Annotated in this window: 56 protein-coding genes, 1 tRNA gene, 1 other RNA gene and 1 other annotated feature (1 of these 59 running past the window's edge); of the genes, 18 read left to right on the forward strand and 40 right to left on the reverse strand. The window is 40.5% G+C overall.

Features of this window, described 5'->3' with window-relative positions:
• Positions 1-473 precede the first annotated feature (473 nt).
• Positions 474-701 carry a hypothetical protein gene (locus FFR60_RS13600; protein WP_088932762.1) on the reverse strand — a complete coding sequence of 76 codons (228 nt, stop codon included), beginning with the start codon at positions 699-701 and terminating at the stop codon, positions 474-476.
• Positions 702-974: 273 nt separating this feature from the next.
• Here FFR60_RS13600 and FFR60_RS13605 point away from each other — a divergent pair, with 273 nt between their 5' ends.
• Positions 975-1,601 (forward strand): YitT family protein, encoded by a 627-nt coding sequence (locus FFR60_RS13605; RefSeq protein WP_371853451.1) that lies wholly within the window; start codon positions 975-977, stop codon positions 1,599-1,601.
• Between the two features lie 52 nt (positions 1,602-1,653).
• Here the strand turns inward: FFR60_RS13605 and FFR60_RS13610 are convergent.
• Positions 1,654-1,741: transfer RNA gene (locus FFR60_RS13610), tRNA-Ser, on the reverse strand.
• A 41-nt stretch (positions 1,742-1,782) separates the two neighbouring features.
• Complete coding sequence (locus FFR60_RS13615) at positions 1,783-2,355, reverse strand: TetR/AcrR family transcriptional regulator (protein WP_088932757.1); 573 nt, start codon at positions 2,353-2,355, stop codon at positions 1,783-1,785.
• Positions 2,356-2,748: 393 nt separating this feature from the next.
• On the opposite strand from FFR60_RS13615, the gene FFR60_RS13620 reads away from it, so the two are divergent.
• From FFR60_RS13620 to FFR60_RS13635, 4 genes are all read left to right on the forward strand, one after another.
• A complete protein-coding gene (locus tag FFR60_RS13620; protein ID WP_088932758.1) occupies positions 2,749-3,501 on the forward strand; it encodes a threonine/serine exporter family protein in 753 nt (250 codons plus the stop codon).
• 29 nt (positions 3,502-3,530) lie between these two features.
• Entirely contained in the window at positions 3,531-3,980 is a 450-nt protein-coding gene (locus FFR60_RS13625) for a threonine/serine exporter family protein (RefSeq protein ID WP_088932759.1), read from the forward strand.
• Positions 3,981-4,168: 188 nt separating this feature from the next.
• Positions 4,169-4,765 carry a TVP38/TMEM64 family protein gene (locus FFR60_RS13630; protein ID WP_088932763.1) on the forward strand — a complete coding sequence of 199 codons (597 nt, stop codon included), beginning with the start codon at positions 4,169-4,171 and terminating at the stop codon, positions 4,763-4,765.
• 381 nt (positions 4,766-5,146) lie between these two features.
• Positions 5,147-6,715, forward strand: a complete 1,569-nt coding sequence (locus FFR60_RS13635; protein WP_137664565.1) for a glycerophosphodiester phosphodiesterase family protein — start codon at positions 5,147-5,149, stop codon at positions 6,713-6,715.
• Positions 6,716-6,765: 50 nt separating this feature from the next.
• On the opposite strand, the gene FFR60_RS13640 is transcribed toward FFR60_RS13635, so the two are convergent.
• The 5 genes from FFR60_RS13640 to gdhA all read right to left on the reverse strand — a co-directional run bounded on the left by FFR60_RS13640 (position 6,766) and on the right by gdhA (position 12,489).
• Positions 6,766-7,566, reverse strand: coding sequence for an ABC transporter permease subunit (locus tag FFR60_RS13640; RefSeq protein ID WP_137664566.1), 801 nt, complete (start codon positions 7,564-7,566; stop codon positions 6,766-6,768).
• On the reverse strand, positions 7,559-8,470 hold the full coding sequence (locus FFR60_RS13645; RefSeq protein WP_137664567.1) for an ABC transporter ATP-binding protein: 912 nt from the start codon (positions 8,468-8,470) through the stop codon (positions 7,559-7,561). The genes FFR60_RS13640 and FFR60_RS13645 overlap by 8 nt, the downstream gene beginning before the upstream one ends.
• Positions 8,471-9,180: 710 nt before the next feature.
• Positions 9,181-9,405 (reverse strand): hypothetical protein, encoded by a 225-nt coding sequence (locus FFR60_RS13650; protein WP_137664568.1) that lies wholly within the window; start codon positions 9,403-9,405, stop codon positions 9,181-9,183.
• A gap of 308 nt (positions 9,406-9,713) precedes the next feature.
• A complete protein-coding gene (locus tag FFR60_RS13655) occupies positions 9,714-11,060 on the reverse strand; it encodes a glucose-6-phosphate isomerase (protein WP_137664569.1) in 1,347 nt (448 codons plus the stop codon).
• Positions 11,061-11,145: 85 nt separating this feature from the next.
• Positions 11,146-12,489 (reverse strand): NADP-specific glutamate dehydrogenase, encoded by a 1,344-nt coding sequence (gene gdhA, locus FFR60_RS13660; RefSeq protein ID WP_137664570.1) that lies wholly within the window; start codon positions 12,487-12,489, stop codon positions 11,146-11,148.
• A gap of 162 nt (positions 12,490-12,651) precedes the next feature.
• Between gdhA and FFR60_RS13665 the strand changes: the two genes are divergently transcribed.
• Entirely contained in the window at positions 12,652-13,908 is a 1,257-nt protein-coding gene (locus FFR60_RS13665; protein ID WP_137664571.1) for a BaiN/RdsA family NAD(P)/FAD-dependent oxidoreductase, read from the forward strand.
• Here the strand turns inward: FFR60_RS13665 and ybaK are convergent.
• Complete coding sequence (gene ybaK, locus FFR60_RS13670) at positions 13,905-14,390, reverse strand: Cys-tRNA(Pro) deacylase (protein WP_088932770.1); 486 nt, start codon at positions 14,388-14,390, stop codon at positions 13,905-13,907. The two genes, FFR60_RS13665 and ybaK, sit on opposite strands and share 4 nt — an antisense overlap.
• A 130-nt stretch (positions 14,391-14,520) precedes the next feature.
• On the opposite strand from ybaK, the gene FFR60_RS13675 reads away from it, so the two are divergent.
• Positions 14,521-15,558, forward strand: a complete 1,038-nt coding sequence (locus FFR60_RS13675) for a tagatose 1,6-diphosphate aldolase (protein ID WP_137664572.1) — start codon at positions 14,521-14,523, stop codon at positions 15,556-15,558.
• Between the two features lie 68 nt (positions 15,559-15,626).
• Here the strand turns inward: FFR60_RS13675 and aroD are convergent, their stop codons facing one another.
• Positions 15,627-16,376 carry a type I 3-dehydroquinate dehydratase gene (gene aroD, locus FFR60_RS13680; RefSeq protein WP_137664573.1) on the reverse strand — a complete coding sequence of 250 codons (750 nt, stop codon included), beginning with the start codon at positions 16,374-16,376 and terminating at the stop codon, positions 15,627-15,629.
• A 22-nt stretch (positions 16,377-16,398) separates the two neighbouring features.
• On the reverse strand, positions 16,399-17,568 hold the full coding sequence (locus FFR60_RS13685; protein ID WP_371853413.1) for a class I SAM-dependent rRNA methyltransferase: 1,170 nt from the start codon (positions 17,566-17,568) through the stop codon (positions 16,399-16,401).
• Between the two features lie 178 nt (positions 17,569-17,746).
• On the opposite strand from FFR60_RS13685, the gene FFR60_RS13690 reads away from it, so the two are divergent.
• From FFR60_RS13690 to FFR60_RS13700, 3 genes are all read left to right on the forward strand, one after another.
• Positions 17,747-19,858, forward strand: a complete 2,112-nt coding sequence (locus tag FFR60_RS13690; RefSeq protein WP_088932773.1) for an LTA synthase family protein — start codon at positions 17,747-17,749, stop codon at positions 19,856-19,858.
• 306 nt (positions 19,859-20,164) lie between these two features.
• Positions 20,165-20,821 carry a hypothetical protein gene (locus FFR60_RS13695; RefSeq protein WP_137664575.1) on the forward strand — a complete coding sequence of 219 codons (657 nt, stop codon included), beginning with the start codon at positions 20,165-20,167 and terminating at the stop codon, positions 20,819-20,821.
• A 134-nt stretch (positions 20,822-20,955) separates the two neighbouring features.
• On the forward strand, positions 20,956-22,395 hold the full coding sequence (locus tag FFR60_RS13700; protein ID WP_137664576.1) for an NCS2 family permease: 1,440 nt from the start codon (positions 20,956-20,958) through the stop codon (positions 22,393-22,395).
• A 38-nt stretch (positions 22,396-22,433) separates the two neighbouring features.
• On the opposite strand, the gene FFR60_RS13705 is transcribed toward FFR60_RS13700, so the two are convergent.
• Both FFR60_RS13705 and FFR60_RS13710 read right to left on the reverse strand, forming a co-directional pair.
• A complete protein-coding gene (locus tag FFR60_RS13705; RefSeq protein WP_137664577.1) occupies positions 22,434-23,909 on the reverse strand; it encodes an ATP-binding protein in 1,476 nt (491 codons plus the stop codon).
• Positions 23,906-24,628 carry a winged helix-turn-helix domain-containing protein gene (locus tag FFR60_RS13710; RefSeq protein ID WP_137664578.1) on the reverse strand — a complete coding sequence of 241 codons (723 nt, stop codon included), beginning with the start codon at positions 24,626-24,628 and terminating at the stop codon, positions 23,906-23,908. Before FFR60_RS13710 ends, FFR60_RS13705 begins: the two co-directional genes overlap by 4 nt.
• Before the next feature lie 210 nt (positions 24,629-24,838).
• Between FFR60_RS13710 and ssrA the strand changes: the two genes are divergently transcribed.
• Positions 24,839-25,205, forward strand: a transfer-messenger RNA (tmRNA) gene (gene ssrA, locus FFR60_RS13715).
• A gap of 171 nt (positions 25,206-25,376) precedes the next feature.
• Here ssrA and FFR60_RS13720 read toward each other — a convergent pair.
• From FFR60_RS13720 to allD, 3 genes are all read right to left on the reverse strand, one after another.
• Positions 25,377-26,336 carry an alpha/beta hydrolase gene (locus FFR60_RS13720; protein ID WP_137664579.1) on the reverse strand — a complete coding sequence of 320 codons (960 nt, stop codon included), beginning with the start codon at positions 26,334-26,336 and terminating at the stop codon, positions 25,377-25,379.
• A gap of 252 nt (positions 26,337-26,588) precedes the next feature.
• The gene (locus FFR60_RS13725; protein ID WP_137664580.1) at positions 26,589-26,795 is read right to left on the reverse strand and encodes a hypothetical protein; all 207 of its coding nucleotides are present in this window, start codon (positions 26,793-26,795) and stop codon (positions 26,589-26,591) included.
• A 133-nt stretch (positions 26,796-26,928) separates the two neighbouring features.
• Positions 26,929-27,978 carry an ureidoglycolate dehydrogenase gene (gene allD / locus FFR60_RS13730; protein ID WP_137664581.1) on the reverse strand — a complete coding sequence of 350 codons (1,050 nt, stop codon included), beginning with the start codon at positions 27,976-27,978 and terminating at the stop codon, positions 26,929-26,931.
• A 274-nt stretch (positions 27,979-28,252) separates the two neighbouring features.
• Here allD and FFR60_RS13735 point away from each other — a divergent pair, with 274 nt between their 5' ends.
• Positions 28,253-28,459: a DUF378 domain-containing protein gene (locus FFR60_RS13735; protein ID WP_088932781.1), complete on the forward strand. Its 207-nt coding sequence runs from the start codon at positions 28,253-28,255 to the stop codon at positions 28,457-28,459.
• A gap of 74 nt (positions 28,460-28,533) precedes the next feature.
• On the opposite strand, the gene FFR60_RS13740 is transcribed toward FFR60_RS13735, so the two are convergent.
• The 11 genes from FFR60_RS13740 to ulaG form a co-directional block, all read right to left on the reverse strand.
• The gene (locus tag FFR60_RS13740) at positions 28,534-29,367 is read right to left on the reverse strand and encodes an energy-coupling factor transporter transmembrane component T family protein (RefSeq protein ID WP_137664582.1); all 834 of its coding nucleotides are present in this window, start codon (positions 29,365-29,367) and stop codon (positions 28,534-28,536) included.
• Positions 29,368-29,450: 83 nt separating this feature from the next.
• Positions 29,451-31,145, reverse strand: a complete 1,695-nt coding sequence (locus FFR60_RS13745; RefSeq protein ID WP_137664583.1) for an ABC transporter ATP-binding protein — start codon at positions 31,143-31,145, stop codon at positions 29,451-29,453.
• A gap of 16 nt (positions 31,146-31,161) precedes the next feature.
• The gene (locus FFR60_RS13750; protein ID WP_137664584.1) at positions 31,162-31,713 is read right to left on the reverse strand and encodes an ECF-type riboflavin transporter substrate-binding protein; all 552 of its coding nucleotides are present in this window, start codon (positions 31,711-31,713) and stop codon (positions 31,162-31,164) included.
• A gap of 38 nt (positions 31,714-31,751) precedes the next feature.
• A complete protein-coding gene (locus FFR60_RS13755) occupies positions 31,752-32,591 on the reverse strand; it encodes an SAM hydrolase/SAM-dependent halogenase family protein (RefSeq protein WP_137664585.1) in 840 nt (279 codons plus the stop codon).
• A gap of 112 nt (positions 32,592-32,703) precedes the next feature.
• Positions 32,704-32,946 (reverse strand) — a binding site (T-box leader).
• A 130-nt stretch (positions 32,947-33,076) separates the two neighbouring features.
• Positions 33,077-33,790, reverse strand: a complete 714-nt coding sequence (araD, locus tag FFR60_RS13760) for an L-ribulose-5-phosphate 4-epimerase AraD (RefSeq protein ID WP_137664586.1) — start codon at positions 33,788-33,790, stop codon at positions 33,077-33,079.
• Positions 33,780-34,640: an L-ribulose-5-phosphate 3-epimerase gene (locus FFR60_RS13765; protein ID WP_137664587.1), complete on the reverse strand. Its 861-nt coding sequence runs from the start codon at positions 34,638-34,640 to the stop codon at positions 33,780-33,782. The genes araD and FFR60_RS13765 overlap by 11 nt, the downstream gene beginning before the upstream one ends.
• A gap of 1 nt (position 34,641) precedes the next feature.
• Positions 34,642-35,283, reverse strand: a complete 642-nt coding sequence (locus FFR60_RS13770; RefSeq protein WP_137664588.1) for a 3-keto-L-gulonate-6-phosphate decarboxylase UlaD — start codon at positions 35,281-35,283, stop codon at positions 34,642-34,644.
• A 14-nt stretch (positions 35,284-35,297) separates the two neighbouring features.
• Entirely contained in the window at positions 35,298-35,597 is a 300-nt protein-coding gene (locus tag FFR60_RS13775) for a PTS sugar transporter subunit IIB (RefSeq protein ID WP_088932789.1), read from the reverse strand.
• A gap of 36 nt (positions 35,598-35,633) precedes the next feature.
• The gene (gene ulaA, locus FFR60_RS13780) at positions 35,634-37,124 is read right to left on the reverse strand and encodes a PTS ascorbate transporter subunit IIC (RefSeq protein WP_088932790.1); all 1,491 of its coding nucleotides are present in this window, start codon (positions 37,122-37,124) and stop codon (positions 35,634-35,636) included.
• Positions 37,125-37,135: 11 nt separating this feature from the next.
• A complete protein-coding gene (locus FFR60_RS13785; RefSeq protein WP_137664589.1) occupies positions 37,136-37,594 on the reverse strand; it encodes a PTS sugar transporter subunit IIA in 459 nt (152 codons plus the stop codon).
• Between the two features lie 16 nt (positions 37,595-37,610).
• The gene (gene ulaG / locus FFR60_RS13790; protein ID WP_137664590.1) at positions 37,611-38,678 is read right to left on the reverse strand and encodes an L-ascorbate 6-phosphate lactonase; all 1,068 of its coding nucleotides are present in this window, start codon (positions 38,676-38,678) and stop codon (positions 37,611-37,613) included.
• A gap of 221 nt (positions 38,679-38,899) precedes the next feature.
• Here ulaG and FFR60_RS13795 point away from each other — a divergent pair, with 221 nt between their 5' ends.
• Positions 38,900-39,664, forward strand: coding sequence for a DeoR/GlpR family DNA-binding transcription regulator (locus tag FFR60_RS13795; protein ID WP_137664591.1), 765 nt, complete (start codon positions 38,900-38,902; stop codon positions 39,662-39,664).
• A gap of 73 nt (positions 39,665-39,737) precedes the next feature.
• Here the strand turns inward: FFR60_RS13795 and FFR60_RS13800 are convergent, their stop codons facing one another.
• The 8 genes from FFR60_RS13800 to FFR60_RS13835 form a co-directional block, all read right to left on the reverse strand.
• Entirely contained in the window at positions 39,738-40,376 is a 639-nt protein-coding gene (locus FFR60_RS13800; protein WP_137664592.1) for a bifunctional 2-keto-4-hydroxyglutarate aldolase/2-keto-3-deoxy-6-phosphogluconate aldolase, read from the reverse strand.
• Positions 40,377-40,385: 9 nt separating this feature from the next.
• Positions 40,386-40,928 (reverse strand): 6-phospho-3-hexuloisomerase, encoded by a 543-nt coding sequence (gene hxlB / locus FFR60_RS13805; RefSeq protein WP_137664593.1) that lies wholly within the window; start codon positions 40,926-40,928, stop codon positions 40,386-40,388.
• Entirely contained in the window at positions 40,925-41,551 is a 627-nt protein-coding gene (locus FFR60_RS13810) for an orotidine 5'-phosphate decarboxylase / HUMPS family protein (RefSeq protein ID WP_137664594.1), read from the reverse strand. Before FFR60_RS13810 ends, hxlB begins: the two co-directional genes overlap by 4 nt.
• Positions 41,548-42,510: a sugar kinase gene (locus tag FFR60_RS13815; RefSeq protein ID WP_137664595.1), complete on the reverse strand. Its 963-nt coding sequence runs from the start codon at positions 42,508-42,510 to the stop codon at positions 41,548-41,550. Before FFR60_RS13815 ends, FFR60_RS13810 begins: the two co-directional genes overlap by 4 nt.
• Positions 42,511-42,529: 19 nt before the next feature.
• Positions 42,530-43,801 (reverse strand): gluconate:proton symporter, encoded by a 1,272-nt coding sequence (locus tag FFR60_RS13820; RefSeq protein ID WP_088932798.1) that lies wholly within the window; start codon positions 43,799-43,801, stop codon positions 42,530-42,532.
• Between the two features lie 13 nt (positions 43,802-43,814).
• On the reverse strand, positions 43,815-44,060 hold the full coding sequence (locus tag FFR60_RS13825; protein WP_088932799.1) for a hypothetical protein: 246 nt from the start codon (positions 44,058-44,060) through the stop codon (positions 43,815-43,817).
• Complete coding sequence (locus FFR60_RS13830) at positions 44,060-44,797, reverse strand: sugar phosphate isomerase/epimerase family protein (RefSeq protein WP_137664596.1); 738 nt, start codon at positions 44,795-44,797, stop codon at positions 44,060-44,062. The genes FFR60_RS13825 and FFR60_RS13830 overlap by 1 nt, the downstream gene beginning before the upstream one ends.
• A 182-nt stretch (positions 44,798-44,979) precedes the next feature.
• Positions 44,980-45,963 carry a LacI family DNA-binding transcriptional regulator gene (locus FFR60_RS13835; protein WP_137664597.1) on the reverse strand — a complete coding sequence of 328 codons (984 nt, stop codon included), beginning with the start codon at positions 45,961-45,963 and terminating at the stop codon, positions 44,980-44,982.
• Positions 45,964-46,203: 240 nt separating this feature from the next.
• Here FFR60_RS13835 and FFR60_RS13840 point away from each other — a divergent pair, with 240 nt between their 5' ends.
• On the forward strand, positions 46,204-46,992 hold the full coding sequence (locus tag FFR60_RS13840; RefSeq protein ID WP_137664598.1) for a Cof-type HAD-IIB family hydrolase: 789 nt from the start codon (positions 46,204-46,206) through the stop codon (positions 46,990-46,992).
• A 36-nt stretch (positions 46,993-47,028) separates the two neighbouring features.
• Here FFR60_RS13840 and FFR60_RS13845 read toward each other — a convergent pair whose 3' ends face one another.
• Complete coding sequence (locus FFR60_RS13845; protein ID WP_371853453.1) at positions 47,029-48,354, reverse strand: citrate/2-methylcitrate synthase; 1,326 nt, start codon at positions 48,352-48,354, stop codon at positions 47,029-47,031.
• Positions 48,355-48,541: 187 nt separating this feature from the next.
• Here FFR60_RS13845 and acnA point away from each other — a divergent pair, with 187 nt between their 5' ends.
• Positions 48,542-51,193: an aconitate hydratase AcnA gene (gene acnA, locus FFR60_RS13850; protein WP_137664600.1), complete on the forward strand. Its 2,652-nt coding sequence runs from the start codon at positions 48,542-48,544 to the stop codon at positions 51,191-51,193.
• Positions 51,193-52,428 (forward strand): NADP-dependent isocitrate dehydrogenase, encoded by a 1,236-nt coding sequence (gene icd / locus FFR60_RS13855; protein ID WP_137664601.1) that lies wholly within the window; start codon positions 51,193-51,195, stop codon positions 52,426-52,428. Before acnA ends, icd begins: the two co-directional genes overlap by 1 nt.
• A 208-nt stretch (positions 52,429-52,636) precedes the next feature.
• Here icd and FFR60_RS13860 read toward each other — a convergent pair whose 3' ends face one another.
• Positions 52,637-52,864 carry a hypothetical protein gene (locus FFR60_RS13860; RefSeq protein WP_088932805.1) on the reverse strand — a complete coding sequence of 76 codons (228 nt, stop codon included), beginning with the start codon at positions 52,862-52,864 and terminating at the stop codon, positions 52,637-52,639.
• A 117-nt stretch (positions 52,865-52,981) separates the two neighbouring features.
• Positions 52,982-53,458, reverse strand: coding sequence for a free L-methionine (R)-S-oxide reductase MsrC (gene msrC, locus FFR60_RS13865; protein WP_137664602.1), 477 nt, complete (start codon positions 53,456-53,458; stop codon positions 52,982-52,984).
• Positions 53,459-53,785: 327 nt separating this feature from the next.
• Here msrC and FFR60_RS13870 point away from each other — a divergent pair, with 327 nt between their 5' ends.
• Both FFR60_RS13870 and FFR60_RS13875 read left to right on the forward strand, forming a co-directional pair.
• A complete protein-coding gene (locus tag FFR60_RS13870; protein ID WP_137664603.1) occupies positions 53,786-55,192 on the forward strand; it encodes a peptidoglycan DD-metalloendopeptidase family protein in 1,407 nt (468 codons plus the stop codon).
• Positions 55,193-55,274: 82 nt separating this feature from the next.
• Entirely contained in the window at positions 55,275-55,985 is a 711-nt protein-coding gene (locus FFR60_RS13875) for a DNA alkylation repair protein (protein ID WP_137664604.1), read from the forward strand.
• Positions 55,986-56,024: 39 nt separating this feature from the next.
• On the opposite strand, the gene budA is transcribed toward FFR60_RS13875, so the two are convergent.
• Positions 56,025-56,738 carry an acetolactate decarboxylase gene (budA, locus tag FFR60_RS13880; RefSeq protein ID WP_137664605.1) on the reverse strand — a complete coding sequence of 238 codons (714 nt, stop codon included), beginning with the start codon at positions 56,736-56,738 and terminating at the stop codon, positions 56,025-56,027.
• Positions 56,739-56,821: 83 nt separating this feature from the next.
• On the reverse strand, positions 56,822-57,671 hold the 3' portion of the coding sequence (alsS, locus tag FFR60_RS13885; protein ID WP_137664606.1) for an acetolactate synthase AlsS. Its footprint extends 803 nt past the window's final position; the window shows 850 of its 1,653 coding nt (coding positions 804-1,653); the start codon falls outside the window, past its right edge; it ends in the stop codon at positions 56,822-56,824.

Consider the following 57,671-nt stretch of genomic DNA (forward strand, 5'->3'; position numbering starts at 1 on the left):
TTGAAGCGCTACCAAAAGTCTGATCGCGCTGTCGCTGTCATTCGTTTCGTTATAGAAATTGCTAATGCGTTTTTCTAATGTTTTACGCTTTAACGAAAAAATCTGCTTACAGCTCAAGCCATACTCATCCATTAAAACTCCTCCTTTTCCATTTGATTCTATTTATTCAACATACCTGTTTACAGTCACACACAAAAAACATCACACTCACCAACTCAAGTAATACCCCATCCATTAATAAGCCAAACATAAACGATAATTCTTGAAAAATCTAATCCATATTTTTAAAAATAAGTTTAAAATAAGAGTTGTTCTTTACCGATAACGCTTAATTAAGGATAAAATAATTTTTATGTCCGTTTGAAAAATCGCCAAAAAATAAAAAAACGTAGTCTGATTTTCTATTTAATTGACGATTATTCCGATTTAACACGCTAAAAAATCCTCCGTTCAATAAACGAAGGATTCCATGATTATTCAATAATCTTTTTCACTGTAAAAGGTTCGTTCTTTTCTGATGGTTCCTCTTGATCTGCTAAGTCAAACAAGATCAGGTCATCTTTTCCTTCACCTTCAACGATCACTAATTTTCCTAGCCGATCACGGTTGTCTTTGACGATCTGCGCTTCTTTGATCAATTCCTTCGGATCACGCTTCGCGGCAATTGCATTGCCAAGGTTAAAGAATACTGTCTCTTCCATTTCCATCCACTCCTCAAGAACGTTTGTACTTTAGTATAGCAGAAAAGGCTAACAACAGCATTTAGGGGCGCTTCATCAATTAATTTTTCTGTAAGTATTGAAAATTTACAGAGAAATTTCGCATATTATTTCTCTAACTAATCCCATTTTTACGAAAATCAAAAAAGCTGCTGCAGTCAGCCCCTAAAAATTTCATACACCACTGAAAAAGATGACCCAAACTTATTTCTTTAGAATGGTACGATTATTTCAACATTTAAGAAGAAGGTGACGATCATAAAAGGAATCATGCATCTGATAAAAATTTCTATTGGCGTGATAATCATTGCTCTGGCTTTAAATTTCTTTTTATTACCGCATGACATTGCCTCGGCTGGAGTCGGAGCGATCGGCCATTTGCTCGAGATATATTTATCCGTCAACAGCATTTATACCGTATGGGTAATTAATCTTTTCATGCTTTTATTGACGTATCTGTTATTAGATAAACAGGTTTTTTCAAAGATTTTCCTTGGAAGTTTATTGTTTTCAGTCTATCTAAAACTTATTCCGACAAGCCCAGTGCTGTTCCCCCACATTGCTTCTCTCATCATAGGCAGTGCCTTGTTTAGTTTGGGGGTATTTTATCTTTATAAGTCCAATTCTTCTAACGGTGGAATCACCATCCCGCCTATTATTCTCGAACGTTACTTCAAGATACCGGTCTATCGAGGATTACTGCTGACCAATCTCGTAATCATTTTTCTGAATTTTTATATTTTGCGACCGCTGGACGGACTATTTGCCACAGTCTCGATTTTAATCATGAGCGTTGCTATGAAGTTGTATACCGCTATTGATAATAAATTGAGGGAACGAGAAGGGAAGTCAATTGGGGAGTCAAATCATAAATCAAGCTAAAAATAGGCACAAAAAAAACGTGGTCGAAACCACGTCAAACGGTTGATAAATAAGGAAGGTACGGGACTTGAACCCGTGCACCACATTACTGCGGCTCGCCGGATTTCGAGTCCGGTGCATTACCACTCTGCCAACCTTCCGCACCATTTATCTTACCTTTTTTCGTTTAAATGTCAAGATTTTATAATGTGTCTAACACAGAAGTGTCTTCTTCTTCTAAGATATTCGTAATCGTACGGTTGATTAAATGAACGATCTCATCTTGAGTCGGCGCGATGATACCTGATGACATCAAGGTCGCGATCCCAGTTACACAGATCCAAGTTCCTACATGCAAGGCATTGATCCGTTTTTCAGACAATTTGCTGTATTTCGGATGCTCCACAATTAATTGGTGGAAGTAATTGTAAGAAAAGTCGTGCATTTTTTTCCCGCCGCCATACTCTTGAACGTATAACGCATTGTAAAGATTGCTTTGCTCTTTGGCAAAGTAAACATAGCTCAAGCCCAAATCGATGATCGTATCACCTGTGCGAACTTCTGGGAAAATATCGTAGTATAGGTGATTGCAGATTTCATCTAGCAAAGTGTTTTTAAGATCACTCATATTTTTAAACTCTAAATAGATCGGTTGCGTACTGATTCCCATTTTTTTGGCAATGTTTCGTGCGGTAAATCCAGAAAATCCTTCATTTTCGACAACTTCATAGGCAGCCTTTAGAATCTGATCTTTTGTGTAAACTTTTCTTCTCATTGTAATTCCTCCCAGAATGTTATTATTTTTACTGTCATTTTATTTTAATCAAAAACTGATTAGTTTTGCAACCCTTATGCAACATGTTATCTAAATTTACAGAAGTTTTTTTGAAACTGACGGTTAATCCTGTAACTTTTTTCTTACAAAAGGGGTGGAACCGTTTTATTATTTTTGCAATTTTTAATCTATTTCATTAAAAATCAAAAGAGTCGTTATACATTTGACGGCTCTTGTGTTTCTTTAAAGCACAAATAGGATCGGCCAAATAAAATTTTGCTGTTACTTTATTATACTTTCTCAAAGCGTCAGTGACAATCCTTATTCTTTTTCTTGTTTAATTTATTTATTTTCTCTACTATAGTATAGGAATAGAAAAAGGAGGTTCACTTGATGGAGCAGCAAAATTACGCACAACTCGTTTTAAATACATGTTTAAAAGCCGGAAAGATCATGATGGAGTCCGGTTCTGAAGTCTATCGGGTGGAAGATACGATGAAGCGGATCGCGATCAATGCCGGCTTGGATGATATCCAGACTTATGTGACGGCTACTGGTGTGATCGTCGGCTTTCCTTCTGAGCAAAGCAGTCAGGTGATCCAGATCACTCCGCAGGCAATCAATCTGGAAAAGGTGACCGCGGTTAATCAAGGTTCGCGGCAATTCGCAGATGGTGAGCTTTCCTTGCCTGATTTTTATCTTTATTTGGAAGAAGTGGATGATGCCACGCCGGACTTTCCTTATTTATGGAAAATTATTTCTGCTGGGATCGTCAGCAGTACCTTGATGATTATCTTAAACGGCACTTGGTTTGACTTTATTCCGACATTTATTATTGGGATGATCGGTTTTAGCGTGCACACCTTTTTTGGCAAGAAGCTGAATATGAAATTCTTAAATGATTTTGTGGCGGCACTGGTGATCGGAAGTTTGTCGCTGCTGGCTGTTTCCCTGTCAGTTGCTCATGAGGTGAATAGTTTGATCATTGGATCGATCATGCCCCTCGTTCCCGGTCTTGCGATTACAAATGCGTTTCGCGATATTATGGCGGGACATTTGATCAGCGGGGTTGCTCGCGGCACCGAGGCGCTGTTTATCGCTGGTGCGATCGGCGGTGGGATCATCGTCGCTTTTAATTTCTTTTAAGATAGAAGAATCAAACTTGGAGGTTGCTCATGAATTTTATTGTCAATTTTTTATTTAGTATGTTTAGCACGATCGCCTTCAGTATCATCACCAATATTCCTCGGCGCGCATTTTTAGCCTGCGGATTTACCGGGGCTGCCGGTTGGATGACCTTTTGGATCTTACAAACATACTTTCATCAAAACATCGGTATCGCCAATTTCTTGGGAGCATTAATGATTGGACTTATTAGTATTCTTTTTTCAAAGACCATGCATATGCCGGTGATTGTTTTTAACGTACCGAGTCTGGTACCTTTAGTTCCTGGCGGCCCCGCTTATATGGCCGTGCGCCACATGATGAATCAGGAATTTACCGAATCAATGGAAAAAGTCGTCACAGTCCTAGTGACTGCCGGTGCCATCGCCATCGGCTTCATGTTCACGAACTTGATCGAACGAGCGCTTAAAAAAACCCGCTTAAATTTTCGACCAAAATAGGCTCGCTAAAAACAGGAGATTCCTTCCTGTTTTTATTTGTTTACAGTTCAAGGATGTAAGCGCAGTCACTAAATATCTAAAAAAATATAAAGTTTCACACGAAATTTACAAATTACAACCTCAGACCTATGCATTTTGTGAATTAATCCTATATACTTTGTTTTAGAAAGACAAAGGAGATGAATCAAATGAGTGTTGTTCAATCCAGAAGACTGCTAAATATAATTTCGTTAATGGGCATCGCCATAACTGTTAGTTTGACCTTCTACTTCTATCGCTTAGGAGTATTTAATGATATGAATTCGTTGAGACAACTCGTCGGGCATTCACCGATCGCCGGACCGCTCATTTTTGTTTTGATTCAAATCATCCAAGTCGTTATTCCAATCATTCCAGGTGGTATCAGCCTCGCAGCCGGGGTCTTGATTTTCGGGCCATACTGGGGATTTGTATATAATTATGTCGGGATCGTCATCGGTTCCTTAATCCTGTTCTTAATGGGCAGACACTATGGCAAGCCGATGATTATGCATCTTGTTAGTGATAAGGTATATCAAAAATACAGCCATTGGTTGGATGATCCGCGTTTTGATAAACTGTTCGCCTTGGCGATTTTCTTACCTGTCGCACCAGACGATGCCTTGTGTTTGATGGCTAGTCTGACGAACATGTCCTTTAAGAAATACAGCGCGATCATCTTTTTAGCCAAACCAGCTTCGATCTTCCTATACAGTCTGGCTTTACTGCAAGGTGGCCAAATACTATCCACTTTACTCGGACTCTAAATCAATTAAGTTTGTTATGATTCAATCATTTTAAGGAGATGCTTCGGCATTTCCTTTTTTTGTTTATTAAAAAGAAGAACAAGTCCCAGCTATGGCAGTTTACTATATACGAAAGCAAAAATTTGAGCTATTCTTATTATTCAAAGGTATTGCCTCTCAACCAACTTTTCGCATCTCAGCGATCGCATAACGATTGAATGGATTTAGACAATAGCGATTCGCTATAATTAACCAAGTATCCCATCAGCATGAATCTTCAAATTTTTCACGTAAATAATTCATACTTTATTTACATACTAGCCAGATAATGGTTGATGAAATAGGATAAAAAAATACACAGATCGTTAAAAACGATTTTCTTATAGAACCACAGGAGGAGCTATGAATTCCATACGTCAGCGTCTTGCTTATTTTTTCAGCACTTTTTCTCTCTATAATTTCCTGATTATCAGCTTTGGGCTGCCTTTTCTGACAGAAGGACTTTTTTTATTTTTCCGCCAAAGCTTTCTAAACAACCTTTACTCACCTTTTTATCTGCTTTTGTTCCTTGCGATGATCTTTCTTTACGGGAATCTCTTCAGCCAAGTGCAATCAAACGAAAAAGCCTTTCAAAATTTTTCTTTGAAGGCGGCATTTGTCAGCTTTGCGTATTGGCTGTTTTTATCACCGATTTTTTTCTTTCGCTTTTATCAGATGCTGCTGGTTTGGCAGCCTCTGCCGGCGAAGCTGCTTTCTTTCCTGTTTCTTTATCGTTGGAAAATCTTACCTGTACTGATAATACTTTACTTGATCGTGCTCTATTTTCTTTATCGCTCGATCTTAGTCCCGAAATACCTAAAACAAAGTAAACCCATGAAAGAAAGCATCGAACTCAGCTGGCAAAAGACGAAGAAAAGTCTTCCTAAACAATTCGTGATCTTTCTTTTGATTCCGCTCTTTTTCGTAAGTGTCAGTTTGCTGATCAAAATCGGCTTCATTTGGGCCACTCAACTGCTGACCAAGCAAAGTACCGCCATGGTTTTCTTAGTAGTTTATCGGGTCATACAAAATATTTTATGGACGTTCTTTTTTCTTTATTTGGCTGCGCCGGACAAAGAGCCCCTTAACGACGAATCAATGTCCAAAGGATCGATCCTTTGGCTAGGCCTGATTATCATCACCTGCTTAGGACTTTACTCGCTGCACTATACCCATGCTTTTCAAGTCCAACGAGCAGCGCCTCCGATGACCATCTCGCATCGCGGTGTGTCGAATCATAACGGTGTCCAAAATTCCATCGAGGTTTTGAAAAAAACGAGTCAACAGCTGCGGCCAGACTTCGTTGAAATGGATGTTCAAGAAACCGCCGATCATCAGCTAGTCGTGATCCACGATGAAGACCTGAATGCCTTAGCAGATAAAAACTTGCGGATCGATGAAACAACTTGGCAAGACTTAAAGAACATCACCTTAAAAGAAAACGGCTATACCAGTAAAATTCCCTTATTTTCTGATTACTTGGCAGTTGCAAACCAATTAAATCAAAAACTGTTGATCGAACTGAAGGTCACTGGCAAGACCAAAGCCACGATCACCCAAAAACTGCTGCCATTAAAAAATCAACTGGCAAATCATCAGTTGCAAAGCATGGATCTTGATACGGCAAATCAAATGAAGAAAGACTTCCCTAAACTGCGTGTCGGCTATATTTTGCCCTTCGATCTTTTAGGTAATCCCAAGACTTCATTAGATTTCGTCAATATCGAGTCGCGCACCGCAAATGGCGACCTGATTCAGGTTCTGCGTCAGCGCAAACAAGCTGTCTATGCTTGGCCGGTGAACTCGCAGCAGCAAGCAGCCGTTCTTCGTTTCCAACAGATCAACGGCATTCTAACAGATGATATGAGTGTCTTCTCCAACAAGTCTGATGACATAAAGGCCCAGACTGCCAGCATCCTGCAATTTGACTAAAGTAAAGACCGTAAACAATCTCCTTCATGGAAAATTGTTTACGGTCCTTTTTATCGATCTAATAAACGCTCATAAGTAAAACCTGTCATAGAATATCTCAGCAGCAGCAGTGCGATTACTAATAAGACGAGTCCGATAGAAACCACGATCCAGCCGCTAAAAACCAGAATCCCCGTAAATTGACCGATCATCAACAGCGCCAGCGGAAGAATCAAAAAGGCGGCTTTTTGCTGCGACTCTTCGATCGACGTAGCTTTGGCCGATCCTTTGACGATCAGTACGATCGAGATAATCGTGATCGCCGGAACAATCAGCAGCATCACCCAGAGCCAGTTGAGACTCAAAGGAAGCAGCATTCCCTTAAAAATATACAACTCTACTTCCACCACGATCACTGTCAAAACAAACGAAACATAGGTCACTAAGACCCCCACGAGAAATGAAGCATAAACTTTTGCTCGAAAAATCTCCCGAATCGACAAGGGAGAATAAAGTAAAGTTTCCAACGTTCGTTTTTCCTTTTCGCCAACAAATGAGCTGGCAGCCATCACACTAGCTGTCATGATGGGAATAATCAAAAAGAAGATTGGAATGACATTATTGACCATTAAGGAAAGCAGTTCACGAATGAGCTGTTCCTGATCCAGCTTTTGAAAGTCCGGTAAAATCCGAGCCATCTCGGTAAATGACGAAGAATTAGTCGGACTCATCAGAACCGTCAACAGCATCAGCGTAGGAAATACCACTGAAAAAAGCAGCGGCAGAATCGTTAAAACTGAAAAATAGCGCTTGTTTTCAGTGATTCCTCGAATATCCTTGACCATAATGGCCTTTTGCCGATTATTAAACATGCTCTTCCCCTCCTTCTAATAAAGCAAAATAAATATCCTCCAGAGAATAATCCATTGGTGTAACCTGCGAGATATTCCCGCCTTGTTGAACGATTGCTTTTACCAGTTGAGGTACTTCTGCTTTTTCTTGGAAGGAAAGCTCATAGACATTCTCCCTGATCCGTTTGCTGTTAAGCGATGGCGGCATAACATCCGTTTCAATGATCAATTTATAGTGATCGAAGGTTCGGCGGCGCAGCTGCTCTAGGCTGCCTAAGGCCAATAATTGTCCATTATCCATCAAGCCATACTCATTACAAATTTCCTGCGCATACCTTAATTGATGCGTGCACAGAAAGATCGTCGTTCCCTCTTCTTTTGAAAGCTCCAATAAAAATTCATTCACGCTTTTCGTACTTTCAGGATCAAGTCCGCTAGTAGGCTCGTCCAAAAAAAGCACCTTTGGACGATGAATCAATGTTCTTGCTAACGAAAGCCGCTGCCGCATCCCGGTCGAATAACTTTTCAGCTTCACTTCAGCTGCGTCTGTCAGTCCTAATTTTTCCAACAGCTCCATTCCGCGCGTTTCACTTTCAGCTTTTGTCATACCAAAAAGCTGTCCAAAGAAACGCAGATTATCAATTCCGGAAAAATGATCGTACATTCCCGCATGCTCAGTTAAAATACCTGTCGATTGATGGAGCTTTTCTGCCTCGCTGACTGGATCAAGCCCAAGCACCCGCATTTCCCCGCGAGTCGGATTCAAAATCCCGTTCAATAATTTAACCGTGGTGGTTTTCCCAGCACCATTTGGCCCTAAGAAACCAAAAATCGTCCCTTCAGGAACCACCAAACTAATATCCTCTAATGCCTTCTTACCCTCTGTATAAATCTTTTCTAATTGTTTGATCTCAATTGCATCCATCTAGCTCCCTCATTTCCCTCATCAACTAAAAATCATATCCCCTACACCCTTATTGTATTTCTTCCAATCCAAAGCTTCAATGGACTTGTTGTTAACTTTTAGGACTGTAAATCAACCTTTGCGATACTTGAAGATTAAATATTTTATTTCTTACTAGAAACAGAGAAGTAGAACTCGCAGCTAGCTCCATTAAGGTAATCATTTTTCTTAGGAAAAATGCATTTTATTGTCACTGCGCATATCATTGCACTAAACATTTCGCCCGAAAATTATTATGTATATATAAGTCTTTAACTTTTTACTTAATGAACTGCGAAAAGTGCAACTGACAGCTAGCTTCTATCAGAGAGGCTACTTTTCGAAAAGCACGAAAAATAGCTTTATTCTCGCCACGCATACGATTCTGCTAAACTTTTCTATTTGTATCTATCTAAATCATCTTTTTTCTATTCCGTCCTATAAATACTGCGAAAAGCAGAACTAGCAGCTAGCTCCATTTAAGGAGATCATTTTTCTTAGGAAAAATGCGTTTTATTATCACTGCGCATATCATTGCACTAAACATCTTGAATGTAGATTTACTATAAATGATTTTTTGTTTTCTTCCCATAAGAACTGCGAAAAGTGCAACTGACAAAAAAGACCCGATCCTTGTTTAGGTTCGGGTCTAGTTCCTGTTAAGATAAATATTTCACATGCTCAGCTAAAAGTTAAGCGGTAGCGGTGCATTCGATTTCTGCACAAGCATGAACGTTTTCGTATTTTACTAGTAAACGATTTTGTAATTCAATCACGGCTGCTCGATCAGATGGCGCACATGACACAACATTAATCAGTACCGTATTATTGTAAAGCTGTTCTACAACTCCTACCACTTCATTTTCAATGCCGATAGCCTGGCATTCATAAGTAAGACCAATTTCAATAGTTTTCATAATAAATCCCCCTTTAATTCTACGTTCTTATAATAACACAAAGGCAATAAATTGGAAACGTTTTTTAATAGTTTTTTTGCTTTTATATCAACGTCTCGATAGAATTTTTAGAAAATTCGGAAAACACGAACATAAACAACTTGAGTTATTTTTAATCTAACGTTCATTTTTACTTATCCTAATTTGTTTTAAATCGATTTCATTTATCTAACATTATGTTTTTTTACATTAATTTTGATTAGCTGTATATTAATTTTACTATACCAATAAAAAAAGCCCTCGCAATGCGAGAGCTCTTTCACTACCTTTTATAGACGATTATTCAAATCTTTTGCTAAATCTTCAAATCCTGGTTTTCCAAGCAAAGCGAACATATTTTTCTTGTAAGCTTCCACACCTGGCTGGTTGAATGGGTTAACACCCAATAAGTAACCAGAGATACCAACTGCGATTTCAAAGAAGTACATTGCATAACCTAACGTATAAGCATCCATTGTTGGGATATTCAATACGAAGTTAGGTACGCCGCCATCTGTATGGGCTAATAACGTACCTTGGTAAGCTTTTGAGTTAACAAAGTCAATGTCTTTGCCTTCTAAGTAGCCTAAACCGTCTAAATCAGATTCTTGTGCAGGAATCGCCACGGATTTACGAGGTTTTTCCACTTTCACGATTGTTTCGAAAATGTTGCGGCGGCCTTCTTGGATGTATTGTCCAAATGAATGCAAGTCAGTTGAGAAGTTCGCACTTGATGGGTAGATCCCTTTCAAGTCTTTTCCTTCTGATTCGCCGTATAATTGTTTCCACCATTCGTTGAAATATTGCATACCTGGTTCGTAGTTAACTAAGATTTCAGTCACTTTGCCTTTACGGTATAAAATATTACGAAGAGCAGCATATTGATATGCTTCGTTTTCATCTAAGTTTTCGCTTGAGTAAGCTTCACGTGCGTCAGCTGCACCTTGCATCAATGCATCGATGTCTGCGCCGCTTGCTGCGATTGGCAATAGACCAACTGCTGTAAGTACTGAGAAACGTCCGCCGACATCATCAGGAATAACAAAAGTTTCCCAACCTGCTGCGTCTGCTTCAACCTTAACGGCTCCGCGAGCTTTGTCTGTTGTTGCGTAGATACGTTTGTTCGCTTCTTCTACGCCGTATTTGTTGATCAATAATTCTTTGAAGACACGGAACGCGATTGCTGGTTCAGTCGTTGTTCCTGATTTAGAAATCACATTAACTGAGAAATCACGGTCGCCGATCACTTCGATCAAGTCAGCGATGTATGTTGAACTGATTGAGTTTCCAGCAAAGAATACTTGTGGTGCTTTACGATCTTCTTTGTCCAACACATTGAAGAAACTTTGGTGTAAGAACTCGATTGCTGCACGAGCGCCAAGATATGATCCGCCGATTCCGATAACAACTAATACTTCAGAATCTGATTGAATTTTTTCAGCTGCTTTTTTGATGCGGGCAAATTCATCTTTGTCATAATTTACTGGAAGATCGATCCAGCCTAGGAAATCATTTCCTGCGCCAGTACCTTCGCGTAATTCTTTGTGAGCTAGAGCTACTTCAGATTTGATGTAGTCCATTTCATGTTCACTCACGAATGGTGCTACTTTCGAATAATCGAAATGTATGTGTGCCATTGTTTTTCCTCCTTGAAAGTCACTTCATAACAATCTATACTTTACGTTTCTTTTAATGATTTTTCAAGCTTAAACCTTCTAAAATTTAAACTGTTCCTTGCGCTAACATGGCAGCAGCAACTTTTTCGAAACCAGCAATGTTGGCACCAGCAGCAAAATTATCTTTATCAGCATATTTTGCAGCCGTATCACGACAAGTTTCGTAGATATTTTTCATGATATCGTCTAATTTGCCATCGACTTCTTCTTTCGACCATGCCAAGCGCTGAGAGTTTTGGCTCATTTCTAAGGCTGATACAGCAACGCCGCCTGCATTCGCCGCTTTCCCTGGTCCGTAAAGCACGCCTTTTTCATGATACAGCTTGACGGCACCATTCGTACTAGGCATATTTGCCCCTTCAGCTACAACCTTCACACCATTTTTCACTAAGATCGCTGCTTTTTCATCATCAATCTCATTTTGCGTTGCACATGGCAAGGCAATATCCGCAGCTTGTTCAAACTCCCAAACAGACCCTTCATGGTATTCCGCTGACGGACGTTCTTTCGCATATTCGGTTAAACGCGCACGACGAACTTCTTTGATATCCTTCAAGAGTTCCACATCGATGCCGTCTTTATCGTAAATATAGCCATTGGAATCTGAACATGTAATAGCTGTTGCGCCTAATTCCTGCGCTTTTTCGATCGCGTAGATCGCCACGTTTCCGCTGCCTGAGACAAGAACTTTTTTTCCTTCAAAAGAATCATCACGATCTTCTAATAAATGTTTCACGAAGTAGACCGCACCATAGCCAGTCGCTTCTGTCCGGCCAAGACTGCCGTTAAAGCCAAGAGGTTTACCAGTCAAAACACCCATATCGTATTCACGCAAACGTTTGTATTGACCAAACAAATAGCCGATCTCACGTCCGCCGACACCGATATCACCTGCTGGGACATCCAAATTCGGACCGATGTGTTTTGATAATTCTGTCATGAAGCTTTGGCAGTAGCGCATAACTTCAGAATCAGATTTACCTTTTGGATCAAAATCTGAACCGCCTTTACCGCCGCCAATTGGAAGACCTGTCAAACTATTTTTAAAGATTTGCTCGAAACCTAAAAACTTCAAGATACTTAAATTCACACTTGGGTGGAAACGCAAGCCACCTTTATATGGGCCGATCGCTGAATTAAACTGAACACGGTACCCGCGATTGACTTGCCAATTACCCTTATCATCTTGCCAAGGGACACGGAACTGGATCAACCGTTCAGGTTCAAGGATCATACCTAAAATATTCTTCTCAACGTATTCCGGATGTTCTTCTAGAAAAGGAATCACTGTTGGTAAAAATTCATCCACCGCTTGTAAAAATTCTTCTTGGTTCGGATCTTTTGCCTCTAAGTTCTTTTGAATCTGTTCAACATATTCTCGTACTTCCATCAAATTCCTCCTCACAGTTAATACTCATAGTTTACATCATTTTCTAATGAAAGTGAAAAAAAATTCATTTCACACAGCAATTTGAAAGCAAATCGTTCGTATTTAAGGTATGATTAACCAGAATATTCAAACAAATTTATTGATAAATGAGGACTTAATAAAATGAGCAAAAAATTTGATGTAATCGTGATCGGCGGCGGTCCAGCCGGTATGATGGCAGCCATTACTGCGGCCATGAATGGTTCACAGGTCGCCCTGTTCGAAAAAAATAAACGACTGGGAAAAAAATTACTGATGACCGGCGGCGGACGCTGCAACGTGACCAACAATCGCCCAGTTGATGATTTGATCGTTCATATTCCCGGCAACGGACGCTTCTTATATAGTACATTCTCGCAATTTGATAATCAGGATGTGATGAATTTCTTCAGCGAACGCGGTGTTGCCTTAAAGGAAGAGGATCATGGACGAATTTTCCCGGTATCGGATAAATCTGCCACGATCGTCAATACCTTAAAGGAAGAATTAGAAAAACTAAGTGTCGAGCTTCACTTTAAAGAACCTGTCGAAAAGATCATTACCGATGGCGCGTCAATCCAAGGTGTCCGCACCTCGGAAGGCGATTACTCCGCCAAAAGTGTAGTGGTAACAACCGGCGGGATCACCTATCCTTCGACTGGTTCACAAGGAGATGGTTATCGTTTCGCAAAAAGTGTCGGTCATCATGTGACACCCTTGTATCCAACTGAATCACCGATTTTTCTAACTGATGAATTTGTTTCAGCCAAATCATTACAGGGACTATCTCTGCAGGATGTAAGCCTATCAGTCATTGATGAAAAAAATAAAACCATCGCCAGCCATGAGATGGATCTGCTCTTTACCCACTTTGGGATCTCAGGTCCAGCGGCCTTGCGTTGTTCAAGCTTCGTCAATCAATTATTGCGAACGCAAGAAACAGTCACACTGAAACTCGATTGCTTCCCGCAAAAAACTGCCGCAGATTTAATGGAAGAAATACGTGAACGTTCATCTGCTTCAACAAAACAACTGAAAAATGCGTTGGCTGGCTTCTTACCGGAACGACTGCTGCTTTTCTTTTTAGAAAAAAGCGGCATCAGCGAACAAAGCTATGCGCAGGCTTCAAAGGAGCAGCTAGAAAAATTTGTTTCCTATTGTAAGAACTGGTCCTTGACCGCCAACAAAACCTTTGGCTTAGAAAAATCCTTCGTTACTGGCGGCGGCGTCGAACTAAAAGAAGTCAATCCCAAAGAACTTGCCAGCAAAAAAATCCCCGGCTTATTTTTCGCCGGGGAGGTACTAGATGTGAATGGCTATACTGGCGGCTATAATATCACTACCGCTTTTTGTACAGGTTACGTAGCAGGCACCCACGCTGCCTATCACGCCTTTGCTTAATGCGTCAATTCTGCAAATTGTCCTCGCGTCAGTTCCACAATGGCGTTGGGGGCAATTTCCATTTGCAGGCCTCTTCTGCCTGCTGATATTGCGATCTGTTCAAAATTTTCCGCCGAAGCATCCACGAAGGTCGGAAATAATTTCTTCATGCCAATGGGCGAACAGCCGCCGCGAATATACCCAGTCGTCGCTTCTAAATCTCTTAAATGCAGCATCTCAACCTTTTTATTGCCGCTGACCTTCGCAATTTTCTTCAAGTCCAATTCATGATCACTTGGGATCACTGCAACGACGGGGCCTGTCTTGTTCCCCACCGCCACCAAAGTTTTAAAGATGCGAGCCGGTTCAATTTCGACCTGTTCAGAAACATGCCCCGCTCCCAGATCATCTTCACTCCATGCATATTCATGTTCTTTATAGGCAATCTTTTTTTGTTCGACTAAACGAATCGCATTGGTCTTTTGAATTTTCTTCTTCGCCAAGTCAATCCCTCACTTCATTCATTTTCTAAAGTCTAGCAAAAAAGTTGAAATGAAACAAATCGATCGTTTCATTTGGTCTTTCTTCTTAAAAGTCCTACACTGAGTATGTAATGGAAAGGATGTATTCATCATGAAAAGAATTTCAAGAGGAAAGTTTGAAAAGATGCAACAATTGTCAAATGATCAAGGTGTCATTGCGGCCTTAGCGATCGATCAACGAGGCTCTATGAAAAAGATGATGCAAGCAGCTGTCGGTGAAGAAAACTTCTCAATGGATCAGGTCTATGAATTCAAAGAACTGGTCTCACAAGAATTAACCAAGCGTGTCAGCGCGATCCTGCTTGACGAACAATACGGCTTTAAAGGTATCCAAGCCAAAGATCCAAACTGCGGCTTGATCATGTCTTATGAAAAAACCGGTTACGATGCTAATACTCCCGGTCGTTTACCTGAACTATTGCCAGATGAATCCTTGGATCGTTTATTGGCTAAAGGGGCAGATGCCGCTAAAGTCTTGGTTTATTATGATCCAGATGAACCCAAGGAAATTTTGGACATCAAACATGCGTTTTTGGAACGTCTAGGAACAGAAGCACTTGCGGCAGATATTCCAGTCTTTGTGGAACCGATCGTGTATGACGGAAAAATCACTGACGACCATTCACCAGAATTCGCTGAAATCAAACCGAAAAAAGTGATTGATACTATCAAGGAATTTACGAAGGACAAATACCATATCGATGTATTGAAGGTGGAAGTTCCTGTTCTATTTAAATACGTTGAAGGTTTTAATAAAGGTGATGATCCAGTCGTCTATACACAAGAGGAAGCGGCTGGCTACTTCAAAGAGGCTGGAGAAGCTGCCACTCGCCCATTTATTTATCTAAGTGCGGGTGTCCCTGCGGATATCTTCCGCGATGAATTGAAATTTGCCGGCGAACACGGCGCAAATTATTGCGGTATTCTTGGCGGACGAGCTACATGGCGTGACGGTGTTCAAGTCTACGCCGATGAAGGCAAAGACGGCTTGATCAAATGGTTGGATACCCAAGGTCGTGAAAATGTCGAAGAATTAAATGACATCTTAACGAAGTATGCAAAACCTTGGCACGAAATTTACGGCGGTCTAGATAATATAGAAGTATTTGATATTGATGTCATGGACTAAATAAGCAAAAGAAAACCGAACGACTATATTTCTATCAGTTTCGATAGTAAATAGTCGTTCGGCTTTTTTTATTTTAATTCGTTGATCATCATGACCAATTTTTCTGCTTCGATCTGGGCATCATCATAAGGCTTGCCTTCCAGACAACCATAGGTCATACAGGAGCCGTCCAATGATCCGCTGATTTGCGATAATTTTCCTAAGCGTCCTAGTGACACCGAAGCAACGGGCAAGGAAACAAAAGTTTGAGCCTTCATTACGATCTCCATCTGACGTAAAACGTCTGCTTCGTTTTTAGGAAATACGACAATTTTCGCGATATCCGCTCCCCAATGTTCCATCAAGTTTAAACGGAATAAAATCACAGCGTCCTCTGGCGTTTCCTTGAAGTTATAATAGCTCAGCATCACACGTACATCTAACGCCTGCATCCATTTGATAAACGTCGTCGATAATTGATCAATGATCGACACCTCTACGTCCGCCAAATCAATCGCACGCGAAGAAACTGCAAACTCATAAATATGACGATATTGATTTAGAGAAATTTCGAGCTGTCCACCCGCTTCAACCGGACGCAGGTTGAAGATCAATGGAATATTACGGATTTCATCTCGTAACGCCAATAATGTTGCATTTAATTGATCATCATCGAAAATATCTTCATAATAATCCGCACGCCACTCAATGACCTCGGCAACTTTCTTGGCTTCATTTGCTTGTTCAATGATCTCATCGAAAGTCTTTCCAACAATCGGCACGCAGATTTTAGGTTTTCCTGCATCAAACCGCACTTCTCTTACTTGAACATCCATCATACGCATCCCATCCCATTTTCTTCTATTTTTTTATCGTATAAAATAAAACTTTCAAATAATTGCTTTCCTCAAAATTGCTGGCCGGAAAATCTGCTGGCAAACGATAGCTTTCTGTTAATTGATAGCTCACGTTTTTATTCTCTAACGCTGTTTCGATTGCTTGTTTGAATTTCTTGATCGGCAGATTGGCTGCATTCGTGGAGGCGATGATCATTCCTTCTTCTGAAAGAATCTCTACACTGTCTTCAATTAGACGACCATAGTCTTTTGCCACTGAAAAGGTTTTCTTCTTATTTCGGGCAAAACTTGGCGGGTCCAAGATAATCAGATTATAACTTAAATGCTTCCTTAATGCATAGCGGAAATAGTCAAATGTATCCATTACGATAATTTTTTGTTGTTCTAATGACAAACCATTCACTTCAAATTGCTCTTGTGTTTTCGGCAGACTGCGTTGAGCTAAATCAACACTGGTTGTTTCTAAAGCCCCGCCATATGCGGCCGCAACGGAAAATGCCCCTGTATAGCTGAACATGTTCAAGACTTTTTGTCCTGCCGCGAGTCCTTCTGTTAAACGTCCGCGAACTTCTTTTTGATCTAAGAAAATGCCGGTCATATAGCCTTCATCTAAGTATACGGCATAGGAAACGCCATTTTCCAGTACGATTAACGGTTCCTGCGGTTTTTCTCCTGCTAACCAGCGGCTTTCCTTCAGCTCGCTTTTAAAACGAATTTTCTCAACAACACCCTTGGCGTTTGGAAAGACTTCCAACCAGCTGTCCACGATCAGCTTTTGGAAATGATAGATCGTTTCGTTGTACCAAGAAATGACTAGATAATCCGCATAATAGTCCACCGTTACACCGCCAAAGCCATCGCCTTCTCCATTGAATAAACGAAAAGCCGTCGTCGTATCATCGGCGAAAAAAGCTTGGCGTTGATCAAGTGCTTGCTGAAATTTCTCTATTAAAAAAGCTTGGTCGATCGGTCGCTGTGTTTGATCAATCACCCAGCCGAAGCCTTTATTTTGTTTCCCTAAATAACCAGTTGCGACATATTTATTCTTATTATCGACGAACTCTATCCACTCTAAGGGAATTTTTTTTATATTTTGTTTCAAATCCTCCACTTGAATTAATGGGTTGCCTTGGCGAATTCGTTTAATTCCATAATTATTTAATTCTATTTTCACTCTCATCCCTGCTTTCTTCTATAGTATATCAAAAAAAAATAGGTTTTTTCGCTTATAAAGTTTTCTTTAAGCATGATTGCTCTGATTTCGATAAGAATTGACGGCGTTGACGTAAGCGAGTAAACTGTTAACAAGTGAACATTCCGCATTTTTTTCTGCGGCAGAAAGGAAGTTACTATTGAAAAAACTAAAAGCTCCTGCATTTTTGAATAAACGTCTCGGCTTTTATGCGTTACTGACATTCTTATTATGGGCGAAAAGTGTTTTTGCATACCTATTTGAATTTAATTTAGGGATCGAAAGTCTGACTCAGTACTTCATCCTGTTTATCAATCCAATCGCGTCGACGATGTTCTTATTGTCGATTGCCTTATATGTGCGACGGTCGAAAGCCTCTTACACCACGATGATGATCATCTACGCACTGGCGAGCTTCCTGCTCTTTGCCAATGTCGTTTACTATCGTGAATTTACCGACTTTATTACGGTCAACACTTTCTTAGGTGCCGGCAAGGTTGCCAGCGGCTTAGGTGAAAGCGCCGTTCGACTTTTCCGTCCATACGATGTTTTATATTTAATTGATATCGTGATCCTGCCGATTCTTTTATGGCGTAAAGGCATCAAGCGTGAAGATCGTCCTGTCCGAGCACGGATGGCCTTTGCGATGACCGCTCTTTCAATCATGATTTTCTCAGGAAATCTTTTCCTAGCAGAAGCAGATCGTCCTGAATTATTGACACGTACCTTCTCACGCGACTACTTGATCAAATATCTTGGGGTCAATGCCTTCACCGTTTACGATGGCATCCAAACGTATAAAACCAACCAAGTCCGTGCAGAAGCAAGCCCCAATGATTTAAAAGAAGTCGAATCCTACGTTAAAGAGCATTATGCTGCTCCAAACAGCGACTATTACGGAATCGCAAAAGGACGTAATGTAATCACGATCCACTTAGAAAGTTTGCAGCAATTTGTGATCGACTATAAGCTGAAGGATGAAAATGGACAAGAACATGAAGTAACACCATTCTTGAATAGCATTTTCCATAGCAACAGTACCTTTAGTTTTGATAATTTCTTCCACCAAGTAAAAGCTGGGAAAACTTCCGATGCTGAAACATTGATGGAAAACTCATTATTTGGTTTGAACCAAGGCTCATTATTCTCGCAACTTGGCGGAAAAAACACGTTCCAAGCTGCTCCAGATATCTTGAAGCAAACCGAAGGCTACACGAGTGCCGCTTTCCATGGGAACTCCGGAAGCTTCTGGAATCGTTCTGAAACGTATAAAAATCTTGGCTATGATTATTTCTTCGATTCATCTTATTATGATGTAAACGATGAAAACTCATTCCAATACGGACTGCATGACAAACCTTTCTTCCAGCAATCTGTGAAGTATCTGGAACGTCTGCAGCAGCCATTCTATTCTAAATTTATTGCTGTATCTAACCACTACCCTTATAGCGAATTCAAAAATGATGAAGCTGGGTTCCCAATGGCAGATACTAGCGATGAAACGATTAACGGGTATTTTGCCACAGCAAACTATTTAGACAAAGCGGTTGAAGAATTCTTCAACTACTTAAAATCTTCTGGTTTATATGATAATTCGATCATCGTAATGTATGGTGACCACTATGGGATCTCGAATTCAAGAAACTCTGATTTAGCACCACTGCTTGGCAAGTCAAAAGAAACTTGGTCAAACTTTGACAATGCGCAAATGCAGCGTGTCCCTTACATGGTTCACGTACCAGGACAAGAAAAAGGCGGCATCAACCACACTTATGGTGGCGAAGTAGACGCTCTGCCTACCCTGTTACATCTATTAGGAGTTGACACAAGCAAGTATATTCAATTAGGTCAAGATTTGTTGTCTAAGGACAATGATCAAATTGTTGCCTTCCGTGATGGCGACTATGTAACTCCGGAATATACGTATTACAGCGGAAGCTTGTATAGTAACAGTAATGGATTGGCGATCACTGAACCAAGCGAGAGCCTGCAAAAACAAAGCGAAGAATGGAAGGAAGCCGTCTCTACTCAGTTGAGTACTTCTGATAATATCAACAATGGCGACTTATTACGCTTCTATTCTGCCAGCGGTTTGAAACCTATCGACGCTTCTCAATATGACTATAAAGATGGTCTGAATAAGATGGAGAAAATCGAGAACAAATTAGGCGATAAATCAACCAGCCTATTTGATCAAAATGGAAAGAAATCCACTCAAGAGCTGTACAAGACCGAAACGTATAAACAATATCAGGAACAAAGCCAACAATAAGTTATTTCGAACACTCTTCACGAAATTGTGAAGAGTGTTTTTTTGACTATAAAGAAAGTATAAAATCTTTACATGAATAAATCGCTTTGTAGCGGGTATATCTATGTCTGGCTTCACGAATTAGCTTTATCGGCAATAAGCAAAAATATTTCGAAATTTGAGAAGCAATTTAGAAATATTTTGGTCTTATTGCTCAAAAGCTGAGCGAGTTCGCGAAGCCTTTCTTATCTGCTCTTATTTCTTCCGATAGAATTCATATTTCTTTCAAATTAGGATTTTATACTTATTACTAAGAGGTGGGAATCTATGGAATTAATTTCAACAACGCTTTCAACAATCAAACGGCATCGCATACAATTCTCGATTTCATGGGTGATCTGTCTGGTTGCTCTCTTTATCTTGACGAGTTTAGGAATGCTTAAATTAGTGTTGAATCAACTCGATTCCTCCACGCAGATTCCGTTATTTACCACAAAAGAAATTCAACAACTGCAGCAATATTATTCCGAGCGCTTGACTGCAAGTGCGATCGGCCTATTCATTTTGCTGCTGATCTTCTTTGGAATCAGAATTCACAGGCAAAGAAAATCAGCCGTCTCCATGAGGCAGCTGATCTACTCGACCGGTTTAGAATTTTTCCTTGGTTTGATGGTTGCCTCGATCGGTTTGATTCTGTTGTATACTCTTTTCGAACCTGCCTTCGAATCGATCTTGCAATCTTTTTATCATCAAGGCTTGAATCAATTAAAGGAATTGCCGAACTTTAGATTAAGTAATGGGTCGAGCGGAATCGCTTATTCAGTTCGTTCTTCTCTTTCCTTTGAGTTATCTTCAACAACTATGCTTGATTTGTTTTTCAGTTCATTATTTAAATCGATTATTTTTATCTGCGCCTGCTTATGTCTGTTAATTGGCTGTTCTCGTCTGATATATTTCGGTTCTTTCAAGAAGAATGTTCGCTAAACACGAACATTCTTCTTTTTGTTTGTTCTTTTGTTAAACTAATTCTTGAAAGTCGATTGTTCCTTCATTATACTTAGAAAGTATTCGGTTTTTACCGATATAATGAACTTATTCTTAAGGAGCGTTTAATTATAATGGAGAAATTCTTTAAATTAAAAGAACAAGGCACCAACATTTCCACTGAAGTAATGGCCGGAGTGACGACATTCTTCGCCATGAGCTATATTTTATTCGTTAATCCAAGTATTTTATCAGCTTCAGGGATGCCCTTTCAGGCGGTTTTCTTAGCAACCATCATCGCGTCTGTAATCGGGACTTTAGTTATGGGATTGTTTGCGAACGTTCCTTATGCGCAGGCACCTGGTATGGGACTGAACGCATTCTTCACTTATACAGTCGTATTCGGTCTAGGCTACTCTTGGCAACAAGCTTTAGCAATGGTATTTATCTGCGGGATCATCAATATTTTGATTACCGTCACAAAAATTCGTAAATTAATCATTCATGCAATTCCGGAAAGTATGCAGCATGCCATCGGCGGCGGGATCGGGATCTTCGTTGCTTATGTTGGGATCAAAAATGCCGGCTTGCTTGCTTTCAGTGCGGACTCATCAGCAATCACCAGCAGTGTGGTTGAAGGCGGCAAAGCAACAAATGTTTCTATCAACAGCGGAATCGTTCCAGCTTTGGCAAACTTTAATAACGCACCAATTTTACTAGCTGTGATCGGCTTAGTCCTTACTACGATTTTAGTGGTTAAAAATGTCCGCGGCGCGATCTTGATCGGTATCGTGGTGACGACTTTATTAGGAATTCCAATGGGCGTCGTTCAATTAGGCGCGATCGATTGGCACGCAAACTCACTAGGCAGTTCGATCCAAGAACTTGGAACAACATTCGGCGCAGCCTTTGGTCCTGCCGGCATGGGTTCTCTTTTCTCTGATTCTTCTAAACTGCCGCAGGTTTTAATGACGATTTTAGCCTTCAGCTTATCTGATACTTTTGATACGATCGGAACCTTTATCGGTACTGGCCGCAGAACGGGCATCTTCTCTAAAGAAGATGAAAAAGCTTTAGACGATGGTTCACGCGGTTTCAAAACAAAGATGGACAAAGCCTTATTCGCAGATGCGATCGCTACTTCTATCGGTGCGATCTTCGGTACTTCAAATACAACTACTTACGTCGAATCAGCAGCCGGAATCGGTGCTGGCGGCCGAACAGGTTTAACTTCTGTTGTCGTTGCTATTTTATTCGCACTAAGCAGCTTATTCTCTCCATTGATCGCAATCGTGCCAGCTCAAGCAACTGCACCTGCGTTGATCTTAGTCGGTGTGATGATGTTAGCTTCCTTTGCGGATATCAATTGGTTAGATTTAGAAGAAGCTGTTCCAGCATTCTTCGCCAGCGTCTTCATGGGGCTGTGCTACAGCATCTCTTACGGGATCGCTGCTGGATTCATCTTCTACACGATCGTTAAAGTAATCAAAGGAAAAACGAAAGAAATCTCTCCGATTCTTTGGATCGTGGATCTTCTATTCATTCTAAACTTTATTATCTTAGCAATTTTATAAGCACTTGATGACAAAAGAAGCGTAAAACCAAAATGGTTTTACGCTTCTTTTTCTGTCTCTGCTATTTTTTCAGGCTTATCTGGAAAGACGACAGTGAAGGTCGTTCCTTTATTTAGTTCACTCTCAACTTCGATCGTTCCATTGTGCAAACGTACTAATTCTTGTACGATCGACAAACCTAAGCCAGACTCGCCATATTTAGTATTTTTTCTGGATGGATCGGCTTTATAGTAGCGATCCCAAATATTCTTCACCTGATCTTCGGTCATCCCGATACCCGTATCGGATATTTTGATCTCTGTAGCCTGATCCAGTTTAGCGATCGCTACGGTAATCGTACCATCCTTGGTAAACTGAATCGCATTTTGAATCAAGTTCACCATCACTTGAACAAAGCGATCATAATCAGCATACACATCGATCGCCTCGTCCGTTTCTAAAATCAAGCGATCATTGGAAGCTTCTGCTTTACCCTGCAATTGAGAAACCAAGGTAGCAACCGCTTCAGTTGCGTTGAATTTCTGTAAAAGAACAGTGATTTGATTGGTTCGGATCTTTTCATAATCCAAGTTCTCATTCACTAATCGAATCAAGCGAGACGTTTCATTTTGCATCAGCTTGATAGCTTTCTCTCGTTGGTTTTCTGGAATCGCATTATACTGCATCCCTTCCAGCAAACCATTGATGGTTGTTAACGGTGTACGCATCTCGTGAGAGGCATCCGCCATAAACTGCTTCCTGCGTTCTTCTTGCCGTTCGATCTCATCCTGCGACTCTTTCAATGAGATCGTCATCTTATTAAAGTCCTCCGCCAAATCGTCAAATTCATCACGATTGCGATTAGGAACGATAACATCAAAATTTCCCATCGCTACTTCCTTCGTCGCCGAGCGCATCCGATTGATCCGTTTCACCTGTTGCGTTGCGAAGAAATAGCTGACAATAATGGCGATGATCGAGGCAATGATAAACGCCTTGAACAGATCAGCGACGATCGAATTGACACTCGTCTCAACGTTCATCGCCGGTTGGCTGACTAATAATACGCCAAAGAAAACCTCGTCAGTGAAAAAGGGTACCATCGCATACGAGGTCGTTTGATTTTGCCCCATCACATTTTTTGAGCTGGTCACTTTTTGCTGCTGCCCAGCCTTCAATGCCTTCCATTGTTCATCACTGACTAAATGCTGATTTACTTCTCCCGTTTCTTCAGGATACTGAACCTTTCTGTCCTTATCAATGAAAACAAAGGAAACATCCTGCTGATTCAAACTGGACTCAGTGACACGAATCGCAAATTGAAATATCTCATTGCTGGACATCCCTTCAAAGCGAATATCCCGACTCAAAGAAAGATTGTTTTTTTCCATAGATTCCGCATAACCAAATAATTCTTTGTAGTTATTATCCTCTAAGGTCTTACGTGTGAACTGGGTAAAAGACAGTCCCAATGTTAATAGAATCAGCAAAATCAACCCGCCAAAAGCCAGCAATTGTTGATAAAGGTATTTCATCGACCAACCTCGGTATCGTCAAACTTGTAGCCGACACCCCAGACAGTTTGGATCACCTGCGAACCAACCTTTTCGATTTTTTGACGCAATTTTTTGATATGGGCATCAACTGTCCGCTCATCACCAAAATATTGATAGTCCCAGACTAATTCTAATAACTGTTCACGTGTAAATACTTGACGTGGTTTTTTCGCCATCGTGTATAGCAGATCAAATTCCTTAGGCGTCAAACCTTCAATCGTCTTACCATCCAGATAGGCTTCCCGTGTTTTCAAATTCATCTTGAAATGATCCGTTTGGATATCAAAACTTTCATTGCTGGTCACCGTTTCATTTTGCGGTTCAGACGTTAATTCGCTGCGACGATGCAAAGCTTTGATCCGCGCAATCAACGTTAATGGTGAGAATGGCTTGGTAACATAATCATCGGCACCCATTTCCAGACCGATGACCTGGTCACTTTCAGAATCTCTGGCCGTCAACATGATGATCGGCACTGTTTTAGAGATTTTGCGGATCTCACGGCCGACTTCCATGCCGTCCATACTTGGCAAGTTCAGATCAAGCGTGATCATATCCCATTTTTCCGGGTCCGCTTTGAAGGCATCCAGCCCTTCTTTCCCATCGTATTTAAATTCCGCTTCCCAACCTTCGTTCAAGAAAAACATTTGCATCATCTCAGAAACGGACTCATTGTCTTCAATCATTAAAATATTCATACTCTAACCCCCTGATATCATCTGATTCTCATTCTAAGTATACTCTATTTCATTTTTTTGAACCATTACCTTACCCATATCTTCACTAACAATTTGTTTTTTCTTCAATCTTTCCTAAGCTGAGGAGTAAAATCTTCATTACTCGTGTACTTCTTTGCATTTTTTATAACGGAATGGTATACTTTCTTCTGCAACAAAAATATTTATCAAGGGGCTGTTACGGATTCGACAGGCATGGTTCGAGCCTGAATTGCGCTTCGTAGGTTACGTCTACGTAAAAACGTTACAGTTAAATATAACTGCTAAAAACAACAATAACTCTTACGCTTTAGCTGCCTAAAAACAGTTAGCGTAGATCCTCTTGGTATCGCCCATGTGCTCAAGTAAGGGTCTCAAAATTAGTGGGATACGTTTCAACTTTCCGTCTGCAAGTTGAAAAAGAGCTCATCAGACTAGCAATGTCTGCGGCCTGTCATGCGGCAGAGGACAAAGCGAAATTTAAATAGTATGACTATGAGCGTAGATTTTTAGGTAGCGAAGTGTTTGGACGCGGGTTCGACTCCCGCCAGCTCCATTAAGAAAAGCCAAAACGTTGAATAATCAGCGGTTTGGCTTTTTTGTATATTTCAAATTTAATAAAAGTAGATTACGAACGCCAGCTTTAAATGTACTTTATTTCAAACATACTCACTCTTCTTATGGTGAACAATCACTTAATTTAGAATATCAAGCTGTTTTATACATCAATCTATTTCTTTTTTTGCATTTGTTCAATGGCGGTTTGTTCCGACAGCGGCAGTTCGAAATATTTTTCTAACCACGTACTGCATAATTCTGTCCATCTGCTAACAGCCGGATTTATTTGTGAAGCGGCCTCACTGCTAGCCTGCGTTGCCAAGCTTAAACCGTGTCCGCCCTCAGCAAAAATATGCAATTCATACGGCACCTGATTTTCTGCTAACTTCTCTGCAAGCTTCAAGGAATGGGTCGATGAAACCAAAGGATCTGCGCCTGTGGCCCAAACAAAAACCGGCGGCGTTTGCTCATCCACTTGATAGACTGGACTAGCCATTTCTAATAAAGCTCGCTCCGGTTCTTCTTTTCCCAAAAATGCGACATTCGAGGCTTTCATAAAAGCGGCATCCATTGGATTTTGCTTATTGGCAATTTCTTTTTGCAAATAGACATAATCTGTCAACGGATAACCCAAGATTACACACGCGGGGCGTAATTCTTCAGGCGCCGTATCGAAGAACTCGGTTAAAACCGGCTTATTCCAGCTCGTCGCATACAAAGCGGCATTATGCCCGCCAGCCGAAAAGCCGCATACAGCGATTCGCTTCGCATCTACTTTCCATTCTTGAGCGTGCTTTTTGATTAAAAGCATCGCCTCTCCCAATTCTCTTATCTGAGTAGGATAAAGAGTCTCCTCTTTGACTGCCAATGGTTTTGACAAATCCGGCAGACCCATTCCAGCTTCTGAATAGGTCGTGTATTTTAAAACGAACGCGTGATAGCCCATCATCGCAAATTGAAGAGCCACAGGTTCAGCTTCTCGATCAGAACAGCTGAAATAGCCGCCTCCCGGACAAATAATCACTGCCGGTCGTGCCTTTCCTTTCAGCATTTCAGGAGAGTCGTCTAAAAGATAGGCGGTTAACGTGACCCGAGGCTTCTTTCCGTTTAATTGAATGGTTTCTATTTTCATTTTCTCTTCCTCCTAAATATTTCCGAAAATAAAGAATGCGCTTTCAACATTATGCCTTAAGCATACGATACCATCTTACTCTTCACTATATGCAAAAATCATTTGATTTATGTTCATTTCCGCGATTTGAAAAAGTTCAAGCTCAATCCTGTTAAATGAAAAAATTTCTAACATTAAAAAAGAATATGCTCAGCTTTTAAACTGAATCATATTCTTTCTGTTTATCTATTTTCCTATAGGATCAAAGCAAGATCAACTATGCTGTTCTGCTTGTTCTAAGGCTTCCTGTTCTTGGTCGACAAAAACAAATTTCAAGTGGTCAGGGTAAACGTAGAGAATTAAACGTTCTTTGCGGACATCGGTGGCGACTGCAGGATAGACTTGTTCCGTCATGACATGATCGCTGAAAAGTTCTTTTAAGGCAACTTCCAAGCCGGCATTGATAAATGGATTCAACATTCTGCTCGCTCCCTTTCAATAACTTGACTCTCTCATCTCCATTATACGCGTTGGAGCAAAAAATCGATTCATTTATTGAAAAAAAGTTTGCTTTATTAATTAAATGAATTAGCCCGTGAATCAGTCCCGGTGATTATTCAGCAAATTTATTCTTATGGTCGTAGCGATTGTAATGAATTGCATCGCTGATTAAGTATTGATAAATATCATCAACGATCTCAATTCCGTTTTCCTCATAATTTTTCTCACGCATTCTTCCTCGTTCGCCAGGATAATTCACTTCTTTGAAGCCCGCACTTGGCGTGACGGCTTTCAGTTCGTCCAGCATTGTTGAGATGGTCTGTTTAAATGTATCCAACCCGACGAAAAATTCAGGATTGATCACAATATGCAATTGCCCTAATTCTCTTCCCTTCGAAAGATCATGATACATTGACGACACGTGTTTGCCAAATGGCACACCCAGCAGCACGCCAGATAAGACATCGACCATCATCATCAAGCCATACCCCTTAGCACCAGCAATTGGCAGTAACGCATTTACTTTTGTCGAATCGGTCGTAGGATTCCCTTGTTCGTCCACCGCCCAAGTATCTGGAATTGATTCCTTACGAGAACGAGCGTGCAAAATTTTCCCCCACGCCTGAACCGTCGTTGCCATATCAAAAGTGATGATCCGTTCATCATTACTTGGTGCTGCAAAAGCGATCGGATTCGTCCCGAAAAATGGTTCGCTGCCTCCGAAAGGCACTACCATTGGATCGGATTGGCAGACCGAGACTGCTACCATGTCTTTTTCAGCCGCTCTTTCCACATAATATGCCAAAGCTCCGCTATGAGAAATATTTCTGACGCCAATAACAGCCACACCTGTTTCCTTTGCAATGTCGATCGCATGATCCATCGCCTTTTCCGCAGCAACAAAGCCGGAACCATTGTCTCCCTCAAAAATTCCGCAGCTTGGTCCAGTCTTCTCGAATTTGAATTGAGGCTCCTGAGTAATTCCGCCCTTAGCGATTCGCTCTGAATAATATTCCACCCGCATCGCTCCGTGAGAATGAATCCCTCTTGCGTCGGCAAAAGTCAACACATCGCTGACGATTCCCGCCTGCTCTTCTGATAGACCAGCTTGATGGATTTTGTCTTGGATCAATTGATGCAATTCTGCTTTTGTAACTCTCATGTTTTTCACCTTTTCCTTCTTATTTTTACTTTCCTCACAAACTTTTACATCTATAGAGTAAGCGTTCCCCAGCGTATTCACACTAGCTATTGTGCACAAAAAACAAAAAGAAATTGTCAGTTTTACTCAGCACTAACTGAAAAGTCACCGCCTCTCATAAGATTAAGACTGTTTTTCGTCTGATAAAATAAAAAATTTCGTATTATGAGCAGATGAATATGGCGAGAATTACAATTATGGTACTGTTAGACCAATCAGAAGGGAGGGGTTACAGATGAAATACCTAGATATTATCGCGCTTGTCTTGTTGATTATCGGTGGAATTAATTGGTTATTAGTAGGTCTTTTTGAATATGATTTAGTTGCAGCAATATCTGGCGGAAGTACAGCGATTCTTGCGAAGATCATCTACATCGTTGTCGGAATATGTGCTCTTTACTGTTTGAAATTTATCCCAGGGATTGCAAATCGCGCTGAATAAGTACATTGATCTGCAATTTGTTCAATATATAAAGAAAAACGAAGCCCTCTATTCAAGCTAGAGAGCTTCGTTTTTTAGCGAAATGGATTATAAAAGCGTCCGCCGTTAACGAACAATAAAAAGATTCCCGTCGAACACAAAAGAATTACCAGCAGTAAAGCTAAATAATCGTTCGGCTTCAATGGTTTAGCCAACAGCCACGTCCGTCCTTTTTTCTTACCGAAGCGACGCAGCTCCATCGCTGAAGAAATTGTCTCAATCCGCTCCAAACTGGAAAAAATCAACGGAATCGCGATCGTCAAATTTCCCCGCACTCGTTTCATCAAGGAAGCCTTTTTAGAAAGCTCATTGCCGCGAGCCTGCTGCGCCTTGGAGATCGTTCGAAAATCCTCCTGAATATCTGGAATGTAACGCAGCGCCAAAGAAAATGCATAAGCGATCTTGTAAGAGCCGCCCACCCGATGAATACTTGACGCCAGTTCACTAGGATTCGTAGTCAAAATAAAGATCAAGCCTGGCGGAATCGTTACAAAATATTTGATCAGCAGATTAAACTCATAAAACAGCTGCTCCTGCGTCAGCGTATAGCGGCCGATCCCCTCAAAAATCACATGACGTGTTCCATAGATCGTCACACCATATTCCGGCGCAAACAAATAAACCGTCAGCAGATTCAAGAGCGAAAAGAAGGCGATAAATTCCACCACAAAAGAAATCTCGCGATAACTGATTTTCGCTGTTCGAAAAAGAATCACAGAAATGATTGCCAACCCCAGCAAAAAGCGCGTATCGTAAGAAATCATCCCCACCACTGAGATCATTAAAAAGCATAATAATTTTGTAAAGCCGCTAAGTTGATGGTTCGGCGTTTTTTTCGGCAGATAGCCGATTAGATTGTTGCCCGCCATAAGTCCCTCCTAATTCGCAGTAATGATGTATTTTACTAAAATACATTTTTTTCTCACCACGTCTATCGTTCCACTAAAGTTTTCTAATTATTATGAACAGCGGAACTGCCATCCTCATGTTGGATAAATGCTGACACAAAACCAGTCGCATCCGCCAAATGATTATTTTCTGCCAAGCGATAAAGACTAGTCTCCCGCAAACTTGCCGATGCCACTAGCTCTGCTGAGGATAAAACGTTGGCAGGTGTCGCATCCGCGATGATCTGTCCTTCTTTTAAAACAAGCGTGCGCTGCGTATGCTCAAGCATCAAATGCATATCGTGGGTAATCATCAAGATCGTGATTCCCCGCTGATTCAGCTTCCGCAAAAAGGTCATCATTTCATTGTAGTGATAATAATCTTGTCCCGCCGTCGGTTCATCAAGAATCAGTAATTCCGGCTCCAGCACTAAAATCGCCGCAATTGCCACTCGGCGCTTTTGACCATGACTCAAGGCAGAAATCGGCCAATTCCGAAATTCATAAAGTCCACAGACCTTTAAGGTTTCAAAAACTTTCTCTTGAATCGTATCCGAATCAACGCCGCGATTTTCTAACCCAAGCGCAACTTCTTCGAAAATCATATTCTTTGAAAGCATTTGATTGCTGTTTTGCAGTACATAGCCGATTTTGTCTGCCCGTTCTTTGATACTTTCGTTTGCGATCGATTGGCCCTTCCACAAAAGGTCCCCTGTCTGTAAAGGATAGAACCCTGTAATCAGATTGGACAGTGTGGATTTTCCGGCACCATTATGCCCTACTAGGCTGACCATCTCCCCTTGATATAGAGTAAGATCGATTTCTTTAATGACCATTTCATCACCAAAGCCAAAGGAAAGCTTATTCAAGGTCAATAGTGATGCTTCCTTCGAAGGTGCAGGCTTGAACTCTCCCTGCGATTTCGCCAATGCCGATGCTATTTCAGGTGAAACTAATTGATCAACCTGCGTCAGATCGTGAAAATTATCCAATGAAATCCCTGCACGTTTTAAAGCAGAAATATAAAGCGGCTCGCGAATGCCATACTCAGCCAGCAGTTCACTTTTCAGCAAGTCAGTAGGAGTCATGTCCGCGATGATCCTTCCTTCATCCATCAAAATGACCCGATCGATCGGTGCCGCCAGCACTTCTTCCAAACGATGTTCAATAATAATCGTCGTGAATTTTTGCGACTGATACAATTGATCGATCATTTGGATTGCTTCATAACCTGTTTGCGGATCAAGATTAGCTAAAGGCTCATCGAACAAAAGAATCGGTGTTTCATCAATCAAGACACCCGCCATCGTCACCCGCTGCTTTTGTCCGCCCGAAAGATCCTGCGGACGTTTTTCAAGCTGAGCCAGCAGATTGGTCTTTTCTGACCAGTAATTCACGGCTTCCCGCATTTCTGCCTGCTCCACCATTTCATTTTCCAGCGAAAAGGCGATGTCTTCAGCCACCGTCAAGCCGACAAATTGACTATCTGTGTCCTGCAACACCGTACCAACATCCAGCGAAAGATCATAAATTGATGCTTCACTAAATTTTTTCTTATTGATAGTCAAACTGCCGGTAAAGTTTCCCTCTTCATTTTGCGGGATAATCCCATTTAGACATTTTCCCAAAGTTGATTTGCCTGAGCCGCTGGGGCCCATGATCAAAATCTTCTCTCCCTGCTTGATGGACAGATTGATCTTTTTCAACGTAGGTTCGGCTTGGCTATCGTATTGAAATGTAAAATCACGAAACTCGATCATTTTATATCCTCACGTTCTAAGCTTCTTTATTTAAACTGCCTTTTTTCGTTTTGGTCTGTGCGTATGCTTTTAATAGAATAAAACCAATAATTCCAGTTACAACTGAATTTGTGATCCCGGCAACGACACCTTGCGTAAAGACCTTGCTTGGTGCTTCTGCATAAATCAAAATATCACCGATTGGAGCGATTACCACCCACGTTACCAAATTAGCGATCGTTTCGCCAACTAAAAATGTCACGATTTCCTTTTTACCAAAAATACCTTCCTCGATCGGGATACGTTTTGCCAATAACCCGAAGAACACACCTAAAATCCCAGAAGCCACTATCCATGACCACCACGCACCATATGTCGTCAAATCTCCTAGCGCATGTCCGATAAATCCAGCTAACCCAGCTACGATAGGACCATAGACTACGCCTAATAAAGCTAAGAATGGATACGCCGTTGCGATATCAGTATTTGGAATCCCAGTAGGAATCGTCACAAATCGTTTCAAAATAAAGAAGACCGCCGCGCCGATACCGATTGCTACAATGTGTTTTACCGTAAATTTTTTGTTCATAATTTTCTACCCCGTTTCATTTTATAAGTGCTTTATTCCTAAACTTTAGTCAGTTCGATCGTCCAATCATTGCCGGTTCCAATTTTATACACGGCAGAAAATGAATCCAGATTGATCCCTAAACCAACATTTAATAATGAATTAATATATAATACTGCTTCTTTCGGAGCTACTTGAGCGAAGGAACGTCCGAAGACAACCTCGTCTTGATAACGGACCACACCTTGATAGTATATTTTTACTAGCAGGCTTTGTCCATATTCAACCTGCCAATTTTTGAAAAATCCGACGGGAATGTTCGTCCATAGCGAACCAAAGCGAATATCGGTGATATCGATCGTTCCGCTGATCTTATTTTCATTCTGCAATGGAGCAATCAATGAGAAAGTAACCAATTCGCTAGCTGGAATAATCGTACCCAATTCAGCAAAAGCAACCTTTCCGCTGGCTAAACGAGCGCCGTTATAAACATAAACATCACGTCCATGGAATGTATGACTCTCTGATGATCCCGGCAACCGCTGAGACTCCTCATCAATTTGACGCACTTCCTTAATTCCTACATACTGTGCCAAATAAGTCAATGTGCCATTATCCGGCGTAATCACATATTGACCATCCTTCAGCTCCGCCACGACACTGCGCCGCGTTGATCCTACACCAGGATCAACCACCGAAACAAAAACAGTGCCTGCAGGCCAATACGTAACCGCCTGTAATAAACGATAGCTTGCGTCATGAATATTGTAAGGCTCGATCTCATGCGTTAAATTATTGATATTCAAGGTCGGTTCGACCTGGTAAGCCACTCCATACATCGCATTGACCGCGCCATCCTGTAACCCAAAATCCGTTTGTACCACTAAAAATCCTGCCATAAATCTTCCACCTTCCAATTGTTCTTTAAGATACTCTGTTTGGACCTTTCATTGGGATCGTCATCCCATATATTAAAAGCAGACACAAAAAATGCCCTCAGCAAAATAAATTGCTAAGGGCATTAGACATGCGTTACCACCTTTAATCGTAAAATCCTCACAGATTCCACCTCAATCAGTACCCAAAAATTTTTTGGAGACCGTGCCTTGTTAACGGGGGCATCCGTATTTCCTTAAACATTCGGGAAATCCGCTCAAAAGCCATTTTCAAGTAACTCATCTGCATTCCCTCTCACCAAACGGGAACTCTCTTTAGCAAAGATACTTACTCTACTTTCTTTTTCATCGCGTTTCATCGATTTCTAATAAAATAGCAGAGAAGTTTCAACTTGTCAATGGCGAACAGACGCTCACCCTTTAAATAATCTCTTCCTATTTCTTATAGTCTATTTTCTAGAAATCAATTTATTGAAACTCAACAATTTTTAGCCTTGTCCATAATAAGCGTGCTCACCGTGTTTACGATAATAGTGTTTATCCAATAAATACTGCGGAATCTCACAGATGTCGGGATTGATTTGTTCATTTTCCTTCGCCATTAAACAGATTTCATCTAAAATCAGACTATTTTCCACTGCCTTCATTGGTGTCTCGCCCCAAGTAAAAGGCCCGTGCCCATAAACTAATACTCCCGGAACTTCATTTGCCTTTAACGCTCTTTCCTTGAAGGTCTCAACAATCACATGTCCCGTATTGATTTCATACGCCTCCATGACCTCTGCTTCAGTCAATTGACGCGTACAGGGAATTTTTCCGTAGAAAGCATCTGCATGTGTCGTTCCATAAGCTGGCAGATCACGTCCTGCCTGTGCCCACATCACCGAATTTGTTGAATGAGTGTGCACAATGGCATTCACTTGTTCAAATGCTTGGTATAAAACGACATGAGTCGGCAAATCGGATGAAGGGTTCAGACTGTCTTCAGCTAATACTTTTCCAGTCAAATCTGTTACGACCATTTGGTCTGCCTGCATCGTTTCATAATTCACACCGCTGGGCTTGATTACGATAACACCCAGATCACGATTGATCTCGCTAACATTGCCCCAGGTCAGTTTGACTAAACCATATTGAGGCAGTTCTAAATTTGCTTCAAAGACTCGTTGTTTCATTGCTGCAATGATTTCTTCACGCGACATCGTAGCCTGCCTCCTCTAATTTTGAATATAGATAATTTTTTGCCTGCTGAATCTCTGATTGGAAATCTTGACTCTTTTCGCTCCACATTTCAATCAAAAAAGTCCCATCATAATCTAAGCGCTTTAGATTCCTCAAGAGTCCTAGAAAATCAACACAGCCTTTTCCAAAAGGCACATCTCTAAATTGTCCGCTAGATTCTTCTGTCACAGGATACGTATCCTTTAAATGGATCGAAGTGATGCAGTCGATGCCTTTTTCTAACTCCCTAGCTGGATCATTTTCCGGCCAAGCAGATAAATTTCCTAAGTCTGGATAGACTTGAAGATAAGGTGAATGAATTTGTTCTTTGATCTCTAGAAATTTTGAGATGGAATTCATGAAGGGATCATCCATGATCTCAATGGAAAGAATCACGCCATATTTCGATGCTTCCTTCACGCTTTCCTTCATGCCTTCGATAAAATCCTCTCTGGAATTCATTGATTTCTCTTCATAATACACATCATAGCCAGCGACTTGGATCACTTTGATACTTAATTTGTGTGCCAATTGAATCGCTTTTCCCATGATTTCTTTCGCCGCTTTTTGTTTTTCCGGATCAGCAGAGCCAAAAGGAAACCGTCGATGACCGCTTAAACAAATAGAGTTGATTCGCACACCAGTGTTAAACATATCATTTCTCAACGCAGCGATCTTTGCTTCAGACCAATCCAAGCGGGCTAGCCGCTCATCCGTCTCATCAATCGACATTTCAATAAAATCAAAGCCCATTTCCTTTACTAGCGAAAATCGTTCTTTCCATGAAATATCTTTTGGTAATGCTTTTTCGTAAATTCCGATTTGAGCCATGCTACTGCCCCCAAATACGAATAATCTCATCTTTGAAATTTTGCGCAGCTTTGACTGGATCATCCGCTGCTGTAATTCCGCGACCTGTAATAAAGGTGTAAACATCGATTCCGGCAAATAATTTCAACGTATCGACATCCAAACCGCCAGTCACCGAAACATTAAAGCCCATTTCAATCAACTTTTTAACTTTTGAGAGATCTTTTTCACCCCAAGTTTCACCAGATAATAGCGCATCGCGGCTTTGATGATAAATGGCTTGTTTGATTCCGATCTTCCGCCAAGCCGCAGCCTGTTCATACGTCCACTCGCCATAAAGCTCGACCTGTAATTCTTCCACCTCTTTTTTTGCTGCTTCCATCGTTGGAAGTGTCGCGCAGCAAATGACCGTCATAAAATCGGCTCCAGCATCCGCCACATTTTTCGCGACGGTCCCGCCAGCATCGGCACATTTCGTATCCGCAACTAATTTTTTCTCAGGATACATCCCGCGAATACAGCGGATTGCCTTTTGCCCTTCCTGCAAACACAGGATCGTTCCCACTTCAATAATATCAACGATAGCGCCTACCTTAAAAACATCGGCTAACGCATGCTCTAAATCATTGTGGTCTAGTGCAATTTGTAAGTTCGGTCTACTCATCTTGAATTCCTCTTTTACTTAGTTTTTTGATACAATTCTGATTCTGCGAATTTCTCGCCGATTTCTTTAGCGGACATAACATTTTTGATTCCGATAACAGTTACGCCCTTTTTCTCAGCTTGGGTAAACATATTTAAGAAGTTAACTGGCGTAAAGACCACATCATATTGAGTCGCCGAACTTTTCCCTTCAGAAATCGCGCAATGATGAATTTTTGTGATTGGCACACTTAATTCCTTCATCGCTTTCTCAACACTTCTCATCATCATTAAGCTGGTACCTGATCCATTCGCGCAAGATACTAAAATTCTCATTCTTATTTCCTCCTTAAAATTCCTAAAATTATTTTTTTAATTTTGTTCCTGATATTTCTCTGCATACTGTTCATAGTCATCAACGATCATAAAGTATCCATCTGGATTTTTCCGATATTGCAATTGTGGAATAATCAAAAGTCCAATAACAACAACAGCAATTCCGACATAACCTAAAACTTTCATAATAACTGTAAACACCGGCCAAGCAGTTGCCCAGTCAAACATTCCAATGTATCCGCCATATTTTGACATACCAATCCAAGTTGCGAATAACGCGGAGCCGCCAACCTGAATAAGTCCTGAAAGGAACGGGAAGAGACAAGCCGCCTTAAAGCCGCCACGATTATTAGCAAAAACGGCGATAACCGCATTGTCAAAGAACAACGGAATGAAACCAGCAATTACGATCGTCGGTGATTTTAGTAGAATCAATAAGCCGATCATTAAGAACTGACCCAAAGCCCCAAACAAGAAACCGACCGTTACAGCATTGGGTGATCCAAAGCCAAAAGTAGCAGCCACATCGATCCCTGGTACCGCACCTGGTAAAATTGTATTTGAGATCCCTTGGAAAGACTGGGTCAACTCATCAACGAAGGTACGAACACCTAATTGTAAAATAGCTAGATATACAGCAAAGTTCAGCGAGGTGGTCATAATGTAAAATAGGAAACTTTGACCTTCCTGCATGAATTCCGCTTGAATCAAATAATCCTGACCTAAAACCAATAGGATGATTCCAAAGAAGAAGAGCATCAATAAAGAAGTAGCAACCATGTTTTCATTGAAGATCGACAAGAAACCTGGCAATTCCATGTCCTCCAGTTTTTTATCCATCTTCTCAGATTTATTTTTCTTCTCATCACGTTTTTTCATCCATTCCGCTAACTTCGCGAAGATAAAGATCCCAAACATTTGTTGGTGAGCTACCGCAAAACCAGCTCCCTCTGTCAATTCTTGTGTAATTCCTACTGTTAAGTTAGAAGCAACTGCCCAGTAACAGCCAAGAATCAATCCCATAAAAATCAATACCTGGATTCTGCCCAAATCAGGGAAACAGAATAACAAGATCCAAAAGGCCGTAGCCGATTGTTGAATTTGTACATTACCCGTGGTGAAAACCGAACGTAATTTTGTGTATTTTTGGAAACGAACCAATAAAATATTCATAACAAAAGCGATCAATAGCAAAATCATGACATCTCCAAATGTCCGACCAAAGGTTTCCATCAACCCGGCATCCACTGCATTTTGTCCAAAATAAGGGTCCGTTACCATGGCATTCAAATTAAAGCGTTCCTTTAATCCTACTAAAATCGGACGGAAATTATTAACTAATCCTCCAGAACCTACAGACAAAATAAAGTAACCGACAGTTGCCTTTAAAAATCCCGCGACACATTCATAAAGCGGTCTTTTCAATAAAATGTAGCCTAGCAGTACAATAAATCCAATTAGGTATGCTGGCTGCGTCAAAATGTTCGTTGCAAAATATGTCCAAATACTTAACAAAAAGTCACCCATTACTTTTCCTCCTATAAGTTAAACTCCTGCATCACAGTTTGATAATCTTCAATTGATTTCGTAGCAACGAGACGTTCGATTAATCCTTCCGTCATCAATAATTCAGACAAATTTTGAATATTTTCCATGTGTTCTTCGGCATTTTTCGCCGCTAAAGTGAAGAATAATACCGCAGATTTTTCTTCATCTTCACTTTCAAATTGAATCGGCTGCTTCATTTTCGTAAATGAGATAGCTGTTCCAAAAACACCCTCACTATCTTCTGATGAGTGCGGCATCGCCACTTCTGGAACAATCACAATATAAGGACCGTGCTCTTCTACACATCGAATGATTTCATCTACATAGTTTTGGTCGATGATTTTTTTACCCATTAATAATTGGCAGCTTTCCGCAATCGCCTCTCGCCAATCCGTGATCTCTTTGTCTGAATAGTTGATCAGATCATTGTCAAAAAAATATTTAAGCATGCTGTTGCTCCTTTCTTTATAGGAATGATGGGAATGGGGTGTCGTTTTCTATTGAAAAGGCATCTTCAAAACCACGATAGAAATTAAATTCAAGATCATCCTTGTTTGTTGGATAGGTGAATTTTCCGCCTACTTGCCAGATATAAGGTTTAAACTCATACTTCAAGCGGTCTTTTTTGAAATTCCAAATTTCAGTGATTTCCTTTGGATCTGCCATGAAATTCGCCCAGATGTCATAATGAACAGGGATCACTACCTTCGCGTTCAATGATTCAGCCATTCGCAGCATATCGACTGACGTCACTTTATCAGTGATTCCTCGTGGATTTTCGCCATAGGCTCCTAAACAAACATCGATTTTATGTTCGTTACCGTGTTTAGCAAACATGTTTGAATAATGTGAATCGCCTGCATGATAAAGATTGCCGCCGGATGTTTCAAATAAATAGTTTACTGCGATTTGATTCATGTCTTGAGGCAATTTTCCTTTTAACGTTACTTCTGGATCTTCACAAGTTACTAAAGCTGTCCGGTCGAAAGCTTCTAGTGCCACCACATTGATGTCTTTGATTTTGACCTCATCGCCTGGTTTGACGATAATTGTTTTTTCTTCCGGAATCCCCCAGTTCAACCAAGTGTTGACGACTTCTTTTGGTCCGACAAATTTAGCCTCAGGACAATTTTGATGAACGGCCGCCGCAGTATTGATATCTAAATGATCCGAGTGAATGTGGGTGACTACTAGCGCATCGACATTTTTTACTTCAAAAGGATCGATCACGAAGGGTTGAGTTCGTAAATTCGGCTGCATTTTTTGTACGCCGCTCATCCGCATCATTTGATGCCCTCTTTTCATCGTACCATCTCCATGACTGCGTTTGCCTGTTCCACACCACAAATCACATAAGATATTCGTTCCTTCATGACTTTTTAGCCAAATACCGGTACAACCTAGCCACCACATGGCAAAGGTGCCTTCTTGAACATCTTCTGATTCGATTTCTTCATTTAAATAGGTGCCCCATTCAGGAAATGTATCCAACACCCAGCTTTCCTTCGATACTTCGTTAACGTGTTTACTCATTATAATTGCTCCTCACATGAATTTGATATGACTTACAATTAAATCTTAAAGCGTATCTGATGTTATGAAAACCCTTTTATATGACTTTCTACCCTTTATATGACTTTCTAGTCTATTTTAATGATTTTCTTAGTATAATATAGTCAAATAAAGAATTTTAAACGAACATCCTAGAAAGAAAATCATTTATTTGAACTTAGTGTCATATAGGAGGGTCTAACATGAAAAACTCGCTCGTCAATATTGACAAACGGCAAAAGGACATTTTGGAATTACTGCAGCAAACAGAACAAATGACTGCGCTTGAACCGGCAGAAGCTTTAGGCGTGTCGATTAGTACGGTTCAAAGAGATTTGAATTTATTAGAAGAGAAAAATGATATTATTCGTAATTACGGTTACTGCTCCTATAATTACGACAATAAGACTAACTTCGATCAATCTGGACCAGAAAGAATTAAGCAGGCGATCGCCAGAGAAGCCAGTAAATATATTAGTGACTATGATACTTTGTTCATTAATTCCAGCTCGACGGCATTAAAAACACTAGATTTTATCCACTCGAATCATCTAACGGTCGTTACAAACAATGTAAAGGTCAATTACTCACCTCACAAGGATAATTGCAGTTATATCCTGACTGGCGGAGAAATGCGTTTTCCAAAGGAAGCCTTAGTTGGCGATATTGCCTTAAATACGATCTCTTCTATGAATGCAGATGTTTGTGTGATCGGCTGCAGCGGAGTCAGTGTCGAAAATGGTGTCACAACCAAAATCTTAAATGAGTCTACGATTAACGAAATGATGATTAATAAAACAATCAAATGTAAAATTCTAGTAGCCGATCATCGAAAAATTGGTTTGACCTCAAAATTCAAAATTGCCGATATTTCTGTTTTTGATTATCTGATCACTGACCAATTTTGTTCACAGCAAGTCTTGAATGAAATCAGAAATAGCGGTGTAAAGGTTATCCAAATTGATTGAACAAAATTAAAGAGAGCAGAAACCACATTCTAAATAATAGAATCTAGTTTCTGCTCTCTTTATTCTTAACTAATCAATTGCCTTGCCAGGCTTCAACATATTCTTTCGCAGTTTTCGTGACCAATTCATAATCTTCTTCTGCTACACCTTTGAATAAGTTTCCACCGATACCAACCATGATCGCCCCAGCTTGTTTCCATTCGGTTAGATTATCTAAATTAATTCCGCCTGTCGGCATAATATTGACTTGCGGCAGTGGTGCTTTCGCTGCTTTGATTATTTGAGGAGAAAAATTATTGGCTGGAAAAAGCTTCACGACATCTACTCCGCTTTTCATTGCCTGCTGTATTTCCGTGATCGTCATACATCCCGGCATATAGGGAACTTGATATAAATTACAAAGTTCAGCAGTCGTTTGATCAAAACACGGACTGACGATAAAATCTGCTCCTGCCATTATGGCTAGTCGAGCTGTAACAGAGTCCAATACCGTTCCGGCACCGACTGCGATGGTTGAATCACTCCCGTATTCTTCCTTCAACTTTACAATAATCTGATCAGCATTTGGCACAGAAAAAGTCACTTCAATTCCTTTGATCCCGCCTTCAACAACGGCTTTTGCAGCTTTAAATGCGTGCTCGCCAGAAGTTTCTCTAACAACAGCTACTACACCCGCTTTTTCTAAACGCGTAAGAACGTCAACTTTTTTCATTGAACCCACCTACTCCACATTCACATGTTCATGAAGGGCATCTTCATTTGAAGTTTGATCACGTTGTGCAAGTTTTAAGGTTAAAGCATCCAATGTGATGTGCACCGTTTGATCGAAAAGACTGGATAGAAGCTGAACGGATTTTATTCCGGCACCCGTCTTAGTCGCTCCCGGGACAACGATTACTTTATCCGCCAATTTAGCTAGTGGTGAATCTTTATCACTGGTTAAAGCAACAATATCGAGACCCATTTTTCTCGCGGCTTCCGTATCAGCTACGATCCCCTTTGTCGTACCTGAACCAGAAATAGCGACCCAGGTGTCTCCCTTTTGAATCGATGGTGTAATCGTTTCTCCCATCACATAATCCGTATAGCCGATATGCATCAGACGCATCGCAAAGCCTTTCGCCTGAAATCCACTGCGGCCTGCACCGATCACAAAGATTCGTTTCTTTTTTTTAAATAGCGGCAATGCTTGATCCAATTCCTTCTCGTCGACTAATTCCATGACTTGATTGATTTCCTGCATAATCGTTTCGATTGTTTTCATTTGTGAACAGCTCCCATAAATTCATTTACTGCTTTTAACGGATCATTTGCTTTTGCAATTTTTGATCCTACGATGACAACTTCAATAATTCCTTGTTCTGCCAAAATCTGTGCCTGCTCCAAATCGATCCCGCCAGCAATTGCTAGCCGTTTGATTTCAGGGTATCTTTGACGAAACGCTTCAACACTTGCTGCTGCATCGAAATGGTCCTTGCGGTCAACTGAATGATGCAAAGCGTAAATTGCTTCTGGAAAATCTTTGATGCACTCGATTTTTTCGGCCGAAACTTCTAGTAAATCGATCATCATCGTTTTGTTTTCTTTTTGCGCCACATCGTAGCAAGCTTGCAAAGTATCCACGGATGCCGCTCCCATCACAGTAACGATGTCACCGCCGTGACGAAATGCTTGGTTGAATTCATAAGCACCTTCGTCAATGGTTTTACTATCGACTAATAAACGAGTCTGAGGTAAAACCTCTCTCAACTTTTCGATTGCTACGTTGCCATAATCCTTGACTAAGGAGGTACCCATTTCTAAAATATCCGTCTTGCCGTCTAATTGTTTAGCCAGAGCAACTGCATCCTCTAACGCAACACGGTCAATTGCTGTTTGTAATCTCATGCTTCCACTTCCTGTTTTTGTAAAAATTCTTCTAATTCTCGCGGCGTCGGATAGCCGTCATTATCGCCAGGGGATTGAACCGCCATCGCACCGATCGCATTTGCACGAATGACAGCTTCTTTTAATGCCTTTCCTTCTATTAAAGCAGTGATCAATCCTACCGCAAATCCATCTCCAGCACCGACAGTATCCACGACTTCAGCAACTTTAAAGCCTGGAACAGTATAGCTTGAGCCGTCTTTTTGTTTTACGAAGGCACCTTCGGTTCCCAATTTTACGATCACTGTTTTAGTCGCTTCGCCATTGTTCAAATAGAAGTCGGCGATCGCTTCTGGATCACGACTGCCCATTAAAATTTCTCCTTCGTTGATTCCGGGCAGCACAATTTCAGCATATGTGGCTAAGTCATTGATGATCTCTACCATTTCTTCCTGACTAGCCCAAAGCTGTGGACGCAAGTTCGGATCAAACGTCGTCCGAATATGATTTTTTCCCAATAAACTGATCAAGTAACGGAAAGCTTTTTGTGCTTCTGGCGAAATCGCTGGGAAGATTCCAGACAGATGTGCCATTTTTACCTCTGAAAAATCAATTTTATCTAAAACAGATTGATCAAAATGTGCCGCTGCCGAACCTTTGCGGAAATAGAAAATACTAGGGTCACCTTTACTGACACGATCCTTTAATTGAAAGGCAGTCCAAAAATCAGCAGTCTCTGAAATATAATCTGTTCCGATTTTGTTCTCATGCAAACGATCAATAATAAATTCACCAAAAGGATCTTTTCCGACTTGCGTAATGTATTCACTACTATGACCTAATCGTGAGACACCCACAGCTACATTGACTTCCGCTCCAGCCAGAAACTTTTGAAAATGGCAGGCATCCTTTAAAGACTTGTCGACCTCCTCTGATCCAAATAATGCAATAGGTTCTCCGATAGTTAAAAATTCACTCATGTTCATTTCCTCTTTTCTATTAAAGTAAGATATATGCAGCAATTAAATTCAAAACGGTAGCAGCCCATGCCCATGGCATTCCCGTTAATAGGAATGTCTTTGTATCTAAGCCAGCATATTGTACCGACCACAAATTCCATGACTGAGTGATACATGCTGAGACACCCATCATAGAAGGAACTACTAACAAACCATATAAGAAGTACTGATCGAACATTCCTGTTCCTACCAAGATCGCCGCAGTCGCAGCACCTGCACCGTAGAGCATCAAAGGTCCGCGGAAATATGATAGCGGCGCGATAATGGCAACAATAATAATCAAGACAAGTTTGCTATTGGGAATGATGGCTTGGAAAACACTGGTAAAGCCTGACATGGCGTGAACCGCAGCCGATTGGAACATTGTCAAAACAAACAGCATAATCAATAATCCAGCAATATCACTAATTGCATGTTTAGCGGTTTCATTCATCATCGTGACGAACTTGCTGTAACGCTTCATGTTACCTGTCGCAGCAAAAGCGATAATTGTTGATAATAAAAGAGCAGGTACGGCGTCCCATTTGGCAAAAATACTCAGTGCTACAGGTAAAACTGGCAATACATAAGTCCAAATTGGAACCTCAACAACTTCTGCTTCCATATCACTCTCAATAATTTCAGGTTTGCCATTGCGAATCTTCTTCGCGTTAAACAAGATGAAAAGAATCAAGATGACCATTTGGACACCCATTGCAACAAAACCAAAACGCTGGTAGTGCGGTCCCCACTCTACTTTAGGGAAGAACACTTGAAATTGAACAAACAGCACATTATTGACATACATCGCCGCACCAATCGCGATGGTAAAAATAGAAACGGCAATATTTTTGGGTACTCCGATCGAGAACATAATGGGGAAAAGAATTACCCCGACAGCGATGGCAGAACCAACACCATACGAACTAGTAAAAATTAAAGCGATTACAAGAGCGATTAAAATCGTTGCTAAAACCGGACTTTTCTTTCCGACTTTTTCTGTTCGGCGACTGATGCTTCCGGCAATCCCGGTATCCACTAACACTCGCCCGAACCAAGATCCAAAGATGATATATGAAGCCGTTTTTCCATAATTTAAAACCGGCTCAGTAAATATTTCCTTCACAGCTGTATTAAATGGAACCATTCCAATGATCGTCCATAAGATTGCCATTACGAAGAAGCCGACTGTTAAGTTCCCGCCTTTCATAGCATAAAGAACAAAAATGATAAAGGTTACAGCCAATAATATTCCTGTGATTGCGCTACCCATGCTTGTTCACCTCCTAATATTTATTTAGCTCGCTTAAAATACGTTGATATTTTGAAATTGGTTTGGCATGGTCTTCAACGAAGAAGTCATTCTCCAAATGATTAAATTTTTGAATCAAATAATAACCAGTTAGATAGGCCGCCAACGCTTCCTTTGCGGCTCCCTCCATGTCTTCCTTGTCGATTTCAGGCCGATGAATCGTTTCCATAAAATGGTAAGCAAATTTTTCCGGATCGATTTTTGTTTGTTGTTCAGTCATTATTTTTCACCTTCCAATAATTCTTTCGCTTCTAAAATTTCAGCATTTGTCGTTGTCGGATATTCAATCGCAACAGGTAGATCTTGCGGCAAAATCTGTAAAACTTTGCGCCAATCGATCTCTCCATGATCCAATCCAGCAGCCTGCGGTTCTTTATCTTCATACCTAACATCCTTCACGTGGATGTAATGCACATAGTCCTTCAACAATTCAGCAGCCTCAACTTCATCCTCGCCGACAAAGCGCCAGTTGCCGAGATCATAAACATAACCAATATCTATTCCAGCCTGCTTCACTGCTTTCATATAGGTAGCAATAGCATTGACTGCGCCAGATATTTGCGTCTGGTCATTTTCAATTGAAATTTCTACGCCTTGTTCAAGAAGCGTTTTCAATTGATTGCCATGAAGCTCCCCATTAAAATCACCGATATTCCATTTAATGTGTTTGACACCCATTCGTTTTGCTTCAACTAAATATTGTTCTAGCTTAGGATTGATTTCACCGCTGATATACACTTCATCAGGAACGCTGTAAAACAATTGCATGTTCAAACGTTTTGCTTCTGATTCAATAACAGGTAGCTCTTCTTCGATATTTTTGAAGTACTCTCTCCTGATCTCAACCTGTGTAAATCCTAAATCAGCTATCTCTTGTAATAGATCAGCTTGCAACTCACCATTTGCCACTCGATCAGCAAAAACTAAGAAATTAAGCACTAGTCTTTCATTCGTCATAATATCGCGTCCTTTCAATTAGTTAACCGGTTTCTATACACATATAGTAAACCGGTTTCTAAATGTTGTCAACGGTTACATTATTAAAAAACAATCCATGATCCAAAAAGAATAAGCCTTACTTGGAAACCGGTTTCCAAGTAAGGCTTATTCTAAAAAAATTATTTCGAAAAATAACTAAATTAAACTGACTTTCGCCAGCGAATATCTGACGGAACGATAATTTCCTGCATTTCCTTTGGTTCCTTCAACAATTCTAAAAGATTTTGAGCAGCAATTTTTCCAATCTTTTTTGATGGCTGCTCGATACTGGTAACCCCTGGGCCCACCAACTCGGTTAAGTTCCAATCGTCAAACCCTGTGATACCGATTTTTTCAGGTATTTGTATTCCTTCTTTAATTAATAAAGCCAAAACATCCATCAACACTCGACCATTAGAGGCAAAGAGCAGACTTTTCTCGTCACTATTAAATGTAGGCTGCAGCAACTCTGGCAGCTGCTCTTCGTTGGTTACCTCGATCAATTTACAAGTTTTTCCATCCGCCAAAACCGTTTTTCTGACCGTTTGATATCGTAGTTCCCGCGTACTTACATCCTTGACTGGTTCACTTACGACCACGATATTTTCATACCCTTTTTTTAACGCCTTTTCCAATACTTCCTGTGTTGCCTCAATATTATTCGTCATTACAGAGGTCCATTTTTCCGGTTCTGTTTGACGATCCACCAATAAAAGCGGGATATTGCGTTCTGTAACGAATTCATAGTTGGCAGATTGTCGTGATGATGGCTGCAGTATGATTCCTTCTACACTTTGATCTAACAATTTCTCCAACAGATCTTTTTCTTGGGTTACTGAATTGGCTGCATCCATAATAATCATTTGATAACCATTTTCCTCAAGCACAGAACCGATTCCCTTTAATAGCAAAGAAGAATAGAGATTAGAAATATCCGCCACAACGACACCAATCAAGTAACTATGCTTTGATTTCAATGCTTGGGCTTGCTTACTAGGTCGGTAATTTAAACGCTCGATAACTTCAGCGATCCTTGCTTTTGTTTCCTTGGACATATTGCCATAGTTATTATTCAAAAATCTTGAGATCGTCGTTTTTGATACGCCTGCTTCTTCCGCGACCTCTTTGATAGTAATTTTTTTCATTTTGCATCTCCAACTGTCTTTTTTATCATTGTAGCGAATTTCAGATCGAATGGAAAGATAACCATCCTTGCTTTTGTGTTATTGCAGCACTCAGTACTTAAAATGAAACATTGTTGGCAGGCAATTACTGCTCAAATTATTTGAAGTTACCTATCATTTGTAAGTATTTCCAAAATGTTGGTGATGTTTTGCTTTTTTTCTTTTATACTAAGTATAATCGAATCCATTAGGAGTGAGTTTATGAAGGACTATCGCGTGGCTTTTTTTGATATTGATGGGACATTAGTGGACAATCAGCTGCCACATCACCTGTCTTTTCTGGAGCGAATTCCAGAGTCAGCGAAACAAGCGCTAAAACAATTAAAAGAAAACAACATTGAGCCCGTGATTGCTTCTGGAAGACATCATCAAGTAATTGATGATTTTGCCTCTACGTTGGGGGTGGACAGTATTATCTCTTCCAATGGCAATTGCGTTCATTATCAAGGAAAAATGATCCATCAAAACATTATGTCGCCAACACTAGTTTCGGAGTTGCTAGAGCATTTACATGAGCGTCAAATTGAGTGTTTGATCGAAACGCCCTACAACCTTTTTTGCTACGATACGAATAAATACATGGGACAGCAAATTGCGAAAGAAAATATTCTAAAAACTGATGATCCACTGCCAAAAAATATTGTGCAGCTGCTGGTTCCTTGGAATGAATCGATTGATTATCAATTGGAGCAAGATTCTATTCTAATTGCTGAAAAAGTCGCTCCGGTTGCGGCAAGTATCCATTTGAAAAATGGTACAAAAGCAGATGGAATTCAAAAAATCTGTAAAACTATGAATATTTCTGTAAATCAAGCATTAGCTTTTGGCGATGAAGAGAATGACTTCACTATGTTTGATACCGTTGGCTTTCCAGTTGCGATGGGCAATGCGACTCCCGCATTGAAAGAAAAAGCTGCACATGTAACCGCCTCAGTCTCTGATGATGGTATTTGGAAAGCTTGTGTAGACTTAGGGTTAATTACAAAATAAAAAAATTCCGTCAGAATAAAATCTGACGGAATTTTTTTAACGTTCAGTAAGTTCTTGATAATTACGATCCTCGGAAACTTCCATATAAGCTGGTCGAATGATTTTTTGAACATTAATTAATTCTTCAATTCGATGAGCAGACCATCCTACGATACGCGCAATGGCAAACATTGGTGTATACAGCTCCTGAGGTAAATCTAACATGTGGTAAACAAAACCGCTGAAGAAATCAATATTAGCACTGACTCCTTTATAGACCTTCCGTCTTTCAGAGATAATCTCTGGGGCTAAACGCTCTACTTTGCGATATAAATTAAACTCAGCGGATGCTTCCGATCCCTTTTCGGTCGCTAATTTTTCTACATAGCGTTTGAAGATTTCAGCACGCGGATCAGATTCAGCGTAAATGGCATGTCCCATCCCGTAAATCAATCCTTGCTTATCAAACGCTTCCTTATTTAAGATTTTTTCTAAATAATCACGGATCTCGTTCTCATCTTCACAATTACTGACGTTCGCCTTCAAATCTTCCATCATTTGTGTGACTTTGATATTTGCTCCACCATGCTTAGGCCCCTTCAAAGAACCTAGTGCAGCTGCAATTGTCGAATAAGTATCTGTGCCGCTGGAAGTAACAACTCGAGTCGTAAAGGTCGAATTATTTCCTCCGCCATGTTCCATATGTAAAACTAACGCCATATCTAATGTTTGTGCCTCTTGGAAAGTGTATTTTTTGTCCGGACGCAACATCGTTAAGATGGCTTCTGCTGTACTCAGGTTTTCATCTGGGCGATGAATGTACATGCTGTCCCCTTTAGTGTAGTGATTGTACGCATGATAGGAATAGACCGCGATCATTGGAAAAGTAGCAATCAAGGATAAACTTTGATCCAATACGTTCTCAATACTGATATCATCTGTCTTATCATCGTAACACCCCAATGTCAGGACGCTTCTGGCCATCATATTCATAATGTTGTGCGAGGGTGCCTTCATAATAACATCACGTACAAAGTTAGTAGGAAGTGTTCGTCTTTTACCGATCAACGTTCTGAATTCTGCCAATTCGTCTTGGGTCGGCAAGGAGCCAAACAATAACAAATAACTGACTTCTTCAAACCCCAAACGCTTTTCTGAGACAAAACCATTTACCAATTCATTAATATCGATTCCGCGATAACGCAACTCGCCATATTTGGAAATGACCTTGTCACCATCCATAATCTGCGGATGAATCGTAGAAATATTGGTTAAACCAGCTAAAACTCCTTTACCATCGAGGTCGCGCAAGCCTTTTTTTACATTATGTTTCCTATATAAAGAAGCCTCTAAATAGTCCTCTTTTCGGCATACGTCAGCCATTTGGTTCAAATCTAACATCTCTGTGTCCTCCTAACCATTTTAATTTTAACAATCGGGTTAAGAAACATTATAACACCATTGGCGTAAAATGAAATAGTTTTAATAATTTCATTTACTTTCTTTTTTTTTATTCGTATAATAAACCCAACTGATTTTAAACGATAACGTATTCAGGAGGGATTTTGTATTGAACTGGAAAAAAGAGCTTTTCGTCAATGACGAACATTATACATACTTTGATCTTTCATCAATTGTCGATACGTACCAGAAAAAAATCGCTGATTACCCATTCAGCATACGAGTAATGCTAGAAAGTTTGGCGCGTCATCAGGAACTTTCAGATTTAGAAAATCTGATTGCCTTTGATGCAAAACAGCCATTTGGCGTGGTTCCATTTCGCCCATCACGCGTTGTTTTACAAGACTTTACCGGCGTGCCTGCAGTAGTCGATCTCGCAGCTATGCGTGATGCTGTGGTAAAACTTGGCGGAAATCCCAGAGTTATCAATCCTGAGATTCCCGTTACTTTAGTCGTAGACCACTCTGTACAGGTCGATTGCGCAGGGACTGAGGACAGTTTAGCTTATAACACTGAAAAAGAATTTGAACGAAACCATGAACGCTATCAATTTCTTAAATGGGCTCAACAAGCCTTCGATAATTTCGAAGTCGTTCCGCCCGAAACAGGGATCATTCACCAAGTCAATCTTGAGTATTTGTCGGATGTCATTTTAAAAAATAATGAAAATCTGCTTTTCCCTGATTCTTTAGAAGGAACGGACTCCCATACTACGATGATCAACGGATTAGGCGTGCTTGGTTGGGGGGTTGGCGGTATCGAAGCAGAAGCCGCAATCTTAGGTGAAGCTTCTTATTTTCCTACACCTGAAGTAATCGGTGTGGAATTGACTGGAACATTGAGTCCGGGGGCTACGGCTACGGACTTAGCTCTTTACTTGACTGAACTTTTACGTAACGAAAAAGTTGTCGGCAAGTTTGTGGAATATTTCGGAACTGGATACAAAACTTTAAGCCTTTCCGACCGTGCAACGATCGCCAACATGGCGCCTGAGTATGGTGCTACTTGCGGATTTTGCCCGATCGATGAAGAGACACTAAATTATCTTCGTTTAACTGGCCGTTCAGAAGAACAGGTCAAATTAGTAGAGGCTTATGCAAAACAAAATCAACTATTTTATGATGGTAATGAAACACCGATCTATACCCGCGTGATCAAACTAGACCTTTCGACTGTGCACTCTTCTGTCGCTGGTCCAAAACGGCCGCAGGATCGAATCCCATTAGCTGATGTAGCAGACAATTTCGAAGCCTCATTGACGAATCCAAGCGGGCCCAAAGGATTTGGTCTAAACTCAGATGAGCTTGATCGCAAAGAAAAGATCCAAGGAACTGATAATGCAATTGAAACTGGTGATTTGGCTTTAGCAGCTATCACTAGTTGTACTAATACCAGCAATCCGTCTGTCATGGTCGCTGCCGGTTTATTAGCTAAAAAAGCAGTGGCGTTAGGGCTAAAAGTTCCATCAACGATCAAAACTTCTTTGGCGCCGGGTTCAAAAATTGTGACTCAATATCTTGAAAAAGGAAATCTCTTAGACCCCTTAGCTGAACTAGGATTTGATATTGTAGGATACGGCTGTACAACTTGTATCGGAAATTCCGGCCCGCTAGATGCAGAGATCGAAACTACCTTAAAGGAAAGTGAACTGGTCGTTTCGGCTGTCTTGTCCGGTAATCGAAATTTTGAAGGACGTATCCACCCATTGATCAAAGCAAATTACTTAGCTTCACCCCCGTTAGTAATTGCTTACGCTTTAGCTGGTTCCATCAAAAAAGATTTAACAAAAGAACCGCTGGCTGAAATTGACGGAAAAAAAATCTATTTATCAGACTTGTGGCCTTCTCAAGAAGAAGTGAATGACTACATCAATGATTTCTTAAACCCTGAAGATTTCCGAGAAGCATATAAAAACGTTTATCAATCAAACGAACGCTGGAACAGAATCGAGACCTCTGAAGGTGATTGCTATGATTGGGACGATGCGTCAACATATATTGCAAATCCACCTTTCTTCACAAATCTTGGTCAAACGAAAAATGAAGAAAATCCGTTAGCCAACTTGCAAGTCTTAGCTAAATTTGGTGATTCGGTTACTACCGACCACATTTCCCCAGCCGGAAATATCGGACTTCAATCGCCTGCAGGCAAATACTTGAAGGATCGTGGATTAGCCTATAAGGATTTCAACTCGTTCGGCTCTAGACGAGGCAATCATGAAGTGATGATGCGTGGTACTTTTGGAAATATTCGGATTCAAAATCAATTAACGCCTGAAGTAACAGGCGGTTATACAAAACTAGCTACTACAGGTGAAGAGTTATCAATTTACGATGCAGCAATGCAGTACCAAAAAGAAGGCATCGGTACAATCATTCTTGCCGGAAAAGATTATGGAATGGGTTCATCTCGTGACTGGGCGGCAAAAGGAACAAATCTCCTAGGTGTCAAAGCTGTATTGGCAGAAAGCTATGAGCGAATTCATCGCAGTAACTTAGTAATGATGGGCGTCATTCCTTTTGAATACCTTCCGGGCGAAACAGCCGATTCACTTGGTTTGACTGGTTTGGAAAACTTCAGCTTTGATTTCCCTGCTGAGCCGACCATCAATCAAATCATCGATGTGACTGCTAAAGGAGAGAACGATATCCATTTCCAAGCAAAATTACGTTTTGATTCTGAGGCTGATATTGCTTATTGGAAAAACCAAGGGATCTTGCCTTTAGTTATCAATAAAAAAATGCAGAAGGAGCAAGCTTAATGACAAACACAGTTAATCCAATTATCCCCTACATCGAAGGCGATGGAATTGGACCAGAAATTTGGCAGGCAACAAAAAAAGTTATTGATGCGGCAGTCTCCTCAGCATATAAGAATGAGAAAAAGATCGACTGGCTGGAAATTCTTGCTGGTGAAAAAGCCTTCAATCAAACCGGCACTTGGCTTCCTAACGAAACCCTTGAAGCCATCAAAAAACATAAAGTTGCGATCAAGGGACCTTTGACTACTCCAATCGGAGAGGGATTTCGCTCATTGAATGTTACCTTGCGTCAAGAATTAGATCTTTATGCTTGTGTGCGGCCAGTGCGTTACTTTGAAGGAGTCCCTTCTCCTTTGAAGGAGCCTGAAAAAACCGATATGACGATTTTCCGAGAAAATACTGAAGATGTATACGCCGGTATTGAATTTTCTAACGGCTCCCAAGAAGTAAAACAGCTTTTAAGCTTTTTAACGGATCAATTATCGGTCACTAAAGTTCGCTTTCCGGCGACAAGTGCTCTGGGAATCAAACCAATCTCTAAAGAAGGCAGTGAACGTTTAGTCGCAGCTGCTTTAGACTATGCCATTGAGCAAGAAAAAACACGTGTAACATTGGTTCATAAAGGAAATATTATGAAGTTCACTGAAGGCGGCTTTAAAAAATGGGGGTATGATTATATCGATAAGCATTATCCTCAAGCTTTCACGATACATCACTATAATCAGATTTCAGAGGAGTCCACAGTTGAAAAAGCTGATGAAGCCTTAGCAAAAGCTAGAGCAGCCGGAAAAATTATCGTTGATGATGTGATCGCTGATAATTTTCTGCAGCAGATTCTTCTATATCCAGAAAAGTATCAAGTTGTTGCAACGACCAATTTAAATGGTGATTATATTTCAGATGCCCTAGCAGCTCAAGTCGGCGGGATTGGGATCTCACCAGGTGCGAACATCAATTATAAAACGGGGCACGCTATTTTTGAGGCGACTCATGGTACTGCTCCAGATATCGCTGGTAAAGGCTGGGCTAATCCTTGCTCCCTGCTCCTTTCGGCTGTCATGATGTTAGATCATCTTGGCTGGTTTGAGGCAAGTCAAAAAGTTACCAAAGCCATCGAACAAGCGCTTCAAAATAATCAGATGACTCATGATTTCGCTCAAATGCTAGACATTGAAGAACTATCAACAACTGAATTTGCTGATTATTTAATCGCTTCTATTCAAAATAAACAATAATACAGATATAACCCCATGGCAGCAAGCTTAGCCATGGGGTTATACGTGTTTATTCTACTTAATAGGATAGTTTTTCAAAATAAATAAACTATTTTTTTGATAATATATAAAAAAAGGCGACGTTATTTAATATCCATCGATATTTAGCGCACCAAAAAGCCCGCTCAGAAAGAATATTCTAAGCGGGCTTTTAAAACAGGACGGTCGATTAACTAAAGAAACATTCTCTAGAAATAATCCCTGCTACTTCACTATATTTGATCAATACTTGACCATTTACTTGATCAATCTTATCTGCATCCAATCCGTAAAAGCGCTCAACATTTACGATGCAGCCATTAGCTTCTTTACGGATCACCTCTCCAATGATCGGCCGAGCAAAATCAGTCTTACGGCACTCATAGCTTTCCCCTACAATAATCGCTTCTTTATTCATTCAACCACCTCATAAACGTTTTATACTACACTTATATAGTAGCATTAAGTGGATTAAAAAACCACATTAAGGGTGTTATTTATGAAATAAGCGTATTTTTAAGCAACATTCGTAATTTTAACCGATGTTTTCCAGTAATAATGATACATATTGCTCCAAATAGAATTGATCGATTTGATCATACATACCTATTTCTGAACTATCTAGGTCTAATACTCCGATCAACTGATCACCTTTTTTCATTGGTACAACAATTTCCGAACGAGCTGCTGAATCGCAAGCAATATAGTTCTTATGTTCTAATACATTTTCGACGATCAAGGTTTGATTCTTCTCTGCTGATTCACCGCAGACGCCTTTGCCCATGGCGATGTGAACACAGGATACATTTCCTTGGAATGGTCCTAAGATCAATTCGTCATTTTTATAAAGATAATAACCAGCGAATACAGTATCCTGTAGTGTCTGATTCAATAATGCTGATGAGTTTGCCAGATTTGCAATCAAATCTGTTTCGCCCTCCAATAATGCTTTTTGCTGCAATAGTAATAGTTTATATGCTTCTTCCTTCGCTTCTGGGGTTTTCCAACTCATAACAATTCCTCCAATAAAAATACATTTATTTAACTATACCATTTTTTTCTTATTTTTAAGTGTATAAAAATTGGCAAGTTTTGGTTTATTCTACCCCAAGGCTAGGAATTGCTCCATTGATTAAAAATAGTTTTTTCAAGTCAAAAACAGCGGTTTGTTTCAATAAAAACCGCGCTTGTCAAGTGATTTATCACTTATTTCCTCTTGTTATATATTTCATTATCGTTACAATCTATACGGTTAGATAAAAATTCAAATACTTTACACTTTTTATTCATATCTTCTTATATAATTGAACCCGAAAGATGAAAAAAGTGAGGGAATCCATTGATTAAGTTGAAAAAATATACGGCACTAACTTTGTGTGCCCTAACATTAACCGCAACCCCACTAACCGCTTTGGCAGATGAGTACGATCAAAAGATTGCCGATCAAGATAAAAAAATCTCTGACTTACAGCAAACGGAACAGTCTGCTGAAGATCAAAAGGCTGCTTTGGAAGAACAAGTTGCGGCTGTAGAAAAAGAAGTTAGTGATGTCTTAAAAGAAAAAACCAATGAAGAAAAGAAAATGAGCGATCTAACCGCTAAAATTGGCGTTCTTCAAGAAAAAATTCAGAAGCGTGAAGAACAACTGCGCAAACAAGCACGGGATGTTCAAACAAATCATGATGCAGGTTCTATCGTTGACGTTGTAATCAACTCTAAATCTGTTGGTGAAGCTGTTAAGAAAACAATGGCTGTCTCTACTATCCTTACGGCTAACAAAAACATCATGGAACAACAAACAAAAGATAAGGCTGAGCTTGAAAAACTTGAAAAAGAAGCGGAACAGCGCTTAGAAGTAATCAACAAGAAAACAGCTGAATTAAAAGAAAAACAAGATCAATTAGTGCAAACAAAATTGGATCAGCAAGTGAAAATCAACGAGCTCCAAGCAAGTATTGCAACTGAAAAAGGTCAAAAAGAAAAATACGAAAAACAGCAAGAAGAAGCTGAGAAGAAACGTCAAGAAGCTTTGAAAGCTTTAGAAGAACAACGTAAGAAAGAAGAAGAAGCTCGGGCAAAAGCACAAGTTGAGGCAGAAAAACAAGCTAAAAAAGCTGCGGAAGAAGCACAAAAAGCAGCCGAAGAAGCTGAAAAGCAAGCTGCTGCCGCTGAAACTGCTAAACAAAAACAAGAAGCAGAAATCGCTCAACTTGAAGCGCAACAACAAGAACAGCAAGCTAAACAACAGCAAGAACAAGCACAAACTGTTACAGATACTGGTGCTAGTCAGGTTACAACAAACCCTGCTCCAACAACTGAGGAATCAAAACCTGCGACAAACAGCAGCGGTTGGTCATCACCTTTATCAATCGGTTTGGTGGTAACTAGTCCATTTGGTCCTCGTCAAGATCCGACAGGCGCTTCTGGTACTCAGCATGATGGAATCGATTTTGCTGGTGCGGCTGGCACTCCGATTTTAGCTTCTAAAGGCGGAAAAGTCGTTGAAGCAGGCTTCCATTGGTCAGCAGGCAACCATGTAGTTATCCAGCATTCAGATGGCTACTACTCATATTACATGCACATGGTCTCTGCTCCTAGCGTCGGTGTTGGCTCAGATGTCAGCGCTGGTCAAGTCCTAGGCGGTATGGGAACAACTGGTAACTCAACTGGTGTTCATTTACACTTTGGTGTATCCACTGCTTTATGGTCAGGTTTCGTTAACCCTGCTCCATTATTAGGAATTTAGAAAAGACTTAAAAAGTGTAGAACAATAATCAGAATATATCTGATCATTGTTTTACACTTTTTTTATAGAAAGGACGGCTTGCATGACAATTGATGACATTATCACGCTTTTAAAAGAGGCTTCTTCTGAAAAGTTCAAAACAAACATTATTAAATTGGGAATTCCTGCTGAACATACGATTGGCGTCCCCACTTCTGAATTAAGAAAGCTTGCTAAAAAAATCCCGAAAGAAAAAGATTTCCTGCTGGCTTTATGGCAAACCGGCTATCATGAATGTAAAATACTCACTGTACTGGCGCTCAAGCCTAAAGACTGTACCGATGAGGATATCAACTATTTGATGGATGGAATCATTTCATGGGATCTTTGCGATTTATTTTGTAAAAATATTTTGATTAAGCAAGCGGATTTTGATCGTTTTATTCAACGATGGATTGATTCAGAGAATTTATTTTACAAGCGTGCAGCTTTCACTCTGATCGCCAGCACCTCAACGCATGCTTCCCTCTCCTCCGAAGAAATAAAAAATTACTTGAGCTTGATTGAGATTCATTCGGACGATGATCGTTTGTTAGTAAAGAAGGCGGCTTCTTGGGCATTGAGAGAATTAGGTAAAACCAATGAAGAAGCAAAAGAATTAGCCATTAATACGGCTAAGACAATGCAAAAGCAGGATTCAAAAACCAAACAATGGGTCGCCAAAGATGCGTTGAAAGAACTGGTTCTTTTAGTTCAAGCGCCTGGACGCTCACGCTTGATTTCTGCCAAATCAAAAATGGGAAAAGAAGTTTAAAAAATACCACACCCTCTATTTCGCGGGTGTGGTATTTTTCTACTCTGCTTCTTCGATATCCTTTGCGATTTCATCTAATTTTATTTCATTTTCTAAATAATCAGCGTTCTCGGTTGGGAAATGTTGACGGAATTCTGCCAGCTCCATCAAGTCTGCTTTTCCTTCTGCCAATTCGAAATCTAGAACGTGTCCGCCAAATTTGCGGTCATCGCTGATAAAATGCAAATGGAATCCTGCTGCGGCAGCTCCGTGAAATAATCCGGGAGTAAAGAAGCCGACGATTGTACCAGAGATATCATCTGCTTCAAACTCTGGCTGGTTTCGCGCGATTTCTACAAAACGCGGATAAGGTTTCACTTGTTTTGGAGCTACACGCACATGCATGTGTTTGAAGATTCCTTCTATTTTAACAGCCGCGAATAAATTGTGACTGATTTTTTCTAAAATCGCTGCTTTGACAAGTTCATCTGAGACATCGGTTAATGAAAATTGTTCATCTGATTCAAAATTTGTTACCGCAGCATATGGTGTCAGTTCCTCACCGGTTAAGCGATTGATATCTCCATTTTCATCAGCGTGATAGATGACACCGTCTAAGAAAATCACTTCTCCATTTGACCCTTCTAATGTGCCTAATCCAAAATCACCATAATTTGATAATGTTCCGATTCTTTCTGTACCGTCCATTAAATCTTGCATCAATCCGCCAAGTGTTCCATGTTGGTAGATATAACTTCTTGTTTTCACTGTCATCCGTAGTCCCTCCTGTTTCAAATTCATCGTTTCTTTTCTTAGTGAAAAAGATGACTACTTTTTTCATCTATATACGAATTTTCTTAATAAAATTGATCTGGCAAAATGGTCTTTCCTAGTTCCTTATTATCAGAGTAATCAATAGGAATATCGATGATCACAGGACCATCTGTTGCCAAGCCTTCTTGGATCGCAGCGTCTAGTTCGGATTTTGAGGTTGCTCGTAAACCTTTTGCTCCAAATGCTTCTGCATATTTTACAAAATCAACTGGTCCAAAGTGAACTCCTGAAGAACGATCGTATTTCATTTCTTCTTGGAATTCCACCATGTTGTAGCTGCCGTCATTCCAAATCAAGTGAATGATTTTTTGTTTCAAACGAACAGCCGTTTCCAGCTCTTGTGCTGAAAACAAGAAACCGCCATCTCCGGAAATGGAAAATATTTGAGTATTTGGTCGAACTAAAGCCGATGAGATCGCCCATGGCAAAGCGACACCCAATGTCTGCATCCCGTTGCTGAATAATAAATGACGTGGTTCGTAGCTGCGGAAGTGACGCGCCATCCAAATATAGTGGCTGCCGACATCAACCGTTACGGTCATTTCATCGGTTACATTTTTTTGTAAAGTATCGATCACTTCTAATGGATGGACACGGCCTTCCACTGTTTCACTCTTTTGATTTCCGTTTGTTAATTTTTCTTGCAGTGTTGATAAATAATGATCAGCGTCTGCCGATAGTTGATACGTATCGATTGAATCGCTCAATTTTTCGATCGTTTTTGCGATACTGCCGATTAATTCAGCTTCAGGCTGCATGTATTGATCGATTTCCATCGGTACTTCATCTATAACTACAATACGCGCATCCTTTTCTGCATTCCAGTTTCGTGCTTCATACTCGATTGGATCATAACCGATCGCCAAAACTAAA

This window comes from Enterococcus hulanensis (genome assembly GCF_005405485.1).
Lineage (GTDB): Bacteria > Bacillota > Bacilli > Lactobacillales > Enterococcaceae > Enterococcus_A > Enterococcus_A hulanensis.

What these genes read in the sequence shown, in the direction of transcription:
- FFR60_RS13600 (WP_088932762.1), bottom strand. Translation starts at nt 701, where the DNA reads ATGGAAGAGACAGTATTCTTTAACCTTGGCAATGCAATTGCCGCGAAG.
- FFR60_RS13615 (WP_088932757.1), bottom strand. Translation starts at nt 2,355, where the DNA reads ATGAGAAGAAAAGTTTACACAAAAGATCAGATTCTAAAGGCTGCCTAT.
- FFR60_RS13620 (WP_088932758.1), top strand. Translation starts at nt 2,749, where the DNA reads ATGGAGCAGCAAAATTACGCACAACTCGTTTTAAATACATGTTTAAAA.
- FFR60_RS13625 (WP_088932759.1), top strand. Translation starts at nt 3,531, where the DNA reads ATGAATTTTATTGTCAATTTTTTATTTAGTATGTTTAGCACGATCGCC.
- FFR60_RS13630 (WP_088932763.1), top strand. Translation starts at nt 4,169, where the DNA reads ATGAGTGTTGTTCAATCCAGAAGACTGCTAAATATAATTTCGTTAATG.
- FFR60_RS13635 (WP_137664565.1), top strand. Translation starts at nt 5,147, where the DNA reads ATGAATTCCATACGTCAGCGTCTTGCTTATTTTTTCAGCACTTTTTCT.
- FFR60_RS13640 (WP_137664566.1), bottom strand. Translation starts at nt 7,566, where the DNA reads ATGTTTAATAATCGGCAAAAGGCCATTATGGTCAAGGATATTCGAGGA.
- FFR60_RS13645 (WP_137664567.1), bottom strand. Translation starts at nt 8,470, where the DNA reads ATGGATGCAATTGAGATCAAACAATTAGAAAAGATTTATACAGAGGGT.
- FFR60_RS13650 (WP_137664568.1), bottom strand. Translation starts at nt 9,405, where the DNA reads ATGAAAACTATTGAAATTGGTCTTACTTATGAATGCCAGGCTATCGGC.
- FFR60_RS13655 (WP_137664569.1), bottom strand. Translation starts at nt 11,060, where the DNA reads ATGGCACACATACATTTCGATTATTCGAAAGTAGCACCATTCGTGAGT.
- gdhA (WP_137664570.1), bottom strand. Translation starts at nt 12,489, where the DNA reads ATGGAAGTACGAGAATATGTTGAACAGATTCAAAAGAACTTAGAGGCA.
- FFR60_RS13665 (WP_137664571.1), top strand. Translation starts at nt 12,652, where the DNA reads ATGAGCAAAAAATTTGATGTAATCGTGATCGGCGGCGGTCCAGCCGGT.
- FFR60_RS13675 (WP_137664572.1), top strand. Translation starts at nt 14,521, where the DNA reads ATGAAAAGAATTTCAAGAGGAAAGTTTGAAAAGATGCAACAATTGTCA.
- aroD (WP_137664573.1), bottom strand. Translation starts at nt 16,376, where the DNA reads ATGATGGATGTTCAAGTAAGAGAAGTGCGGTTTGATGCAGGAAAACCT.
- FFR60_RS13695 (WP_137664575.1), top strand. Translation starts at nt 20,165, where the DNA reads ATGGAATTAATTTCAACAACGCTTTCAACAATCAAACGGCATCGCATA.
- FFR60_RS13700 (WP_137664576.1), top strand. Translation starts at nt 20,956, where the DNA reads ATGGAGAAATTCTTTAAATTAAAAGAACAAGGCACCAACATTTCCACT.
- FFR60_RS13705 (WP_137664577.1), bottom strand. Translation starts at nt 23,909, where the DNA reads ATGAAATACCTTTATCAACAATTGCTGGCTTTTGGCGGGTTGATTTTG.
- FFR60_RS13710 (WP_137664578.1), bottom strand. Translation starts at nt 24,628, where the DNA reads ATGAATATTTTAATGATTGAAGACAATGAGTCCGTTTCTGAGATGATG.
- FFR60_RS13720 (WP_137664579.1), bottom strand. Translation starts at nt 26,336, where the DNA reads ATGAAAATAGAAACCATTCAATTAAACGGAAAGAAGCCTCGGGTCACG.
- FFR60_RS13725 (WP_137664580.1), bottom strand. Translation starts at nt 26,795, where the DNA reads ATGTTGAATCCATTTATCAATGCCGGCTTGGAAGTTGCCTTAAAAGAA.
- allD (WP_137664581.1), bottom strand. Translation starts at nt 27,978, where the DNA reads ATGAGAGTTACAAAAGCAGAATTGCATCAATTGATCCAAGACAAAATC.
- FFR60_RS13735 (WP_088932781.1), top strand. Translation starts at nt 28,253, where the DNA reads ATGAAATACCTAGATATTATCGCGCTTGTCTTGTTGATTATCGGTGGA.
- FFR60_RS13740 (WP_137664582.1), bottom strand. Translation starts at nt 29,367, where the DNA reads ATGGCGGGCAACAATCTAATCGGCTATCTGCCGAAAAAAACGCCGAAC.
- FFR60_RS13745 (WP_137664583.1), bottom strand. Translation starts at nt 31,145, where the DNA reads ATGATCGAGTTTCGTGATTTTACATTTCAATACGATAGCCAAGCCGAA.
- FFR60_RS13750 (WP_137664584.1), bottom strand. Translation starts at nt 31,713, where the DNA reads ATGAACAAAAAATTTACGGTAAAACACATTGTAGCAATCGGTATCGGC.
- FFR60_RS13755 (WP_137664585.1), bottom strand. Translation starts at nt 32,591, where the DNA reads ATGGCAGGATTTTTAGTGGTACAAACGGATTTTGGGTTACAGGATGGC.
- araD (WP_137664586.1), bottom strand. Translation starts at nt 33,790, where the DNA reads ATGTCGCGTGAAGAAATCATTGCAGCAATGAAACAACGAGTCTTTGAA.
- FFR60_RS13765 (WP_137664587.1), bottom strand. Translation starts at nt 34,640, where the DNA reads ATGGCTCAAATCGGAATTTACGAAAAAGCATTACCAAAAGATATTTCA.
- FFR60_RS13770 (WP_137664588.1), bottom strand. Translation starts at nt 35,283, where the DNA reads ATGAGTAGACCGAACTTACAAATTGCACTAGACCACAATGATTTAGAG.
- FFR60_RS13775 (WP_088932789.1), bottom strand. Translation starts at nt 35,597, where the DNA reads ATGAGAATTTTAGTATCTTGCGCGAATGGATCAGGTACCAGCTTAATG.
- ulaA (WP_088932790.1), bottom strand. Translation starts at nt 37,124, where the DNA reads ATGGGTGACTTTTTGTTAAGTATTTGGACATATTTTGCAACGAACATT.
- FFR60_RS13785 (WP_137664589.1), bottom strand. Translation starts at nt 37,594, where the DNA reads ATGCTTAAATATTTTTTTGACAATGATCTGATCAACTATTCAGACAAA.
- ulaG (WP_137664590.1), bottom strand. Translation starts at nt 38,678, where the DNA reads ATGAGTAAACACGTTAACGAAGTATCGAAGGAAAGCTGGGTGTTGGAT.
- FFR60_RS13795 (WP_137664591.1), top strand. Translation starts at nt 38,900, where the DNA reads ATGAAAAACTCGCTCGTCAATATTGACAAACGGCAAAAGGACATTTTG.
- FFR60_RS13800 (WP_137664592.1), bottom strand. Translation starts at nt 40,376, where the DNA reads ATGAAAAAAGTTGACGTTCTTACGCGTTTAGAAAAAGCGGGTGTAGTA.
- hxlB (WP_137664593.1), bottom strand. Translation starts at nt 40,928, where the DNA reads ATGAAAACAATCGAAACGATTATGCAGGAAATCAATCAAGTCATGGAA.
- FFR60_RS13810 (WP_137664594.1), bottom strand. Translation starts at nt 41,551, where the DNA reads ATGAGATTACAAACAGCAATTGACCGTGTTGCGTTAGAGGATGCAGTT.
- FFR60_RS13815 (WP_137664595.1), bottom strand. Translation starts at nt 42,510, where the DNA reads ATGAGTGAATTTTTAACTATCGGAGAACCTATTGCATTATTTGGATCA.
- FFR60_RS13820 (WP_088932798.1), bottom strand. Translation starts at nt 43,801, where the DNA reads ATGGGTAGCGCAATCACAGGAATATTATTGGCTGTAACCTTTATCATT.
- FFR60_RS13825 (WP_088932799.1), bottom strand. Translation starts at nt 44,060, where the DNA reads ATGACTGAACAACAAACAAAAATCGATCCGGAAAAATTTGCTTACCAT.
- FFR60_RS13830 (WP_137664596.1), bottom strand. Translation starts at nt 44,797, where the DNA reads ATGACGAATGAAAGACTAGTGCTTAATTTCTTAGTTTTTGCTGATCGA.
- FFR60_RS13835 (WP_137664597.1), bottom strand. Translation starts at nt 45,963, where the DNA reads ATGAAAAAAATTACTATCAAAGAGGTCGCGGAAGAAGCAGGCGTATCA.
- FFR60_RS13840 (WP_137664598.1), top strand. Translation starts at nt 46,204, where the DNA reads ATGAAGGACTATCGCGTGGCTTTTTTTGATATTGATGGGACATTAGTG.
- FFR60_RS13845 (WP_371853453.1), bottom strand. Translation starts at nt 48,354, where the DNA reads ATGGCTGACGTATGCCGAAAAGAGGACTATTTAGAGGCTTCTTTATAT.
- icd (WP_137664601.1), top strand. Translation starts at nt 51,193, where the DNA reads ATGACAAACACAGTTAATCCAATTATCCCCTACATCGAAGGCGATGGA.
- FFR60_RS13860 (WP_088932805.1), bottom strand. Translation starts at nt 52,864, where the DNA reads ATGAATAAAGAAGCGATTATTGTAGGGGAAAGCTATGAGTGCCGTAAG.
- msrC (WP_137664602.1), bottom strand. Translation starts at nt 53,458, where the DNA reads ATGAGTTGGAAAACCCCAGAAGCGAAGGAAGAAGCATATAAACTATTA.
- FFR60_RS13875 (WP_137664604.1), top strand. Translation starts at nt 55,275, where the DNA reads ATGACAATTGATGACATTATCACGCTTTTAAAAGAGGCTTCTTCTGAA.
- budA (WP_137664605.1), bottom strand. Translation starts at nt 56,738, where the DNA reads ATGACAGTGAAAACAAGAAGTTATATCTACCAACATGGAACACTTGGC.